The organism is Pseudoalteromonas sp. KS88 (assembly GCF_004766475.1).
GTDB lineage: Bacteria > Pseudomonadota > Gammaproteobacteria > Enterobacterales > Alteromonadaceae > Pseudoalteromonas.
Window position 1 is genome coordinate 1 of sequence record NZ_PYHV01000017.1, and the last position, 48,303, is coordinate 48,303.

Annotated in this window: 37 protein-coding genes; 10 read left to right on the plus strand and 27 right to left on the minus strand. The window is 40.3% G+C overall.

The window, feature by feature from the left end; all coding sequences use genetic code 11:
* Positions 1-81 precede the first annotated feature (81 nt).
* Positions 82-438: a hypothetical protein gene (locus C7Y70_RS10685; protein WP_135474920.1), complete on the minus strand. Its 357-nt coding sequence runs from the start codon at positions 436-438 to the stop codon at positions 82-84.
* A 450-nt stretch (positions 439-888) separates the two neighbouring features.
* Here C7Y70_RS10685 and C7Y70_RS10690 point away from each other — a divergent pair, with 450 nt between their 5' ends.
* On the plus strand, positions 889-1,797 hold the full coding sequence (locus C7Y70_RS10690) for an integron integrase (protein ID WP_245321488.1): 909 nt from the start codon (positions 889-891) through the stop codon (positions 1,795-1,797).
* A gap of 96 nt (positions 1,798-1,893) precedes the next feature.
* On the opposite strand, the gene C7Y70_RS10695 is transcribed toward C7Y70_RS10690, so the two are convergent.
* The 6 genes from C7Y70_RS10695 to C7Y70_RS10720 all read right to left on the minus strand — a co-directional run bounded on the left by C7Y70_RS10695 (position 1,894) and on the right by C7Y70_RS10720 (position 14,063).
* On the minus strand, positions 1,894-4,296 hold the full coding sequence (locus C7Y70_RS10695) for a glycoside hydrolase family 15 protein (protein ID WP_135474921.1): 2,403 nt from the start codon (positions 4,294-4,296) through the stop codon (positions 1,894-1,896).
* A gap of 48 nt (positions 4,297-4,344) precedes the next feature.
* Positions 4,345-5,835, minus strand: coding sequence for an MFS transporter (locus C7Y70_RS10700; protein ID WP_135474922.1), 1,491 nt, complete (start codon positions 5,833-5,835; stop codon positions 4,345-4,347).
* Entirely contained in the window at positions 5,825-7,711 is a 1,887-nt protein-coding gene (locus tag C7Y70_RS10705) for an alpha-amylase family protein (RefSeq protein ID WP_135474923.1), read from the minus strand. The genes C7Y70_RS10700 and C7Y70_RS10705 overlap by 11 nt, the downstream gene beginning before the upstream one ends.
* 115 nt (positions 7,712-7,826) lie before the next feature.
* Positions 7,827-9,683, minus strand: coding sequence for a glycoside hydrolase family 13 protein (locus C7Y70_RS10710; RefSeq protein ID WP_135474924.1), 1,857 nt, complete (start codon positions 9,681-9,683; stop codon positions 7,827-7,829).
* 1 nt (position 9,684) lies between these two features.
* Entirely contained in the window at positions 9,685-11,184 is a 1,500-nt protein-coding gene (locus tag C7Y70_RS10715; RefSeq protein WP_135474925.1) for a tryptophan halogenase family protein, read from the minus strand.
* A gap of 92 nt (positions 11,185-11,276) precedes the next feature.
* Positions 11,277-14,063: a TonB-dependent receptor gene (locus C7Y70_RS10720; RefSeq protein WP_099294345.1), complete on the minus strand. Its 2,787-nt coding sequence runs from the start codon at positions 14,061-14,063 to the stop codon at positions 11,277-11,279.
* A gap of 698 nt (positions 14,064-14,761) precedes the next feature.
* Between C7Y70_RS10720 and C7Y70_RS10725 the strand changes: the two genes are divergently transcribed.
* On the plus strand, positions 14,762-16,387 hold the full coding sequence (locus C7Y70_RS10725) for an alpha-glucosidase family protein (RefSeq protein ID WP_135474926.1): 1,626 nt from the start codon (positions 14,762-14,764) through the stop codon (positions 16,385-16,387).
* Between the two features lie 62 nt (positions 16,388-16,449).
* Here the strand turns inward: C7Y70_RS10725 and C7Y70_RS10730 are convergent, their stop codons facing one another.
* From C7Y70_RS10730 to C7Y70_RS10760, 7 genes are all read right to left on the minus strand, one after another.
* On the minus strand, positions 16,450-17,004 hold the full coding sequence (locus C7Y70_RS10730) for a DUF1439 domain-containing protein (RefSeq protein ID WP_099295791.1): 555 nt from the start codon (positions 17,002-17,004) through the stop codon (positions 16,450-16,452).
* A 69-nt stretch (positions 17,005-17,073) separates the two neighbouring features.
* Positions 17,074-19,755 carry a DUF349 domain-containing protein gene (locus C7Y70_RS10735; protein WP_135474927.1) on the minus strand — a complete coding sequence of 894 codons (2,682 nt, stop codon included), beginning with the start codon at positions 19,753-19,755 and terminating at the stop codon, positions 17,074-17,076.
* Positions 19,745-20,026, minus strand: coding sequence for a DUF1315 family protein (locus C7Y70_RS10740; RefSeq protein WP_135474928.1), 282 nt, complete (start codon positions 20,024-20,026; stop codon positions 19,745-19,747). The genes C7Y70_RS10735 and C7Y70_RS10740 overlap by 11 nt, the downstream gene beginning before the upstream one ends.
* Before the next feature lies 1 nt (position 20,027).
* Positions 20,028-20,354: a hypothetical protein gene (locus tag C7Y70_RS10745; RefSeq protein WP_099295794.1), complete on the minus strand. Its 327-nt coding sequence runs from the start codon at positions 20,352-20,354 to the stop codon at positions 20,028-20,030.
* A gap of 151 nt (positions 20,355-20,505) precedes the next feature.
* Positions 20,506-22,020 carry an alanine/glycine:cation symporter family protein gene (locus C7Y70_RS10750; protein ID WP_135474929.1) on the minus strand — a complete coding sequence of 505 codons (1,515 nt, stop codon included), beginning with the start codon at positions 22,018-22,020 and terminating at the stop codon, positions 20,506-20,508.
* Between the two features lie 242 nt (positions 22,021-22,262).
* The gene (locus tag C7Y70_RS10755; RefSeq protein ID WP_099295796.1) at positions 22,263-23,393 is read right to left on the minus strand and encodes a M14-type cytosolic carboxypeptidase; all 1,131 of its coding nucleotides are present in this window, start codon (positions 23,391-23,393) and stop codon (positions 22,263-22,265) included.
* 201 nt (positions 23,394-23,594) lie between these two features.
* On the minus strand, positions 23,595-25,037 hold the full coding sequence (locus C7Y70_RS10760) for a glyceraldehyde-3-phosphate dehydrogenase (RefSeq protein ID WP_099295797.1): 1,443 nt from the start codon (positions 25,035-25,037) through the stop codon (positions 23,595-23,597).
* Positions 25,038-25,214: 177 nt separating this feature from the next.
* Between C7Y70_RS10760 and C7Y70_RS10765 the strand changes: the two genes are divergently transcribed.
* Entirely contained in the window at positions 25,215-26,015 is an 801-nt protein-coding gene (locus C7Y70_RS10765; protein WP_099295798.1) for a DUF2989 domain-containing protein, read from the plus strand.
* A gap of 93 nt (positions 26,016-26,108) precedes the next feature.
* Here the strand turns inward: C7Y70_RS10765 and C7Y70_RS10770 are convergent, their stop codons facing one another.
* On the minus strand, positions 26,109-26,948 hold the full coding sequence (locus C7Y70_RS10770) for a 2OG-Fe(II) oxygenase family protein (RefSeq protein WP_135474930.1): 840 nt from the start codon (positions 26,946-26,948) through the stop codon (positions 26,109-26,111).
* 172 nt (positions 26,949-27,120) lie between these two features.
* The gene (locus C7Y70_RS10775) at positions 27,121-27,855 is read right to left on the minus strand and encodes an alpha/beta hydrolase (protein WP_135474931.1); all 735 of its coding nucleotides are present in this window, start codon (positions 27,853-27,855) and stop codon (positions 27,121-27,123) included.
* A 145-nt stretch (positions 27,856-28,000) separates the two neighbouring features.
* On the opposite strand from C7Y70_RS10775, the gene C7Y70_RS10780 reads away from it, so the two are divergent.
* Positions 28,001-28,324 (plus strand): hypothetical protein, encoded by a 324-nt coding sequence (locus tag C7Y70_RS10780; RefSeq protein ID WP_135474932.1) that lies wholly within the window; start codon positions 28,001-28,003, stop codon positions 28,322-28,324.
* Between the two features lie 37 nt (positions 28,325-28,361).
* Here C7Y70_RS10780 and C7Y70_RS10785 read toward each other — a convergent pair whose 3' ends face one another.
* Both C7Y70_RS10785 and aspS read right to left on the minus strand, forming a co-directional pair.
* The gene (locus tag C7Y70_RS10785; RefSeq protein WP_135474933.1) at positions 28,362-28,955 is read right to left on the minus strand and encodes a pentapeptide repeat-containing protein; all 594 of its coding nucleotides are present in this window, start codon (positions 28,953-28,955) and stop codon (positions 28,362-28,364) included.
* 91 nt (positions 28,956-29,046) lie between these two features.
* Positions 29,047-30,825, minus strand: coding sequence for an aspartate--tRNA ligase (gene aspS / locus C7Y70_RS10790; protein WP_099295808.1), 1,779 nt, complete (start codon positions 30,823-30,825; stop codon positions 29,047-29,049).
* Between the two features lie 202 nt (positions 30,826-31,027).
* Between aspS and C7Y70_RS10795 the strand changes: the two genes are divergently transcribed.
* Together C7Y70_RS10795 and C7Y70_RS10800 are read left to right on the plus strand one after the other, a co-directional pair.
* Positions 31,028-31,876, plus strand: coding sequence for a DUF72 domain-containing protein (locus C7Y70_RS10795; protein WP_099295809.1), 849 nt, complete (start codon positions 31,028-31,030; stop codon positions 31,874-31,876).
* A gap of 4 nt (positions 31,877-31,880) precedes the next feature.
* Positions 31,881-32,381, plus strand: a complete 501-nt coding sequence (locus tag C7Y70_RS10800; RefSeq protein ID WP_135474934.1) for a YgjP-like metallopeptidase domain-containing protein — start codon at positions 31,881-31,883, stop codon at positions 32,379-32,381.
* A 30-nt stretch (positions 32,382-32,411) separates the two neighbouring features.
* On the opposite strand, the gene C7Y70_RS10805 is transcribed toward C7Y70_RS10800, so the two are convergent.
* Entirely contained in the window at positions 32,412-33,425 is a 1,014-nt protein-coding gene (locus tag C7Y70_RS10805; RefSeq protein WP_135474935.1) for a DUF5924 family protein, read from the minus strand.
* Between the two features lie 177 nt (positions 33,426-33,602).
* Here C7Y70_RS10805 and C7Y70_RS10810 point away from each other — a divergent pair, with 177 nt between their 5' ends.
* Positions 33,603-33,965, plus strand: a complete 363-nt coding sequence (locus C7Y70_RS10810) for a hypothetical protein (RefSeq protein ID WP_135474936.1) — start codon at positions 33,603-33,605, stop codon at positions 33,963-33,965.
* Between the two features lie 71 nt (positions 33,966-34,036).
* Complete coding sequence (locus C7Y70_RS10815) at positions 34,037-35,998, plus strand: TonB-dependent receptor (RefSeq protein ID WP_135474937.1); 1,962 nt, start codon at positions 34,037-34,039, stop codon at positions 35,996-35,998.
* Positions 35,999-36,099: 101 nt separating this feature from the next.
* Here C7Y70_RS10815 and C7Y70_RS10820 read toward each other — a convergent pair whose 3' ends face one another.
* Together C7Y70_RS10820 and queE are read right to left on the minus strand one after the other, a co-directional pair.
* Complete coding sequence (locus C7Y70_RS10820) at positions 36,100-38,349, minus strand: EAL domain-containing protein (RefSeq protein WP_135474938.1); 2,250 nt, start codon at positions 38,347-38,349, stop codon at positions 36,100-36,102.
* Between the two features lie 369 nt (positions 38,350-38,718).
* Positions 38,719-39,384 carry a 7-carboxy-7-deazaguanine synthase QueE gene (gene queE, locus C7Y70_RS10825; protein ID WP_135474939.1) on the minus strand — a complete coding sequence of 222 codons (666 nt, stop codon included), beginning with the start codon at positions 39,382-39,384 and terminating at the stop codon, positions 38,719-38,721.
* A 130-nt stretch (positions 39,385-39,514) separates the two neighbouring features.
* Here queE and queC point away from each other — a divergent pair, with 130 nt between their 5' ends.
* Complete coding sequence (queC, locus tag C7Y70_RS10830; RefSeq protein WP_348631088.1) at positions 39,515-40,195, plus strand: 7-cyano-7-deazaguanine synthase QueC; 681 nt, start codon at positions 39,515-39,517, stop codon at positions 40,193-40,195.
* Positions 40,196-40,242: 47 nt separating this feature from the next.
* Here queC and C7Y70_RS10835 read toward each other — a convergent pair whose 3' ends face one another.
* On the minus strand, positions 40,243-40,692 hold the full coding sequence (locus C7Y70_RS10835) for an isoprenylcysteine carboxylmethyltransferase family protein (protein ID WP_099295817.1): 450 nt from the start codon (positions 40,690-40,692) through the stop codon (positions 40,243-40,245).
* Between the two features lie 171 nt (positions 40,693-40,863).
* Between C7Y70_RS10835 and C7Y70_RS10840 the strand changes: the two genes are divergently transcribed.
* Entirely contained in the window at positions 40,864-41,106 is a 243-nt protein-coding gene (locus C7Y70_RS10840) for a hypothetical protein (RefSeq protein ID WP_099295818.1), read from the plus strand.
* A 6-nt stretch (positions 41,107-41,112) separates the two neighbouring features.
* Here the strand turns inward: C7Y70_RS10840 and C7Y70_RS10845 are convergent, their stop codons facing one another.
* From C7Y70_RS10845 to C7Y70_RS10865, 5 genes are all read right to left on the minus strand, one after another.
* Positions 41,113-42,141, minus strand: coding sequence for a hypothetical protein (locus tag C7Y70_RS10845; protein WP_135474941.1), 1,029 nt, complete (start codon positions 42,139-42,141; stop codon positions 41,113-41,115).
* Between the two features lie 64 nt (positions 42,142-42,205).
* Positions 42,206-42,892 (minus strand): tRNA (adenine(22)-N(1))-methyltransferase TrmK, encoded by a 687-nt coding sequence (locus tag C7Y70_RS10850; RefSeq protein ID WP_135474942.1) that lies wholly within the window; start codon positions 42,890-42,892, stop codon positions 42,206-42,208.
* A 1-nt stretch (position 42,893) separates the two neighbouring features.
* A complete protein-coding gene (locus C7Y70_RS10855; RefSeq protein WP_135474943.1) occupies positions 42,894-43,829 on the minus strand; it encodes a class I SAM-dependent methyltransferase in 936 nt (311 codons plus the stop codon).
* Positions 43,822-45,822: an excinuclease ABC subunit UvrB gene (gene uvrB / locus C7Y70_RS10860; protein WP_135474944.1), complete on the minus strand. Its 2,001-nt coding sequence runs from the start codon at positions 45,820-45,822 to the stop codon at positions 43,822-43,824. The genes C7Y70_RS10855 and uvrB overlap by 8 nt, the downstream gene beginning before the upstream one ends.
* Complete coding sequence (locus tag C7Y70_RS10865) at positions 45,819-47,198, minus strand: MATE family efflux transporter (protein WP_135474984.1); 1,380 nt, start codon at positions 47,196-47,198, stop codon at positions 45,819-45,821. The genes uvrB and C7Y70_RS10865 overlap by 4 nt, the downstream gene beginning before the upstream one ends.
* Positions 47,199-48,303: the final 1,105 nt, after the last annotated feature.

Sequence of the window (48,303 nt, forward strand, 5' to 3'; positions counted from 1 at the left end):
CAAAGGGGAGTCCATGTAGCCTCGTTAAGAGGCAAATAATATGTTGGCTAAAATAAGCGACGCAGGAGCAAAAGCCAACTGTTATTTGTCCTGCTTTAACGACTTGTTAGCCATACCTGACTTGATTTCAACTGATACACCTGAAAAGTAATCTTGGTTGAACCATAGTAAGTCTTCTATTGGGAAGTTAGTTAAAGTTAACTTTATATCTGACTCCCATATTACTTCCAATTTTTCTGGTTTACCGTCTAAACCAAAGAAGCCATTGAAGACCTTACCAGTTTCTACATCGACAATATTTATACCTGTTTGCCAATTAGTCGTTGCACCGCAATCCGAATAACCGAGCTTCGCAATTTTTTTACCATTTGGAGAAGGAAATTCAGCTACGTCGGTATAGGAGCAGAGTGAAGGCCCTTCGATGTCAAAAAGATCCATTCCATAACCTATAGCCTTAAACCCAAACCAAATAAAAAAACAAACAGCGCCAAGATTCCAGACTGATTTCTTAATGCTTGCTACAACGCTCATGCAGATCCTTATGTATGGCTAACAGCGTATTACCAAGAATACCGATAAACACTTTCTAGTGCTTACCCTATTCTACGTAAATACACTTTAAAATTTATAATAATATTATTAACTTACTAACTTATTAGGAAGACGGCAACAAAAATTCGTTTCTCTCATAGCGAGAATTTACTTAATCGAGAACCTACATTTTTATTAAAGGAGAACAACCGAATAAAACATCATTAAAATCAAAAGCTTAATCTTATTCAAAAGATAAACCGAGAACTCTAATCAAGTATATACCGAGAATTTGAGTTGCAAAATCCTTACTATGAATTATAACTGTATAAATAAACAGCATTAGAAGGGTTGGCTATGAGTTCACCTTATTTAGAAATGATCAGATCAGAATTGCGTACTAGACGCTATAGTATTCAAACTGAGAAGGTGTATCTCTACTGGATAAAGTACTTTATTTTGTTTAATGACAAAAAGCATCCTGATGACATGGGAAGCCATAATATAGAACGGTTTTTAAACAACTTGGCTGTTAACAAACAAGTAAGTGCTGCAACGCAAAATCAAGCGCTATGTGCGATTATGTTTTTATATCGTTACATTGTTAAACGTGAGATTAAGGGGTTGTCTTACTCATTCACAAAGCGGGAAAGAGCATTACCTACAGTGTTAACTCATGAAGAGGCATTAACTATAATTAATAAATTATCTGGTAAATACCGGTTAATAGCGTCAATATTATATGGCTGCGGGCTAAGAATAAACGAAGCGTTAAAACTACGCGTAAAAGACCTAAACCTAGATAACAACACATTATTTGTTTTTCGCGGTAAAGGTAAAAAAGACCGTTATACTTTGTTACCTAAATCATTAAATGATAATTTAAATAATCAAATTGAGTACGTTAAAAATACACACAGCCATGACTTAGCAAAGGGCTATGGTTTAACATCATTGCCCCCTGCACTCTTAAGAAAATATGGTAATGCCGCAAAAGATTTTTCGTGGCAGTATCTATTCCCCTCATCTACTCGATGCGTTCACCCTTACGACGGCTATATTTGCCGTCACCACCTTCATGAAACTTCCTTTAGAAAGCAGCTTAGAAAAGCCGTACTAGCAGTACGGCTAAATAAAAATGTTAAAGCGCATACATTCAGGCATACATTTGCAACACAATTATTGGTGAATGGTTGCGATATTCGCACAGTACAAGAGTTATTCAGATTTAAAAACAACAGAGCTTTATACCCATGTAATTGGTAGCCGATTCAGCAATACAATGAGCCCAATTGATAAAGCCTTAACGTAAAAAACCACGGCTGTTAACCGTGGCTCTTAGTATTACTTATTAAAACAAACTTACTTTAGTGCCTTTTCAACCACTGGGTAGTGATCCCATACCTGTTTGTCGCTTAAAGAACGAACCAGTTTAACGTATTCTGCATGCGTCCACGCAAGTGGTGTGGCAGAGTTAGTGCCCTCGCCGAGTTGATAGCCGGCTTTGTTATTACCCACGCCGTCCCATACTTGCTCAGGTAGCATCATGCCTTCGTTAGCAAACTGCTCTAACCCTTTCACATACGTGTTTTTAATGGCTTGTTGTTTGTCTGCGTTTAACGATTGCGTGGCATTGGCTGCAGCAATTTCGTAATGACCTCGCTCGCCTGTAAAGAACGGCCAAACACGACCACGTTGCCCTGGGGTATTTTGCCCACCTTCGGCGTAGTTTGTGCCAGTTACTTCATCTTCGCCGTAACCGTCGTTACCATAGCGGCGAAAGCCTGGGAATGAACCGCTGCCATCACTAAAGTTAAAGCTGTACTTAACTTGTAAGTTATCGGCTAACGTTTCATCGTCATATTCTGACAATGTTTTTACGATACTTGGCGCGAGTGCTTCACGCACACCGTAGCGTACTAGCTCTAAAAAGCCACCGTCTAAAATTTGCTTTTTATTAAAGCCTTCACGGCCATTATTGGCGTTAATTTTAGTGTTTGAATTGGCGTCTTTGTCTTGGCCAATACGAATAAAATACTCACCGTCTGAATTGCTTGATTCTAAATTACCGGCAGTAGTAAACATAATGTTTTCAATATCGCTGTTGTAACTTTTGGCGGTTTTAAGGTAACGCTTTGCGTTTTTGTCATCGCCAGCGAGTGTTGCAATATCAGCCGCAGTGATAAGGCCTGCAACAACCGCTGCAGTAGTTGAAGGTGAATATCCTTCTTGCTCTTCCCAGCGCTCTTGCTGAGTAGCTGGCGGCGTAATTTGCATATCGTTCCACAAAATTTTGGCGCGCCCACCGTCTACCAAAAAGTCAGCAGCAGGTTTTAACATGCGCCCGTACCAATCAGTGAGCTCTGCATCAGTTAATACATCGGCTTGGTGCAGTTTCCATGCAAGCATAATAGGCATGGCGGTTTGGTCAAGCTGTACGCCCACCCATTCAAGCTCGCCATCAACATGTGTTTTTTGTAAGAACCAGCCTGTGTCGCCATTGTTGCCTGGAGTTTTGGCGTTTACTTGTACTTTTTCAAGGTATTCAAATGCGGTTTTAGCTGTGGCACTATCGCCCATTGCCATAAAGGCCATAGCGACTTGGTAAAAGTCACGTACCCAAACCGCTTTATAACCTGTTGACCCTGTTTCAGCTGAGACCGTTTCGCCCCATGGGTTTGATAAAGACGCAATTAAGGCGCCTGCATGGGTTTTGTCTTCTTGCGCTTTTAAAACCAGTGCACTGGTATAAAGTAGCTTACCGTTATCAGCTGTTTGCGCCGTCATGGTATTAAGCGGCTTAAGGCTTTGTAAGTAATCTTGCCAGCCTAATGCCTCGCCTTTACCATTGTAGTTATCAAGTACTTGCTGATAGCCACGATTTAAACTCGCTTTACCTTCTTTAAAGCTCGATTGCTCGTTGTTACCAAAGCTTAGGGTTAAATCAAACTGGCTGTTTTTGCCAATCTCACCCAGCTCTGCAAGCAAGCTTACGTTACCTGATTGCTCACCTGTGTTTGTATATACATTAGTTAGTTGCTGTGAGTTTTTAAGCTCACTTAGGCCATCGCTTTTGCCCGTAAAACCAACACTGGTCTGTTTAAACGGTTTTGCGCCTTGCAGTGATAAATAATTATCGCCCTGCCAAGCAACGACTCCTTGCTCAGTTGTTTTTGCAAAGTCATCAAGGCCGTTGTTATCAATATATGGGTTAACACTTACATACGCTTTTACGCCATCGAGCTCGGTATTAAAAATACTACGTACAAATAACGTTTGCCCGTCTGGGTCGGTGAATATATGTTTTTCTAGGCTAAAACGACCTTGCTTATCTGTGCTAGTTACTTTGTAAGCCAGTGATAGTGGACGCCCTGCTTCATCTTTGTATAAATAATCAATGGTTACATCAAGGTCGTCGGTTTCTGTAACAGTAAAGTCTTTGCCAACCACAACAAATTGCATGTCTTTAATTTGGGCTTGGTGAATTAGACCAAACATGGTTTCTGTGATCATGCCTTTTGCTATTGAAAACCATACTTTTGAGACCGTACCGGTTGCCGCAGTGTCGCTGTAAGCACCGTTTTGGTATTGCTCAAATGAGGTACCAATACCCGTTTTGCCTGAATATGCCCAAAATGGTTCAGCACCTGGTGCGCCTGGCGCTGTAAGTTGCTGAGTTGTCACTGACGTACTTGTTTGTTCTGAACTACAGGCTGTTAAACCAAGCATAAGTAAACTTGTGGTAATGATGTTATATTTTTTCATTTTTAACCCTTAAATTTTCTTTATTTCTAAAATTGTTCGCTAAGTGGTTTACTGCGTATGTTTAACTCGCATAACAGCAAGGGCTGCTAATACAAACGACACTGCGCCTAGTACCAATGCGTAAATAGGTTGATTTGCAAAGAAATGACGTAAAATTAGGCCTAATACGCTGGCAGCGAGTAATTGTGGTATCACTATAAAGAAGTTAAAAATTCCCATATATACACCCATTTTGTGGCTCGGTACTGACGTACTTAACATGGCATAAGGCAGTGATAAAATAGACGCCCATGCAAAGCCAACGCCTACCATTGGCCAAATAAGCAATGTAGGATCTTTGATGACTATAAAACTAACTAACCCTAGCGCACCTAATACCAAGTTGATGGCATGCGCGAGTTTTAAACCCACACGCTTTACGATGATCGGGATACATAACGCAGCAATTGCGGCAAAACCATTATAAGCAGCAAACAAAATACCAACCCAATCCGCGCCATTATTGTACGCCACAGAGCTAGTGTCGCTGCTAGCGTAATGAAAGCTTGTTACCGCTGACGTGGTATAAATCCACATTGCAAACAGTGCAAACCAACTAAAGAATTGCACCCAGGCCAGTTGTTTCATCGCCTCTGGCATAGTGAATACGTCGTTTACCACTTGGTAAAAACCGCCTGATGTGGCTTGCTTGGCTTTAAGTAAACCCGCAATAAACTGAATAATACCAAAGCTCACCAAGCCACCAGCTAGGAGGTACAGCTCTTTTTCAAGATTAAGCCCCGTGACAAGGCCAAGTACTGCTAAACCAAGCACAGTAAAAACAATCCCGCCTTTGTTGAAATTAACCGTGTTGTGAGTAAGCGTTTCAGGGTCATTACTGCTGCCTTGCTCGTTGAACTTCGCTAATTGCTCAGGGGAATACTCTTTTGTTGTGAGGATGGTCCAACCAACAGCGATAAGTAAAATTACACCGCCAAAATAAAATGAATACTTTACCGAATCAGGTATTTGCCCTGCTGGTGCAGTATTGGCTATATCAAACCAATTGGTCATCATCCATGGAAGTGCTGATGCCACTACCGCACCTACCCCAATAAAAAAGCTTTGCATGGCATAGCCAGTCGCGCGTTGTTTTTTTGGTAGATTATCGCCCACTAAGGCACGAAATGGTTCCATCGTGACATTGATTGAAGCATCCATGATCCATAACATACCCGCTGCAATCCAAAGCGTTGGTGAGTTTGGCATGATAAATAAAGAAAGCGTAGTCAGTATGGCACCATACAAAAAGAACGGACGACGACGACCTAGTTTACCCCAGGTTTTATCACTCCAGTAGCCAATTATTGGCTGCACAACCAAACCTGTTAGTGGTGCTGCTACCCATAAAATAGGAATATCATCAACGTTGGCTCCGAGGGTTTGAAATATTCGGCTGACATTACCGTTTTGCAGTGCAAAACCAAATTGAATGCCTAAAAAGCCAAAGCACATATTCCATATTTGCCAAAAACTTAAATCTGGTTTGTTATCTTTCATTATGTGCTCCAGTAGTGAGAACTGCACTGCTAAGCGCATCTAACGTTAGACTAATGTGTGCTTTTTCGGGGGTGATCGTGACTAATGCGGTTTGGTTTGCTTCAAGTAAATCAAGTAATTTGAACGTGCCTTGCTTATCATCAATCAGCGTACTTAGAGGTAGCTCAATTGTGATGGCTGTTTGAGTATCTGCAAAATTGCTAACAACCCAAATTTGTTGCTGACCAATGCGTCGACTAAATGCAGCAACCTGATCACTGCCCTTTACGGTTAACGGTTGCATATCACCAGCAACAACTGCCGGGTGCTTACTCAATGCCATTACCGATTTATAATATTCACGTAATTGGCTTTGCTCAGTGGTTAATGCGCCGCCATCAAACTTACCGTTATTCATCCACGCTTGATGCGCGGGGACGCCAATATAATCAAAAATACTGGTACGCGTTGGCTTACCAAAGCCTGCATCTTCTGAGCCGTCCTCGCCCACATCTTGACCAAAATACAACAATGTAGGTGCACGACTAATCAAGTGCGATACTACCAGTGCCGGTTTGCCTTTGGCTGCACTGCCCGCAAAGTCTGGGCTGGCGATACGTTGTTCGTCATGGTTTTCTAAAAAATGCAGCATGTGTTTTTCAATATCAGCCACTTTTTGCTGTGGTGCAAAAATGCTGTTTGCCGCTTGTTTACCTTGCATAACGCCTTTTAAGGTGTCGTAAAAACCTACTTTGTCGTAAAGGTAGTCCATTTTGCCTTGCTGAATATAAGGACGATACAAAGTCGGGTTGTATACCTCTGCTAACAAAAATGCGTTTGGGTTATGCATTTTGATAGACGAGTTTAAAAAGCTCCAAAACTCTACTGGCACCATTTCGGCCATGTCATAACGAAAACCATCTACGCCTTTATCAAGCCAATACAACGTAATATCTCGAAATTTATACCAACTATTTGGCAAATCTTTATCTTGCCAAAATTCAAAATGAGCGCGTAAGTCTTTGTTCGCATAATCGCTTGGTAACGTTGGAAAATCGTAGCTGCCATCTGGCTTTACGCCGTAGTTCACTTTTACTGTTTCGTACCAGTCGTTTATATCTGGTTTAGCTGCACGTGCGCCGTTTCCCGTCCACTTAGCAGGTGTTTCATCAAATAAGTTATCTGCTAATGGATGCGGGTTACCACCGAGTACTTGGTAGCCTTCGCTGGTCGGTACTTGAAACGACTGCCCTGTTACATAGTAAAAGTTATTATCGCGAGTATATTCTACGCTGGTGTCATCTTGCTCACCAAAGTCTTTTACCCCAACAGGCTTTGCTGTTGAGTGATAATCTCGCGCAACATGGTTTGGTACTATATCAATAATTACCTTCATGCCATGTTGATGGGTGCGCTCAATCAACGCTGAAAACTCTTTAAGGCGTCGCTCAGGGTTGATTGCTAAATTAGGATTTACATCGTAATAGTCTTTAATCGCATAGGGTGAGCCTGCACGCCCTTTTACTACATCTGGGTCATCTTGACTAATACCATACTGGCTATAATCGCCCACCAATGCGTGATGCAAGACACCGGTATACCAAATGTGAGTGGTTCCAAGCTCTTTAATGCCCGATAATGCTGCATTATTGAAGTCACTAAACGTGCCTACACCATTTTGCTCTTTAGTGCCCCATGGCACATTCGCAGTCTGTGTATTACCAAATAAACGTGTAAAGACTTGGTATACAACCGGCTTGGTGTGCTCATTTACATGTTGCTTTGGCGCTGGTTCATCTGTTTTTGTGTCGGGCTGTTCAGAGCAACCCGCTAACAGCAAACTACTGGCAAGTAACCAAGAGCCATACTTAATTGTGCTTGTTGTGTGTGTTGTCATAATCTTCTTATTTAATCAGAAGGCTTAACAAGAGTTCATTAAGCCGTCATTTTATTTTACCTATGATACTAATGTGAACAGCCGCTGACTGACAGCACTTGCATACGTATTCACCCTATTCAATCACCAATACCAGAGCACTCATTGCAGGGAGTGAGATGGGCTTATTTAACCTGACTGCTTGCTTTGTAAAAAGAGTCTGCGCTTGCTTTTTACCTGCAAGTACCTCATTCATGTAGTCCAGTGACCACGATTTGGTCTGCGTATTTTTGTTTAAAAGTACGAGTACGGTTTGTTGCTCGCTTATTCTGGCATAACTATATACGCCATTTTTAGGGCTGAAATGAGTGAGTTTACCTTTGCTTAACGCGGGGCTATTTTTTCTAAAGTTTAGCAATGTGGTGATAGTTTGCTGCATTTCAATTTGATCGCTATTTAAGCCTTGGCCCGTGAACGCGTTCGCTTTTTGCCCTTCAAATCCTCCTGGAAAATCGATGCGTATATCACCATGGTCGTTACTACCCGTGTTATCGAGCAGTATTTCTGTACCGTAATACATTTGCGCAATTCCCCGAGTCGTTAACAACAAGGTCATCGCCATTTTTGTTTTGGCAAGATCTTGCCCAAGTTCTGTGTATACGCGGCTCATATCATGGTTATCCGCAAACACAAGTAAGTTATCAGGGTTGGGGTATAAAAAGTCATTCGCCAGTGACTGGTACACTTTCACCCAGCCCGTATTCCAGCTTTCTTGTTCATTAAGCGCTTGAATAACTGACTCTTGCAATGCAAAGTCCATCACACTGGGTAAACTCGATGTATACCCATCATTATTCACTTTGCCTGCTTGCCAATAAGACGCAATGGCTGGGTTGGATGTCCACTCCTCGCCTACGATATTAAAGGCAGGGTATTCGGTCATGATTGCTTTAGTCCAATCGGCTAAAAATGCCTTGTCGGAATAGGAATAGGTATCCACCCTAATCCCACTTAAGTCAGCATATTCAATCCACCAAATCGCATTTTGAATAAGGTAGGTTGCTAATAAAGGCTGGCGTTGATTTAAATCTGGCATGGTTGATACAAACCAACCATCATTAAACTGTCGCTTATCGAACTCACTTGCGTGTGGGTCTTGAATCGTTTGACGTGCGTGACTAGTGGCATTTTTACCGTCTGCAAATTCGCCATTGAAGTTAATCCAATCTGACGTTGGTTTATCTGTCATCCACACATGCTCTGAGCCAAAATGGTTCAGTACTAAGTCCATCACTAAACCGATACCATGTTGCTTCGCATTAGATGATAACTCCCTATAAAGTTCATTCGAACCCATACGTGGATCTATAGTGTAAAAATCGGTAATGGCGTAGCCATGGTATGAATAACTGGGCATATCATTTTCAAGCGGCGGGGTTAGCCATAATTGCGTAACACCCAACTTATCTAAGTAGGGTAGCGCGTTAATAATACCTTGAATGTCACCTCCGTGGCGCCCGCCACGTTCTGCTGGTTTGGCAGCTTCTTTCATACCTTTGACGGTATCGTTACTCGTATCGCCATTGGCAAAACGATCTGGGTTAATTAAGTAAATTGTATCGCCGCTATCAAACCCCTGACGTTCTGCGCTTCGCTTGTTGCGTGCTAATAGCGGGTATTTAAATTGATCGCCCGCTTGATTCTTAAAAAGTAAGTTGCCCGGCTTGGCACTTGGGCTAATATCAAGATCTATAAATAAATAATTTGCGTTATCCGTTTTGGTAATACCTTTTAACTTAACGCCCGGGTATGGCACGAGTTGCCAGTGTTGTTTTGCAACCTCATTTTCATGCAGCATAATTTGTAATGTGCTGTTTTGCATGCCAACCCACCAGTTTTCTGGCGAAATAGATAGCGCATTGGCGCTCAAAGTTGTGCCCAAGCAGGCTGCTATAAAGGTGCTTGCGATAAATTTGCGGAGAGTCTTTTTCATCTTAATTATTTTTCATCCGTAGTAAAAAGTCACTGTGGCTAGGAAGTTGCTCAACAGTGCCGTTAATTAACGTTTTTAAGCTGCTAAATAACTCGCTGAGTTGGTCATCATTTAATGCACTTGCAAGTGCAGAATAGTCGTTTGCTTCAAGCCCTTGCCCTATCATCACCTGTTGCCAAGCGATTTGTGCAAACAGCTCGTCATCTTCACGTATAATTTTGCCAGTCGCTTTAAATAAATCGATTTTCTTTTGCAGTGAATCTGGAATACTCATTTGCTTACATTGACGCCAAAAAGCACTGTCGGTCCGTTCGGTTAATTTGTAATGCAGAATAATAAAATCACGAATGCGTTCAATTTCAGTTTGGCTTTGTTGATTAAATGTCTCGACTAAGCTGTCATCAATTCCGTTATGTGGAAAAAGCTTAATTAAACGAATAGCCGCGGTTTGGATTAAATGAATACTGGTCGATTCTAACGGCTCTAAAAACCCGCTTGATAAACCCACAGACACCACATTTTTATGCCACTGTTTACGACGACGCCCTGTTTTAAATCGAATAACTCTCGGCTCAGTAATAGGCTCGCCAGGAAGATTTTCTAATAACTGTTGTTTTGCCTGTTCATCAGTAATGTGGCGGCTTGAAAACACTAAGCCATTACCAACTCGGTGCTGTAGTGGTATTTGCCACTGCCAACCAGCATCGTGCGCAATAGAACGGGTATAAGGTACAGGCTCAGCTGCGCTTTTTGTTTGTACCGCGATAGCGCTATCGCAAGGTAGCCAATGAGACCAATCCTCAAAGCCAGTATTGAGGGTTTGTTCAATCAATAAGGCGCTCAGCCCAGTGCAATCGATAAATAAATCACCGGTAACTGTTTGGCCATCTTCAAGTGCAAGCGCCGTAATAAAGCCTGTATTTTGACATTGCTCAACTTGGGCTATTTTACCTTCAATTCGGTTAACGCCCCGTGATATGGAAAGCGATTTTAAATACTCGCCATACAGTGTGGCATCAAAATGATAGGCGTAATTTAAACCGGTCAATTGTGTGTTAGGTATGTGTTGAAGATGAGTAAACTTATGCTGTTTTGCAGCTTGGTAGTTAAGGGAGAAATCCCAAAAATCAGAGGCTGTGCCTTGCTGTTTGGCTCTTAACCAAAAATGATAAAATTCACAAAACGGAAAGTCTTTGCCAATATCGCCAAAAGCATGCATGTATGAGTGCTTTTGTGAACGCCAGTTTTCAAATTCGATCCCCAATTTAATGGTTGCTTGAGTTGCTTTAATAAACTCGTTTTCTCGAATACCTAACGCGGCATTTAAATGAAGAATGGGCGGTATACTCGCCTCGCCTACGCCCACGGTGCCAATTTGATCTGATTCAACAAGGGTAATGTTAACAACTTTGCCGAGCACTTTATTAAGTAGCGCTGCGGTGATCCACCCAGCAGTGCCACCACCCGCTATTACCACTTCTTTTATTTGTTTATTTTTCATAGCCCCTGCTCCACTTGTTTTTGCTTAAGTGTAGTCGATATAAAAAAGCCCTTGTAAAACAATTCACAAGGGCTTTTCAACGCTAAAGATTATTATAACTTGTAACTAAAGCCTAACAAGAATGTACGACCGTAGTCTTGGTAATCACGTACTTGCAGTGCATTGTCACCTTGTAGTGTGGTGAACGGTTCTTCTGTGATATTTTGTACTTGGAATGTCACATTTAAGCCTTCTAGGCTTTCGACACCAGCTTCACCAAAGTCATAGCCAATTTGTGCATCCCAAATTGTTTCGCCTTCAATATCAACCTGAGTAGCGGCAAGACCTAAACCATTCACGTTACCTTTAAAGTCACTACGTTTACGCATGCTGGTACGTGCTTGGAAGCCGTTACGCTCAAAGTACACTGTCAGGCTATCAATTTGGTCAGATAAACCAACAAGTTCGTATGGTTGACCGTTTTGATTTTCAACATCTTGTTCAATACCAGTGTGACTAGCAATTAAACCAAAGCCATCTAGTGACGAGTGAAACATGTTAAATGGTAACGCCAGTGAAAGCTCGTAACCCCACAGGTCACCGCCGCCGCCATTGACTTTACCAGAACCTGAACCTGTAGAGCTTGCTGGTATTTCGCCGGTTGCTGGGTTTGCAACACCTGACATGTCAACTTCGTAATTACCGTCAAATATCCATTGTGTGATGTCTTTATAGAAAACTGCAGCAGAGAAATAACCTTCGGCATTAAAGTAGTTTTCATAACTTACATCGAAACCTGTGGCTTCTTTTGGTTCAAGCTTAGGGTTACCGCCTGAAATATTCCAGAAATTACCGTTATCATCTGGCTGTTGCGAGTAAGATGCATTAATCGACGAATTCATGTCATTTAATAGCGCACGAGAAATAGTTTTTGCTGCACCAAAACGCACCGTTTGCTCTTCATCAATTGCGAAAGATAAGTTAAGGCTCGGTAGAATATGGCTGTAATCATGGCTAACATCTGTAGGTGATACTACCACTAAACCGTCTACCGTGTTTGCTGCTGAGCCTTGTGAAGACTGTTCAGTCTTAACATAGCGCACACCAATGTTACCTGTTACAGGGATTGAACCAAGTTCAGCATTGATATCAGCTTGCGCGAAGAATGCTGTTACCTTTTCTTGCACTGTCCACGATTGCGTTTTGTGTTTTTGGTCTGTTAGGCTCTCTTGCAATAGGTCATAGTAACCGTCATTCACAAGCCCTCTTGTGTCATAAGCAATCATGTCGCCCATGCCGATAAAATCAAGACTGGCTGAACCTAAACGGTATTGCTCAGGCACTGACATCATGCCAGGGTTTGACAATGAAAAGTCTTTTAATGTTAAGAAATAACCTTCAGACAGTTTTGACTTTTCACGATCACGGTATGACATACCAAATTTAATGGTGCTTACATATGCGTTATCAAGCATTTTACTGGCAGCAAGCTTAAGCGTTGTCAGCTCATCATTGATTTTTGGCGCGTTAATAAAGCCATCTTGTGCTGTATTCTGGTATGGCGTGTCAGTTAAACCATACTTGTCATTAAGTGCGGCACTTGCACCCCATGATAATGGTCCACCTAATTGCATTAAGCTATAGTCACTGTAATCTAACTCATGTGAAAACTGTGCACCTGTGTTTCCGCCGTCAAACGCATAACCAATATTGTCAGCTACACCATTAGCATCACCGCGACCTGTGCCTGAATAACTTTCAATACTCCATAACTGACGCTCTACTTCTGAGCGGCTTATATCAAACTCAGTGCTCCAGTCATCGTTTAGGTCATATTTAACATTAAAACCAAATTGCGTTAAATCTGCTTTTCTTTCTTGGTGATCGTTACGAACAACAACTCGTTGTCCTTGCGTTAATGCACTTGTGATAAAACCTGTTTCTGCGTCAACGGTTGTTGAAGCTGGGTCAATTGAACCTTGGCCCCATGCGAATGGAACTTCAATACCACGTAGGATTTGTTCATCTGAGAAATCAATGTATAACGCGTCAAACGTCATGTTTAAGCGATCTGTTGGTGCAGCTTCAAGTACTAACATGGCTGAATCACGTTCAAGCGTTGAAGAACGTACATACGGTTTTGCACCACCGAGGATAGAATATGATTGACCATCATCGCCAGTAAAATCAGGGTAGCCCCATGAGTTCCAACGCTTCTCTTGGTTTGGTGAACTCATTTTGTTATAAGCAAATGCAACACCGAACGTATCATCTGCAAACTGGTCAATGTATGAAACTGTGCCACGATAACCTTGATCATCGCCGTCTGGGTTTAGCTTATCAAAGCCTGTTTGCTCTAATTGGCCATTAAACATGATGACTCGCTCACCTTTGCTTAAAGGTTTTACGGTTTGCATGTCGATTACACCAGCAATACCTTCTGCCTCAATGCTCGCGCTTGGTGTTTTATATACGGTTACACCGCTCATTATTTCTGATGGGTAAAGGTCAAACTCAACGCCACGGTTATCACCAATCGACACTTGCTCACGACCATTAAAGGTTGTTGCACTTTCGTTTTCGCTGAAACCACGCACACTAACACGGCTAGCACGACCATCAAGGCGCTGCGCCGTTAAACCCGGTAAGCGAGCAATTGATTCTGCAATCGACGAATCTGGTAATTTACCGATATCTTCAGCAGAGATAGATTCAACCACTTCTGATGAAAAACGCTTTGTATTGATTGATTCAACAACACTGCCACGAAAACCTTTAATTTCGATGACTTCGACATCATTATTTGCTGTTGATTGCTCTTCTTGTGCGTATGAAGCGAAACTGCTAATACCTGCTGTTGCAAGTGCAATTGTTAATATACTTGGTTTGAACATAGACATGATGTTTTCCCGTTACCCATATTTTGTATTACCAACGTTATTCACTGCTTGTGATAGAAGCGAGCGACTCATTGGCTGATTTTGTTGTCAGGATGAATATTAACGCTCGCCTTATTTTATTAACAACTTTATGCATACGTATTCAGGTTAGTGCAAAACCACTTCTTTTAACAAAAACTTCACAAAAATTTAGTCAACACATTGTTTTTATGGGAATAAAAAATAAATATAATGGTGCAGCCTAAATAAAAACTAATTTCCTTGTTCTGAATCCCTTGTGCCTGCTAGATGAACACCTAAGGCATTCATTTCCAACAAAGTCGCTTATTAGTCGACTTACGCAGCCCGAACATTTTAACTACAGCCAATTGGTAAGACCATTTCTTATTGCACCAACAACTAGCAAACCCTTTTAAAATCGCACCAAGTTGGAAACGCCCTATTGTTAATAGTTTTATTTAACAAATTGGTAAGTTTTCACAAAACATTAATATGTCTCTTTTAATTATGAAATTTAAGTGCGCTTACTTGCACACTTTGAATCTATTTACCATGCATACGTATGCAGTCTTTTTACACTCTTGTGACCTTCACGTATGCTTTTTAAAAATAACGTGGCGAAGTAGTAGCCACATATAAGATTGACGTAATCACTACAACAAATGTGGTGAAGCAGCATTGTCACGATGGAGAAAAGCATGGCTCAGCAGCAATGGTATAAAGGCGCAGTTATTTATCAAGTCTACCCGCGCAGTTTTCAAGATACCAATGGCGATGGAATTGGTGATTTAAAAGGGATCATCTCTCGAATTGACTACATTAAAAGTTTAGGTGTTGATGCTATTTGGATCTCACCATTCTTTAAATCCCCAATGAAAGATTTTGGCTATGATATAAGTGATTATCGTGACATTGACCCTTTGTTTGGTGATTTAAATGACTTTGATGAGTTAATTGCTCAAGCCCACCAGCGTGATATCAAAATCATTATTGACCAAGTATTAAGCCACACGTCAGATCAACATCAATGGTTTTTAGACAGCCGTGAAGATAAAAACAATGACAAATCTGATTGGTACGTATGGGCCGATTCAAAGCCAGACGGTACTCAACCAAATAATTGGTTAAGCATTTTTGGTGGACCTGCTTGGCAGTGGGAGCCTCGTCGCGGGCAATACTATTTACATAACTTTTTAACAGAGCAACCTGACTTAAATTTCCATAATCCAGATGTACGCAAAGCAGTACTGGAAAACGTTGAGTTTTGGCTTAAAAAAGGTGTTGATGGTTTTCGTTTAGATGCCATTAACTTTTGCTATCACGATGCGCAGCTTCGTGATAACCCAGCTAAACCACCTGAAAAACGCCAAGGTCGTGGTTTTAGTGAGGATAATCCGTACGCATTTCAATATCATGACTACAACAACACCCAGCCTGAAAATATTAGCTTTATGCAGGATATTCGTGCCTTACTTAACAAATACCCTGGTACTGTGTCGTTAGGTGAAATATCTTCTGAAGACTCACTCGCCACTATGGCTCAATACACAGCTGGCGGCGATAAGCTGCACATGGGTTACAGTTTTGAACTACTGACTAATGACTACAGCAGCGAGTACATTCGCACAACAGTTAAAACACTTGAAGAACGCATGACTGAAGGCTGGCCATGCTGGGCGTTCAGTAATCATGATGTTGAGCGTGTAGCAAGTCGCTGGAGCAGCGACAACAGCATCAACCCCTCACAATGTAAAATGTTGAGCGCCCTACTTGCATCGTTGCGTGGTAGTGTCTGCATGTACCAAGGTGAAGAGTTAGGCCTTGGCGAAGCCAATGTTGCGTTTGAAGACTTACAAGACCCATACGGCATTACCTTTTGGCCAAACTTTAAAGGCCGTGATGGCTGTCGTACACCGATGCCTTGGCATAACGACAATTGTGAGCAAGCTGGTTTTTCAACGACAAAACCTTGGTTACCTGTCGATGCAAACCATAAACGCCAAGCGGTTAATGAGCAAGATACAAATGCAGATTCTATTTTGAACGCATTTCGTGAGTTTATGGCGTGGCGTAAAACGCAGGTTGTGTTGCTAGAAGGTGATATTGAGTTTATTGATACACCTGAACCAGTGCTAGCGTTCTATCGTCGATTGGAAGGTAAAACAATGCTGTGCGTATTTAACTTAGCAGCCAGCACTGAAACATTAACGCTGAGCAACACGATAATAAACTCACATGAACAGCTTAGCCATCATAATGCAACTGTAACCGACAAGCGCTTAACCCTGCCCGGTTTTGGCTGTTTTTATGCTGACGTAAACTAGCTTCTAAACATTCCCCTGACAAAAAGCCCTGATTTTATCAGGGCTTTTTATTTGCTCATAGATTAAATACTGGGTACCAGTTTTATCGCACCTTGCGCTACTTTCATATCTAACGGTAGCTTACTTAACAAAGCGACTTTTGGGTCATTCATATTAAGCGTATAAACAGGGTTGACCGCTAAAAAGCCATTAATAATTTTCATCGCTTCATCATCTAGCACACCTAAGTTACCTTTAAAGCCACCTGCATCAATTGTGGAGTTTAAAAGTTTTACACGTTGCAAAAATACCGCTTTCTTCTCACTGTCATAATAAGGAGCTCCTTCAATTTGTAACTTCAGGCGCACAGGGTATTTTAGTGCAAATGCATTAATAACAGCGCTTGAGTCCGCACCAAGAACAATTACATCACGGTTGTTTGGACCAACGTCAACGCTAATATCATTGACATCAAATTGCACAGGTAAACCTACGAGTTTTATTTGATCACTTAGTTTGGGTAGTTGCTGCTTTAATACCGTTTCGATTTCTGTGTCAGTAAATGAGTAAACCGATACGCCCTGTGTGGTATTACACGCTGATAAAAATAAACAACCTATTAATAAAATCAATTTCATGTGTTTTTCCTATTCAAAAATAAAGCCGCTAGATTGCGGCTTTATTTAATTTCATATAACGCAAAGGTACTATGCGTTAAAAATCGTTTTTAATCGCACTAGTGTGTCAGCATCAACTGAACCCTCACTGAGCGCAAGCAGCTGTTTAAGGTAAAACTGCAAATCAGCTTGCTCACCACGATGTTTATCATCAAGCATAGCAACTTGCTCAGCCATACGTTCACTGCCTGCAGGGCTATCTACGTTCGCAAGAATTTCCATACGTATTAATAACTGTGCAACTGAAAGGTGGCTCGTTGTATTAGCTTTCCATTGTGCAGGGATAGCCTCTTGATTTTCCAGTGCGCTAAAGAGTGCATTAAAGTCAGCTTTAGCTGCTTGTTGTGTCAACTCTGCTAACTTTGTATCAATCGCAGCTTGTAAAGCATTGATCCGGTTTGAAAGCGACTTAACTTGCGTTAAAGCTGATACCTTTGTGCGCAAATCAAGTAATTGTGCTTTTTGGTTAACCGCAGGAAGCGCATCTTCTAATTCTGATAATTGCTGTTCGATAATAGCATTATCCGTCGCCTGCTGTTCTTTGTGCTGAGCAAACTCTTCACTGCGCTTAGCAAATGTTAAGTCATTAAACTGACGAAACTTTTGCCATAATGCGTTTTCGGCTTTTACGCCAGCAAAACCAATTTTTTGCCACTGCTGTTGCAGCTCTTTGAGTTGCTGGCAAGCATCAGCCAAATTATCTGACTGTGATAATTGTTCAGCGTGTTCAACAAGGCTGTTTTTAGCTGCGCTATTCGCTTTATGAAATGAATTAAGTGTATGTAAAACAGTTTGCTGGTGTGGCTTATAAAGCGTTTGTAACTCACGATACACTTTAGGTTCTACGTTACCGGCATTTCGCCATGCTTTGTTTATACGATTATATTGGCTTTCGTATTCTTTCCAATCAAAGGCTTCAAGAGCAGTATCTGTTTGTGCCAAGGCCTGCATTTGAGAAATAACGGTCTCTCTCGATTGTTTGATCTGCTCTCGTTGCTGTTCCAATTGCGCAAAGTATTCACGACAAGGTGCAAAGAGAAGCTCAATTTTTTCATCGAACTCTTTACCCTGCTGTTGCTCTTGCTCTGTGTCTAAACGCCCTAACTCATTCCAACGACGGCGTAACGTTTTCACTTGTGCAACTCGCGCTTTTGCATCTGTACAAGGCTGCTCTAATAACGTTGTAACTTCATTTATGAGCTCTTCACGCTTAGGTGCAGACGCATATTTTTGCCAGTCTCGTGCATTTTCAAGTTGCGTCTCTAATTCAACTTTCAGTTTATCAAGTTGCTGTGCAAAAGCGGGGGTTAATGAATCATAAAGCTCAACAAAGCCTTTAAACACACCAAATGCCACATTAAAACGACCTTGTTCAATTAAGCGTTTTACATCGCGACCCTTACGACTCGCTTGCTGTTGGTTTTTTGTTAGTTGCTTAGTGAGTGGCTCAACAGCATTAGACCATAATTGCTTTTGCGCTTTTAATTGCGCCTTAAACGGAGCCTGTAACGCTACTGGCAGCTGTTTTAATGGTGCATTCGCTGCTTTATAAGCTAAATCGAACTCTTGACTAACATCATCAAATGTACTTTTATCAACATCTGTCGTTACTTCAGTGAGTTCATTAAATGCCTGCTTAAACTGCGTAATGGCAGCACTTAATTGTGGTAACTGAGCAACCTGTTTTGCAAGTTGAGATAACTTAGTAAAGACTTGGGCTTTTTGCGCACTGTCTACCAGTTCGCTTGTATTCATTGCTTCTTGTGCTTGCGTTACTTTTGCATCTAACCAATCTTGTTGAATTTGCTCTGGCGTTTCTAAGCCCAATTGCAATGCATTTTCAATCTCTTCACTCAATGCTTCAAGGTTAGCAATTGCTAATACGTCACGCTGCTTTTGCGCAAGCTCTGCTTGTTGTTGGTCAAATTTCGCTTTTAACTGAGACACATGCGTGTTCAGTTTAGTGGTTATTGCGTTATATTTTTCTTCTAGGTTTGTGACTTGTTCAGTGCTTAACCATTTAAGCTCTTGCGTTTGCCATTGCGCAATAAGTGCTTGGCTTTGTTCGTTAACAAGCTCATAGTCCTGCTTTTCGCGCAATGCATTGAGTTTCGCTAAAATAACACGCGTTTCATTTTGCACTTGAATGGGCATTTCAATAGCACGTTGCTCGTCATCTAAATACGTTTGCAAACTACTCTTGGCCTCACCTTGTGCATGTTTGACTAACGTTTTTGCTAATTGTTGATTAATAACAAGCTCAACTAACTGCTGCTGTAATTCAACAGAGCCTTCTTTAAAAGCCTTTTCTGTTAGCTTAGGGTTCGCTAATCGCTTTAGTAGCTTAACTCTAACTTGTAATTCTTTTTCAGCGAAGGCCAGCTTTTCGAGCGTTTTAACTGGTGCAAAACGTTCGATGTATTCATTTTTGATATCGTTGTTAAGCGCCTGCTCGTTATTTAATACTGCATTCGAAATATGCTGCTCAGCTAGGTCTTTTAGATTTTGATCTTGTTTATAGGCTTTCCACCACAACACTAAATCATTTACTTTGTTGAGCGCCTTTTTTCTAATTTCAACTGAATTGTCATCAAGTGCAAGCTTGTTCAGAATAGTTGCATCTCGTTCTACATCTAATCTTTCAATCGCTTCTAAACGAACGTGTTGTTTTGGGTGTTTCCACTTTGGGGTAAAAAGATGTTTAAAGATCATGTTCACTGAACCTTGCTATTTCATTATCTGAGTTAAATTCTTTCTGTAACTGCGCTTTGCTCTTTTGTACCATTTCGCCATTAGACCCAATGGTAAATTGCTCGTTTGATTGGGCTACTTTAGCTTGATAAAGCATGACAATTTGCACTGTTTGCTCTTTTTGCTCGTCACTGAGTGCAGTGCCATCAGGCCACTTGCCTGTTGCAGCACCATACTGTAAACGTTCAAATAATTCTGGGGTAATATTATTTACAAGGTTGTCGATGTTCATATCAATTTTTCTTTTTAAGTACTACTAAAATTACGCGATTAACTAAATACCAAATACACCCGATGCCAATGGCTGCAGAACATAAATACCATCTTGCTGTTTCAGGTTCTGGCTGTAAAAAATACAAACAAAAAAAGCCACCTAAGAATATGAATAGTGCAAAAAAGGAGTGATTCATAAACATTTGTTGTTTATTGATGCGCTTTTCACGCAATAGTTGCTGGCGTTGCTCATCATTAAGCTCTGCCACGTTATTCTCACAATGAGGGCATTGTTTATGTTTATCTGATATCGATTTATTACAACTAGGACAACTGACAATCGCCATATAACTCTCCATACTTCACATAAAAAAAGGCGCCTGTAGGCGCCTTGTATTGTACTTGTTTTATGCCGCTATGTCTGTTTTGAATTGCAATCAATTGCTAAGACATTGCCAAAGGTGATGAATACATCAGAATCACCAATGTAATCCTTAATTATTCCGGCTGTTTTACTTTTTCTTTTGCTTTATCAGCTAAACGTTTTTCCCAAAAAGTGGCATTTTTTATACCCAATTTGACCGGATCAAACGTAATCTCGCCGCCCGCTTTCTTTTGCTCTTCATAGTCACGTAAACAGTTTAGAGCAGGTTTCGCAACGAAGAAAATAGCTAATATACCAACAATATTGATCCACGCCATTAAGCCCACGCCAATATCACCAATACTCCAAATATAGCCAGAATTATTAACCATGCCGTATGCGACCATAAACATAATCACTAATTTAACGATTAATAATGGGATACTGCCTTTAAAGTAGCGGTTTAAATAAGCTACGTTGGTTTCTGCTATGTAGTAGTAAGCAAGTATCGTAGTAAACGCGAAGAAGAATAAAGCCACACCTACAAACGCCTCACCAAAACCACCAAATACGCTAAATAATGCCATTTGAGTGAATGCAGCTGAGCCTACTTCAGTTGTAGCATCAACATTTTGTACAATAAATTGACCCGCTGGCAGTTCACCAACAACGTTGTATTGCTGTGTTATTAAAATCATTAGTGCCGTTGCTGTACAAACAAAAATTGTATCAACATACACTGAAAATGCTTGTACTAAACCTTGTTGTGCAGGGTGATCAACCTCAGCAGCAGCAGCGGCATGAGGGCCTGTACCTTGACCCGCTTCATTAGAATAAATACCGCGCTTTACACCCCAACCTATCGCGGCACCAAAACCAGCTTGTGCGGTGAATGCATCAGAAATAATTAACGAGAAGATACCCGGTACTTTATCTACATTTAAAAATACCACGATAAGTGCTAGTACAATGTAACCTAACGCCATAAATGGCACGACTATTTGGGTAAAGTTTGCAATGCGCTTAATACCACCAAAAATGATAAACGCTAACACGATTAAAATAATCGCCAGTGCCACTAATTTAAATGTACCAACTTCACCAAAACTCGTTGATACCATTTCTCCGTTACCAAAAACTTGAGTGAACGCATTACCAACGGCATTAGCTTGAACGCCGGGTAAAAATACACCACAGGCAATGATTGCAGAAACAGCAAATAAAATACCTAGCCATTTTTGCTCTAAGCAACGATCAAAATAATACGCTGGACCACCACGATATTGGCCGTCTTCTTCTGTTTTATAAATTTGCCCTAAAGTTGACTCTGCGTATGCCGTGCTCGCACCTAAAAAAGCAACAATCCACATCCAAAAAATGGCACCTGGGCCACCAAAGCCTATTGCAGCAGCAACACCTGCAATGTTACCTACGCCCACACGCCCTGATAATGATACGGCAAGTGCTTGGAATGACGAGATACCTGTTGTTGAACGGTTAGAAGTGAGTAGCAGTTTACACATTTCTTTGAAATGTCTAACTTGAGCAAAACGAGTTAGAATAGAATAAAATAGACCTGCGCCTAGACATAAGTAAATGAGTGCACTACTCCACACAACATCATTAACAGCGCTTACAAAAGCTTCCATAGATATCCTCTACAATTATATTTTTTATTTTTAGTTACGATACTTTGCTTTAGTAACTCAGAATATGTGACAACCCTTGCCAATTAAATCGATAAATAGCACTTTAATAAGGGTAACGCACTCATGTTAACTTAAACCTATCAAGTTTGTTAACACTTAATTTCCAAAAATCAATTTGAAATAACAACTGGGGATGTTTTGTGGGGATAATAGGCGCTCAAAGGCGCCCATATGATATGAAATTATCTTAGCTTATCAACAACATTAACAATGGCCGCTAATGTATCTTGTCCGAATTGATAAGAGCGACGGTCTGACCAGCCATAGTCTGGATCAGGTAAATCATCGTTATCTTTAAATGGCATTTCTACAGTATAAGCAAGTGCTTTAAACTCTTCAGCTACCGCTGATGAGCCTACAGTTAAGTTTGCCTCACCTGGCGCATCTTTTGGATAGCCATGCTCATCTTGGAACTCAGGAGTCACAACAAGCAAAGCTGCTTTAAAGCTATCTTCTAGGTCTTTCATGCGAGCATCGTAGCTTGGAATGCCTTCACTGCCTGCAACAAAGTTATATGGAATGGCTTCATCACCATGAATATCTAAGTGCATATCAAGGCCTGTTTCACGCATTTTGTTAAGCACTAAATACACTTCAGGGCTATTTTCCATACTCGGTGTTTGCCACTCACGGTTTAAGTTTACACCTTTAGCATTAGTACGTAAGTGACCACGCGCACTGCCATCTGGGTTCATGTTTGGTACGATATAGAATACTGCTTTAGATAGAAGAGCTGCTGCATGCGGGTCTTCATCATCCAGTAACTTATGTAATACACCCTCAACATACCATTCGGCCATTGTTTCACCTGGGTGCTGACGTGCTGTGATCCAGATTATTTTCTTATTCTCATCACTCTCACCACCCACACGCAACACACTCATATCTCGGCCATCGAGTGTTTCACCAAGTGTTTCTAGCTGACATGCTTCTTGGCTTTGCGCCCATGTAATTAAGTCTAAATGGCGCTCGTAGCTATACGGGGCAAAATAAGCAAAGTAAATTGTGCCGCACTCAGGTTCAATTTCAAAACTTAGCGTACCGTCACTGTAATTTGAAGGAACACGAAACCATGTTTGACGATCATACGATGCAACAGCGTGATAACCTACCCAGCCATCAGGATAAGCGGAGTTTTCAAGATTGTTGATGTGTAATTTATGGTTTTGAAACGGCATTGTCTCTAAACGAAAATGAAACCATTGAAAAAAATCCGATTGATGATCTTTATTGATCTCTAATTGAATATTTAATGGGTCTGTGGCTGCAATAACATTGATATTACCACTGTCAAAATTACTGGTGATCTTCATGTAAAATAAACCTCTAGGTGAATAATAAAGTCTAACCAATCAATATTAGTCAGAAATTATGTAACACTCTTTTGATGGAGCGTTTTGTTAGTAAAATGTAGTGAACTAGAAACAGCCTACCACACACCTTGAATTTTGAAAAAATTCACGACTAAAAAAGCCAGCAATTGCTGGCTTTCGTATTTAGCTAAATCTTATTGCTTAACGCGGTAAGCTTGGAAATGCAACTTCAGCCATGTCACGCATACAGCGAACAACCTGACAGCTGTAACCAAATTCATTATCGTACCAAACATAAAGTACAACACGGTTACCATCAACAATCGTTGCTTGTGAATCAACAACACCCGCGTAGCGACTACCCACTAAATCGGTAGATACAATTTCAGTTGAAGCAGTGTAATCGATTTGATCACGTAAATCTGAATGTAAAGCGGCATTGCGTAAGAAAGAGTTAAGCTCTTCTACTGATGTATCTGTCGCCAAGTTTAGATTTAAGATTGCCAATGAAACGTTAGGTGTTGGTACACGGATTGCGTTACCTGTTAGTTTACCTTCAAGTTCAGGTAATGCTTTTGAAACTGCTTTAGCAGCACCCGTTTCTGTAATAACCATATTCAATGCAGCAGCACGACCACGGCGCTCTGCTTTGTGGTAGTTATCAATTAGGTTTTGGTCATTTGTGTATGAGTGAACGGTTTCTACGTGACCATTATTAATACCAAACTTATCATTTAATGCTTTAAGCGTTGGCGTAATGGCATTTGTTGTACAGCTTGCCGCACACACAATTTTATCTTCAGGTAGAATATCTTGGTTATTTACACCGTATACGATGTTTTTAATATTACCTTTAGCAGGTGCTGTTAATAGTACTTTTGCAGCGCCTTTTGATTCAAGGTGCTGGCCAAGGCCTGCTTCGTCTTTCCAGATACCTGTATTATCGACAATAAGTGCATCTTCAATACCGTATGCTGTGTAATCAATTTCACTTGGCGAATTAGCGTAGATAACTTGAATGTAGCTACCATTTGCTTTAATTGCATTACGCTCTTTATCAATTGTAATCGAGCCATTGAATGGACCATGGATAGAATCGCGGCGTAATAAGCTTGCACGCTTTTCAAGGTCACCATCTTTACCACCACGAACAACAATCGCACGTAAACGTAAGTCAGCATATGGACCAGACTTTTCAATTAATAAGCGCGCAAGTAAACGACCTATACGTCCAAATCCATATAAAACAACATCACGAGGCTCTTTAGCTTTTGAATTAATGATTTCAGCTAGTTCATCGTTTAAGTATTCTTCAACTGAACGACCTTTAGCAGCATCATTAAACAGGTATCCATATGCCAGCTTACCAATATCAATACGCGCTGAGTTTAAATCCATTTTGCTGATTGCTTCTAGAAATGGGAAGCTTTCGCGTAAACGTAATTTTGTACCTTCAAATTGTGCCACAGTTTTGTGAGATTTGATGATATCAATAGGGCTTGCGTTAACAAGTGGACGACCATAAACAGCAATTTCAATACCACGACTACGGTATAATTTACCGATTATCGGTTGCATGCTTTCAGCATAATCTTGGCGTTCTTGCCAGCTATTAGTGTATTCTAACTCGTGAGATGAGGTCATGTTTTTTACCTAATTAAACAGTTTTTGAACGGATATCCATAGCGCAAATTTAGCATGTGAGAGCAATTCATCACTATGGTCGGGGGTATTCTAATTTAAACTCGCGCGATTCTCCACTGTTACAGATCAATTCGTTGGGCTAGAATAAAAGATATATTATAAAAATAGGGTTTAGGGATGTTACTCAGAACAACTGTATTATTGAGTATTTTGGTACTTACTGGGTGTGAAGAGCCACTAACGCAGGCTAAAATTTGTAAAGAAACACCTGGGCTATGTAATGATTTAAATAAAGACAGCCACTGTAAAAAAGAGCGCGCTGAAGTTATCGTTGCTCGGTACCATGAATATAAGCAGCCCACTGAAGAAAACAAATATACTTTGTTACAAGGCTTCGAAAGCTATAACCAATGCGTATCTCTTGCAGCAAAAATAGAGCATATCAAGCTAAAAGAAAAAACCACCTCACGGGTAGAAGGTCATTTAGTGAGCCTTAAGGAGATGACGCGTTTATACCAAGATACTAAAGGTACTAATCACCCTGGCCTGCTCTACTATCATTGGTCACGCAATAATGACCAGTCTGCGTTAACCAAACTACTATCATTAGAAAATGACCCTAGTGTAACGAATGATGCACAAATGCAGTTTTTTTTAGCGACCTACTATATAAAATCAGATGAAGAGAAAACGATAGATTTACTTTATAAAACACTAGAGTTAAATAAAGCGGGTGAAGAACCTAACCCAGAAATTTATATGACTCTGGTAAGCTTGTTCAATAAACACGAAAAGTACAAACACGCCTACACGTTTGCTCGTGTTGCGCAGTTATCTGGCGTAACAAATATAGAAATTCTACCTATTGAGCACCAACTCACAGCAACAGGGCGAAGCCTAGATAGTTTAGAGACACTAGCACAACAGACTTACGACAAAATTCAAAGTGGTCAGTTTGTATCCCCTCGCGGATTTTAATCTTAAGCAATAAAGTAGCTTCAACAAAAAAGCGGCTAAAAAAAGCCGCTTTTAAAACTTTCCCAGCTTAAGACACTGGAATTATTACTACAATTACTTTACGCCTAATTCACGTAAACGCTCTTGTAAATAACTATCAGCAGTATAACGCTCTGACAACACAACATCAGGGCGTGGGTGTAAAAATAACGGCAACGATATACGTGACTTAGTCGACGCCTTACCCGTTGGGTTAATTACACGGTGAATCGTTGATGGGAAATACCCGCCTGATGCTTCTTGTAGCATGTCACCAATATTAATGATTAAGCTGCCAAAATCACACGGCACATCTAACCAACCACCGTCAGTTTTTTGCACTTGTAAGCCAGGCTCATTAGAGGCAGGTAAAACAGTTAATAGATTGATGTCGCCGTGTGCTGCGGCGCGAATGGCACCAGGCTCTTCATCACCCGTCATCGGTGGGTAATGCAATATACGAAGTAACGTCTGCTCCGAATCGGCAATCATGTCTTTCAAATCGATTGAAAATTTAGCACGTACCTCTGCTGGCGCTTCTGCTTGCACCCAACTTAACAATGTTGCCGCAAACTCATTGGCTAAACGATAGTACTCACGTACATCTGTCTCTAGTTGCTCTGGAACTCGGCCCTTTGGATAAACATGAAAGTACTCTTTGATATCTTTTACAGTAAAACCTTTGGCAACCTCAGATACTGACGGCGGAAAATAACCATCTTGGGTTTCTTTTGAAAATAAGAACTCATGCTTCTGCTCAGAATTAAAAAACGCCTGCCAGTTTTCGTAGATTGATTCAACTAAAGATTGCGGGATTGGGTGGTTCTTGAGTACACCAAAACCAGTGTTTCTAAGAGATTCAACAAATTGAGCGGCTGCATCGCTCGCTTGATAATCGACGGTAGGTAGTTGCATGTTGGTATCCAATGAATAAAGTTGTCAAAAGCCTTTGCTAATCATAGCAGTTGCTCCATTGTAGCGCTTCGCGAGAATAATAAAATAGCCTTAAAAACATAAGGACTTATGTCCGCACTGCTGAGTAACAATCTAATTATTGATACAGATCAAAAGCTATACCCAAACCACCTCAATTTTTGTTCATAAATACAGTCAGTTCTTTACTCATTCGCTTAACTAACCATTTAGGGCCACCATCATACATATCGTTATGACGTGATTTTTCTATCAGGATTTGCCTGACAGGAAACTCATTTAGCTCTGTGTCATTCAGTAGTACATTTTCATCAGCTGGATAATCACTGCCGCGCAATGTAAGTACACGGATATTTTTATTACGAGGCAATAACATACGGCGGTGATCAAGTGTGATTATACTCTCCACTTCATTCGGGTAAAGTGCTGCGTAAAGCGCCGAGATATCCCCGCCATTGGAATGGCCAAATAAAGTTAAATGGCTAAAATCATAAGATGGATAACGGCTGCTTAACTCATTGGCTAAATACTTTAAGGTCATCACACCTCGGTGCCAGTTCTCTAGCCGAGTCGCCATATAAGGCGGGGTCCTGTTAAGCGCTGGATCGCCCTGTAATTCCTGGGCAACGGCGATTGTTAAATACCCTTTGGAAGTAAAAATATCAGCTGCAAATTGATAGTCCGTATGCGCAATACCATACCCTGGATTAATAAACGCTACCGGGCATTTATTATGTTCGCTGCAGGTGGATGAATTACTCGGCTCTGAGATACTAACGGGAATCGCACGATCACGGGATTTGTCAACAATCACTTCATTTTTGGCAAAACTAACCGCGCAGAAAGTAAAACAGCTTAATATAATGAGAGACTTTAAAGCGTTCATCATGGTGTGAATCTTATAGTTTTTATTTTAATTACAATAAGTTTAAAGCGTTGTATACGCTCAGACAAGTTACTCGCAGCTAAACGATTATTTATTGTAAAAATATGCGATAATGGCGCTAATATTTATGTTTATTTAAAAGTGCCCTATGAAATCATACAGCAGCATCGAACAACGCATCGACATTTTACAAAGTCGTATTGAAGCTTACCAAGAAGAAATCGCAGTACTACAAGCCGAGCCTAAAAATAATAACGAGCGTATTATTTTTAAGTTTATTGAAACTGGTAGCACAGGTAAAACGAAAGATTTTGTGCGTGAACTTGGCATTAAATCACCACGCGATAGCTTATACTCGTCTGGCGATGTGACTAAATTAATCAAAGATGGCGCTGATGATATTAACCCTGCGCTACTTGAGATTGCTCGTGCTCTTGCCAGCGCTCGCAATAAAAACGGCCCAAGCTGTTAATATAAGTGTTACTTGTGGATTAGCTTTTTTAAAAATGCTAATCCACTAGCTCGATATCAAGCCCAGCTAATAAATTTAAAGCCTCAAACCGTTCAAATTTAGCACCACTTACGTCGTTATTTTTTATATCAATATTAAACTGTGTGGCACCGACAAAATTAGCGTTACTTAAATTGGTTTGATGAAACACACTGTCTCTAAAATCTGTGCCTATAAACTGGCTTTTCGCTAAATTTGCATGTCTAAAATCGACATCTTTTGCAAAGCAGTCTTTCATCGTTAGCGTTTTTAATGACAACTCAAAAAATGAGCCGTGGCTAAGCTCGCAATCTTTAAAACTAACGGGCGCAGTCAATGCCAGTTGCGGCCAATTTACCTGTCCCCAAACTATGCTATTGAGCTTACAGCCTTTAAAATCCACCTCTTCTAATGAGCTGTAGTTCCAACTTAAATCACTCAAATTGCAATTGATAAACTCACAATCGATAAAACGACAGTTACTAAATTGACTGCGGCTAAAGTCACACTCAATAAACTGACATTGCTCAAATTCAATATCACTAAAGCGCTTTGCTGTCGCTTTTAACTTTAAAAATTCGTATTCATAGTAATCGCTTTGTGTAAATAACATACCTTCTGCTATAACTCCCTCTTAAAACAGCAATAAAAAAACCCTAAGAATAAGCTTAGGGTTTTTAACATTAAACTAGTTTGTTCGTTACTTATTCTGCTGGTTTTTCTGCTTTTTCAACAACGTTGATAGCAAGCTCAGTCAATGAATCTGCATTGGCTTTGCTTGGTGCGTCGGTTAATAAACACGATGCTTGTGTTGTTTTAGGGAAAGCAATAACGTCACGAATGTTATCAGTACCACACAGTAGCATTACCAAACGGTCTAAACCAAACGCAAGACCGGCATGCGGTGGCGTGCCGTATTTAAGCGCATCAAGTAAGAAGCCAAATTTGTCTTGTTGCTCTTGCGCATCAATACCTAGGATTCTAAAAGCCGCTTCTTGCATATCTGCATTGTGAATACGAACAGAGCCACCGCCTACTTCGTAGCCGTTTAATACCATATCGTAGGCATCTGAGATAGCCGCTGCTGGGTTTGCTTCAAGCGCTGCAGCATCAATGTCTTTTGGTGCAGTAAATGGATGATGCACGGCATGAAGTGTACCTTCGTCATCTTCTTCAAACATTGGGAAGTCAACAACCCAAAGTGGTGCCCAGCTATCAAGGTTGGTGATTTCTAAATCAACACCAATTTTCAAGCGTAATGCGCCCATGGCTTCATTTACTGTATTGCGTTTATCAGCACCAAATAAAATGATGTCGCCAGTTTGTGCATTCGTACGCGCTAGAAGTTCATTAATCACTTCTTCGTTTAAGAACTTAGCAATTGGCGATTGAACACCTTCAGCACCTGCATCACGGTCGTTAACTTTCATCCAAGCTAGACCTTTTGCACCGTAAATACCAATAAACTTGGTGTAGTCATCTAACTGTTTACGAGAAAGCTTCGCGCCACCTGGTACTGTTAGTACTGCAACACGGCCTTTTTCATCATTTGCAGGGCCTGAGAATACTTTAAACTCAACGTCTTTTACCAAATCAGCAACGTCAATTAGCTTCATTGGGTTACGTAGGTCTGGTTTATCAGAGCCGTACAAGCTCATTGCCTCAGAATAAGGCATGATTGGGAACTCGCCTAAATCAACATTAAGCAATGACTGCCACATTTCACGGATCATCTTTTCAGTCATACCGCGTACTTGATCAGAGCTCATGAAAGACGTTTCTAAATCTATTTGAGTAAATTCAGGTTGACGATCAGCACGTAAATCTTCATCACGGAAACATTTAACGATTTGGTAGTAACGATCAAAACCAGACATCATCAATAATTGCTTAAACAACTGTGGTGATTGCGGTAATGCGTAAAAGCTGCCTTTGTGAACACGGCTCGGTACTAAGTAATCACGAGCACCTTCTGGCGTCGCTTTCGTTAATACAGGTGTTTCAATATCTAAAAATGCATTTTCATCTAAAAAGCGACGAACAAAGCTGCTTGCCTTAGCACGTAACTTAATACGGTCGCTCATTTCTAAGCGGCGAAGATCTAGGTAACGGTATTTTAAACGGCGCTCTTCTGAATTCACTTGGTTAAAGTCAAGTGGTAACGGCTCAGAGCGATTGATGATCGTTAAGCTAGTGCCTAAAATCTCAACTTCACCCGTTGCCATATCTTTATTTACTTGGCTATCAGGGCGCGCACGTACAACACCTTTAAGCTGCACACAAAATTCTTGGCGAAGTTTATTCGCTGTATCCATTAAGCCTTCAACTTCAGGATCGAATACAACTTGCACTAAGCCTTCTCTGTCGCGTAAATCGACAAAAATAAGACCACCCAGGTCACGTCGTTTATTTATCCAACCACATAGTTCAACTTCTTGATCTACGTGAGTTTTGTTAAGCTGTCCGCAGTATATAGAGCGCATAGTATTCCTGTCAGTTAAAGACTCATAGCCGCTTTCCCTAAGAATTTGCTGTTTTTGGGGAGTTAAAGCCACTATTTATTAATCATTTTAGGGGGTGCATTATACCCAAGTTACTTAAAAATGCGAGCGCGGCAGCGGGCACTATGCTTTCAATTTATAGATTTGATATACTAGCCAAAACACGCAATCAGTTAACCGTTTTATGTTGTATTTAGGGTGTCCACAGTGGTCAAGCACTGCGTGGAAAGGCAATTTGTTATCCAGCCATTGTAAAAATGCTGACATGCTGCATGAATACGCGCAGGTGTTTAATTCTGTCGAAGGTAATACAAGTTTTTATGCAGATCCGAGTATTGAATCCCTAAAGCGCTGGCGTGATGCTGTGAATCACGACTTTAAATTTACTTTTAAATTCCATCGCCGCTTTAGTCACGAATTGCAATTAACCAACATTGATGACGAGCTTACAGCTTGGTTTAATTTGTTCGAACCGCTATTACCCTATATCGGCCAAATCATGTTGCAACTACCCAATAGCTTTAGCCCTGCGCAATTGCCCCTTCTCGCACAGTTTATTAGTAAGTTGCCACACAATATAAATTACGGGGTTGAAGTACGCCACGGCGAGTTTTTTAAAAAAGGCGATGCAGAAGTTGCGTTAAACCAGTTATTAATGGCCAACAACATTAATCGGATTGCCATGGATACGCGTGCCCTGTTTGCGGTAAAACCTAATACCGAAGCCTTGATAGATGCACAACAAAAAAAGCCTCATTTACCCGTTCATGCTATCGCCACTGGTGAGCAGCCAATGGCAAGGTTTGTGATTGCCAGTTTAGAGCATGACTATAAAAGTTATTACCAGCCGTGGCTGAAAAAAGTACAACAATGGCTCGATGAAGGTAAAACACCTTATGTTTTTTTTCATACCGCCGATAACCGCCAAGCTCCATTGTTAGCACGTCAATTTTGCCAAGACTTAAATTATAACCACCGCGTTTTATCACCTTTTATAGGTGAAAAAGAAGCCACTCAATCGAGCTTATTTTAAATTTATGAAAGACTACTCTCGCTATTTTACCGGCTACCCTGAGCAAATTGTCACACAAGTGATGGAGCTCATTAATAACAACAAACACGGTGCGTATTTAACAAAAAAATACCCGCATGCTCATACGATAACCAGTGACAAGTCATTATATGCTTACGCGACCGAGCTTAAAAAGCGCTACTTAAAAAATGCCCCGCCGTTTGGCCGCGCGGCATTTAAAAAGCAAGGTGATATGGTCACTAACGCACTGGGCACGCATACTTACCGTATGCAAGGCAAAACCCGCAAACATGATTTAGCAATCAACAGCGATTTACTACGCGCGCCAGAGCCATTATTAAAAGCGTTAGTAGTTCACGAACTCGCCCATTTTAAAGAAAAAGATCACAACAAAAGTTTTTACGCCCTGTGTTGTCACATGGAACCAGAGTACCACCAACTGGAGTTAGATTTACGGATATTTTGTGTCTTGGTCGAACAAAATAACAATCCTTATATAACCTAATGAACTCCTATTCCTAATAAGGACAACTGATTATAGACTAACATTAAATTTAGCGAGTCCTATCAATTGTCCTGATTCAGTAACAACCTGTACTTGCCATTTCCCAACTGAGTCTACGGGAAAGTTCATTTTGTGGGTCCACGCTCTATAACCTTGCTCCCGCCCGCCTGTAATATCTAATGCAATTCGCTCCACGACTTGGTTATTAAGGATCCAAACATGAAAAATCTTTTCGTTTAAACCTCTTGGCGCTTTCACCGCTGTCCAACTATACAAACCTTCCTGTCGTAACGTATTTATATCTAACTGCTTAACGTTACCGATGGGTTTGCGTTGTGCAATATCGACTTGGTGGGATACCGTAATATCAGTTAAGCGTAGCGCTGCTGGCGGTACCCAGCTACGTAGCTGCCATAAACCTGCGCTAAGCGCACTCAATAATAAAACGAGCAAAGGAAAACGCCACCAGCGAGCATTTGGCATTAAATTACCTAAGCTTGGCAGTGTACAAATAACTGAGGTGATCAATGCTATTGTTAAGCTTTGACTGGTGGTGAGATTAAGTAAAATAGGTAAAGTAACGAGAATAACAACGAACAGTGCAAAGTTGTGAAACACCGTAAATAATATACTGTGCTTAGCTAATTTTTTATAATACAGCGGATCGACAACCGATATAAATGCGCAAAGTATAATTAATGATGTAAAAACAGCCTGCGGATGATTCCACGAAGTCACCGCGAGAAAAAACGGCAATGCAAAAAACAGGCTTTCTTGCTGCACCATCTGTAATGCAAAACGCATAAAGTTAGGTGAAACAGCAACACCAAAGCGCTGCTCAACTTTATCGCGCAGCCAATTATCCACAATCAACCAAACCCAGCTGATCAGTAAAAGTATGGCAATAATTTGCGAAAACGACTCCTTTCGCTCAACTAAAAGATAGCTTGCCACACCGCTGCAAAACGCAAATACAGCCAACAAACCGGGCCGTTGTTGCATCATTATGATAAATTTTGTTATTAGATTTTTAAAATAGCTCATTCAAAAACAGCATCCACTTATTTATGTGTTAAAAGCGCACCATGCTTTATTTTATTGTACGGGTAACGGCTTTACACTTTTTAAAGAAAACATTTGGGCCCAGCTATCTCGTCATTGATATTCACAAAGCACCTAAGATTCAATATACTACACATACTATTTGTACTTGAGATTAATATGCCTAAGCCATTTTCAAATTTGTTGGCAATATTATTTATTTTGCTAAGCTTTTTTGGCCAAACGATGGCGTACAGTGCTAATCTGCCTACAAATACTGCATCGCATTCTCAACAATCATCAGCAACAGATTATATCCTCACCGATGAGCAAGCCCAAAGTGAAGATGAATGTTGCGATACCCAGTGCTGTGAAGTCACTTGTATTTGCCCCGCAAACACATGTGTGTCGGCCTATTATTTACCTAGTCAAGTAAAAACAACTGCGCTTGTTGTGCAAAAGTCTAATGTTATAAATCAACACGTCGAACGAAAAGTTTTGATGCCGACACATGTATTCCGCCCTCCTATCTCTATCTCATAAATACAGTTCCCATATTTTTTAGCCACGTTGAGGGCTAATTCGCTCTACTTTAATACAATTATGAGACAAATATGTTTATAAAAACATCTAAGCTAGCTGTTGCTGCTGCGTTATTCCCTGCTTATTCGTTCGCCCAGGGACAGCATCATGACGAGCATGAAAAAAAATCGATAGAGAAAATACAAGTAACCGCCTCTCGCCTTGGTCGAATTGTTACCGAGTCAGCAACTCGTACTGAAATTATCAATAGTGAAGAAATACACGAGAAAGCATTAATGCGCCCTGGCAACATTTCAATGCTAGTGGCAGAAACTGGTGGTGTACGCGTGCAAAACACTTCACCCGCTTTAGGTAGTGCAAATATCCGTTTGCAAAGCCTATATGGCCGCTATACCCAGCTACTGAGTGACGGACTGCCATTATATGGCGGTCAATCAATAGGCTTATTACAAATCCCGCCGACTGATCTTGCCAATGTTGAGATCATTAAAGGCTCTGCCTCTTCATTATATGGAGGCTCTGCGTTAGGTGGAGTGATCAATTTGATTTCACGTACACCGAGCGATGAGTTGGAGGGCGAAGTTCTTCTCAATGCCACCTCAAAAAATGGCCAAGATGTTACCTCTTACTTTGCGGCACCGTTAACTAACTCTATCAGCGCCTCTGTTACCGCAGGGCTTCATCATCAACAGGAGCAAGACTTAGATGATGATGGCTGGCTTGATATGGCAAGCTATAACAGAGCAAGTGTACGCCCCCGTGTTTATTGGGAAGGCGATAATGGCGCCAATTTATACGTCACGGTAGGCGCGATGACCGAGCAAAGAGATGGCGGCACAGCTGAAAACGCAATAATGCCAGATGGCAATCCATTTGCACAAACACAAGACAGCTTAAGGCTTGATACGGGGTTTATATTTGATAAACCAATAAATGAAGTACTGGCCTTAAATGTACGTGGTTCTGCAATGCAGCAAGATCATGAGCACCTATATGGTACTATAAACGAAAATGACAACCATGAAAGTTACTTATTAGAGTCAAGTATCTCTGGTTATACCGACAACATCGCATGGCTAGTCGGTGCTGCGTATCAATCTGAAAAATACCAATCAGAAGACTTTGCTGCATTTGATTATCACTACGAAGTGCCGGGCGTTTTTTCACAGCTTGATTATGAAGCAAGCGATAATATATCGTTGTCGTTGAGTGCACGTGCCGACTGGCACAATGAATACGGCACGCAATTTAGTCCGCGAATTTCCATGCTGTATAAACCAGAAAACTGGACCGTAAGAGGCTCGTACGGTAAAGGGTTTTTCGCCCCCACTCCATTTATTGAAGACATTGAAGATGCTGGTTTATCCCATTTAGAACCGCTTGAAAATATTGCAGAAGAACATGCAAACACCGCCTCTGTCGATATCAGCTATGCATTTGATAGCGTCGAAACAAGTGTTACTTTTTTCTCCTCCGATGTTGAAAATGTCACTGAGTTAGTAGTCATCAACCAGCAGCTCACGTCATCAGATAAAAGCGTTCGCATCGTCAACGCCCCAGGCCAAAGTGAAATTCGTGGTGCAGAATTTCTATTGCGCTATCGCTGGAATGATATCAAGTTAACGGGTAGTTATTTATATACAGATGCAAGTAAACAAATTAACTCAGGAACAGGTCGCGTACCGCTTACTCTCACCCCAGAACACTCAGCGGGTGCAGTAATTATGTGGGAAGAGCATGGTAGCCACTTAGTTGGTTTTGAAGCCTACTACACCGGCACGCAACAGCTTAAGAATAACCCTTACAGAGATAAAAGTGATGCTTACTGGCACTTAGGTTTACTTGGGCAAATTACCGTTGGACGGATTAGCTATTTTGTTAATGCTGAGAATCTACTTAATGTAAGGCAAACAAATGAAGACTCTCTCATATTGCCACAACAAGCACCGAGTGGTCGTTGGACGACAGATATTTGGTCTCGAAACGATGGTTTTACTGTCAATGCAGGCATTCGTATCAAGTTTAACGATTAAATCACAAACTAGTATGCTGGTTAACCTATAACCAGCATACACAACAATATGTTACTATTTAAACCTAGTAAGTGAGTATTTTTAAACGTTTAACTTTATGCTCAGTCACGCTTAAAGTTCTTACTATGGCTATTTAAATAGTCGTTCATTGGCATAGGTTTGGCAAAGTAAAAACCTTGTGTAGAGTCAATATTACAACCTTTTAGGATAGTAAGCTGCTCTTTGCTTTCAACGCCTTCTGCAACCACGCCCATCCCCAAGTTATTTGCTAAATCGATAATTGTTTTTACAATGCTAAACCCTGATTCTTCATCGGATATTCTATCAATAAAGCTTTTATCTATTTTTAACTGCTTTACCGGGTAAGCGTGTAAATAAGCTAAACAAGAATATCCAGTGCCAAAATCGTCAATTGAAAAAGTAAACCCTTCTGACTGGAGCTCTTTCATTTGCTGTATTGTATGTTCAACATCATGAGTTAGCATACTTTCAGTAATTTCGAGGGTTATTTTAGACGGAGAAAGGTGGTGATAATTAAGCACATGAAGTAACTCAGACTTTAATAAAGAAGACTTGAATTGTGAAGCACTTATATTAATCGACACCTTAAAGTCATCATCTATTACACACGGGTTTAAACGTTTAAGTAATGTACAGATATCTCTAAGAACTATATTTTGCAAACGTTGTATTAAACCAAACTGCTCAGCAACCGGTATAAATTCACTTGGCGCAATAATTCCATTAATCGGGTGGATCCAACGGATCAGCGCCTCGGCTCCCACGACCTTGCCTTCATTGTTAATTTGTGGCTGAAAGTAAGCACAAAACTCATCATTCTCAATCGATTTTAAAATCTCTGTTTCGAGTTTTATCTTTCTATCTAATAATGTCTGCAGTTGTGGATCATAAAAACTATAGCTATTCCCACCTTTCGCCTTTGAGCGATACATAGCGGTGTCAGCAAACTTTAGAATATTGCTCGCAGTTATATCTGCGCCTTCAATTAAACAAATACCAATACTACAACTAACCTGGAATTTTAAGGCCCCTACTTTAAACTCTTGCTCAAAAACTTCGTGGATCTTTTGCGCCACAATGGCTGATTCCACATTGGCTTGGTCATTATCGTCACCAAGATATTCTAATAAAACAACAAACTCATCGCCTCCCAACCGCGCTAATGTATCTGATTTCCTTATAACCGCACCTAATCTTCGGGCAACTTCAATGAGTAATTCATCTCCTGATGAATGTCCTAATGAATCATTGAGGCGCTTAAAGTCGTCTATGTCTAAGAATAGTAAAGCTCCTGTTTCGCCTGAGCGCTTTATTTTTTCAACAGCGATGTTTAAGCGCTCATTTAACATTCGTCTGTTTGGGAGTTTTGTTAAAGGGTCATAATAGGCGAGCTTTTCTACGGCTTTTTCTGCTTCTTTTCTTTGTGTGATATCTCTTGCAACCCATAAAACATGCCTAGACTGACTACTCTTAGATTGATAATGATCCACAGGTACCGTGCGCCCTTCAAAGACCACCTTTCCTTTGGGCACTTCTAACTCATATTCGAACACTTGAACTTCATTTGTCGCGAGTGTTTTCTCGAGTACCGCCATAATTGGTAGCGCATCTTTAGGATCTAAAACATCATTGACATTTTTTCCCTTACTTTGCAGTAAAGAAGAATATAAAAATTCATTTGAAGAACCATATACGTCAACATACTCGCCATTTTCACCCAAAATAAGAACAAGATCAGGCATTACTTGGGTGAACGCTTCAAATTTATCATTGCTGTGCTTAAGTTGACTAATAACATCATTTAATTTAGTTGCATTGGCGTCATTTTCGAGCGCAATACTGGTAAAGTTTACAAAATGATCAATCAGCTCCAAATCTTGCTTTGTAGGACTTTTTGCAGTGGTATGATAGACAGCAAATGTCCCTAACACTTCAGCTTTAGTAGAAATAATGGGTGTTGACCAACATGAGGCTAGTCCAAAGGTTAGCGCCGTTTGTTTAAAGCCTTCCCACAACGGCGATGTGTTTATGTCGTCAACGATAATTCTTGCTTCTGAAAATGCTGCCGTCCCACACGATCCTACTTTAGGGCCAATTTCAATTCCGTTAATTATTTGACAATACTTAGCATCAATACTTGGGGCAGCACAATGAAACAGTTGATTACCCTGAAGCGATAAAATTGAGCACTTGGCAGACTCATCCTCTAGCATTTCCTCGATAGCTAAACAGATCTCTTCACTTATTTCACTTAAAGGCTGCCCTAACGCTATTTTCGAGAGTATTTTTTGCTGTTGCTTTAATAACTTTAAAAGTTGCTTGTTCTGCATATTTCACAAAGTCCTGAATTTTGCTTCATCGTGGTATACGAAAAAGTGGTGTAACGCTTAAATCGCTATGCCGCGCTAAGATTTTATATCACGAGTTATTGCAATGTTATCTAAAAGTAAAACAACAAAGGCTAAGTAAATTATAGTCAATAACCAATAAGCCACAGTATTAATTCGTATTAGTCACACGTCACTTAGAATCCGTTTCTATTAGAGTAACATTAACGCAAGCTGCTAATTATATCTATATGTTCAGAGGGAGTTATGAAGCAAAAATTACATAGGGTAGTCATAGTAAATAGGGTGTTGATTTGCTTAAGAGTACTTATATTACACATTGATAAGCACTCTTAATTTACGCTTTTGAAGCTAACTTATCCCTAAATACTTATGAACCTGCACAGATAAGCGCCAATTTTTGTCTATACACGTCTCTATCGCCAACTTTGTCGCAGACACTTTTTGACTAATCGGCTGTAAATAAACAAGCTTTGGATTGACACCTGTTTTTAAAAATAGCGCTTCAAGCTCTTCCACATGTTTTTGCATTGCAATGGGGTGTTTTATCTCATCTGCACGCTTCATTGCCGAGGTCAGAACTTCATAGCCACCACGCATATTAATCTTTGGTGAAACAGTAACCCATGTTTGTGTCGGAGCTAAAACTTCAAAAGTACCACTTGTTTCTATCTGCGTACTAAACCCATGTTCATGTAATAAATTACATATTGGGTTCAAGTCATACATACAAGGCTCGCCACCGGTTATAACTACATGCTTTGCACGGTAACCACGCGCATTAAAAAGTGCCAATATCTGTTCCGCTGAGGCATTTGCCCAATGATCAGAGTCCGCTTTTTTTTCCACTGTGTCATCAAGCGAGACTTTGTATACATTGTCTACTTCCCACGTTTGTTTTGTATCACACCATGCACAGCCTACAGGGCACCCTTGTAAACGTAAAAATACGGAAGGCGTACCAGTAAAGCTTGCTTCACCTTGGATGGTTTCAAATATTTCATTAATTTTATACAAACGTTATCTCACTTACTACTTAGCACTCATCAGACCGATTAGAGCGACACATCAAAAATCAAAAAGCATAGGCAAAAATTGTTATTTATGCTCCAGCCGTGTAGTATATCGCGCCCTGATATAAACCTCTATTAAAACTAAGAGCAAAACAGATATGACGCAAAAAGTAGTTGTGATTTATTCCGGCGGTATGGATTCATTTACCGTATTAAATAAAGCCCTGCAAGAAGGCCACGATGTATATGCCTTATCATTTGATTATGGTCAGCGTCATGTTAAAGAGCTTAAGGTCGCCGCACAGGTATGTGAAAAGCTTAATGTTCCCCATAAAATCGTCGATATTTCTGCTATTAACCAACTGATTGGTGGCTCATCATTAACTGATGATATTGATGTGCCTGAAGGCCATTACGAAGAAGAAAGTATGAAAAGTACGATTGTGCCTAATCGCAATATGATTTTGCTCTCATTAGCTGTAGGGTATGCTGTATCACTAAAAGCCAGCCAAGTTTATTATGGGGCTCACTCTGGCGATCATGCAATTTACCCAGATTGCCGCCCTGAGTTTGTGAAAAAAATGGACGATTTGTGCCGCATTGCTAACTATGATGCCGTTGAAATTTTTAGCCCGTATTTAAACAACACCAAAATTGACATTTTAACTGATGGCATAAAAATGGGATTAGACTACAGCGAAACTTGGACGTGTTATAACGGCCGAGAAAAAGCCTGTGGTAAATGCGGTGCGTGCCAAGAGCGCCTTGAAGCATTTAAGCTTAACAATGTTACAGACCCGCTAGAGTACGAGTAAATTACCATAGCCATGTTAAAAGGCTATCAATGAAAGCCTTTTAACATCTATAACCAGCGTCTAACCTTCGCCTTATAATCGATATATGACTGACCAAAAACCTCGGTTAATGCACGCTCTTCTGGCATGATTTGAAACCATGTTAAGTACGCCACAAAACCTATAATACTTAAAACCGCCCAAATAGAGGCAAGCCATACCCCCCACCCAAGTAAAATAAAAGCGAAACCAACATACATTGGATTACGAGATATTTTATACACGCCTGCCGTCACTAGCTCTGAGGCTTGCTCAGGATTAGTAGGATTGACCGTGGTTTTGGCTAGTCGAAAACTCACCACACCTGCGATACAAAATATAACGCCTAAACACACTAAAATAGTCGCAACGTAGGCAACAAATAAATTAAAGTCAATCACAGTGTAATGTGCAATCAATGCCATTAGTCCTGCAAAAAACAACACCACTATAACGGGTGGTATTTTGGTATGTAACATAAGTCCCTCTCTTAACAGTGTTCCAACCTATCACCTTGCTTAATATGGCATTATCTGCGGCCACCTAAGGATAAGCATAAAATACAAATAAAGTTACAATTGTCAGCTTTATACCTACACAAAGCAGGTTATACTTTATACTAAATAAGACGTATTAGGGAAATAAAAACTATGTCAGGCACTACTATGATCGTGTTAATTGTATTTATCTCTGTGGGTTCAGGGGTCATTTACGATATGTATAAAAAGCACCTCGAATTTAAGCACAAAATGCAAAATAACAACCATGATGCAAACAAACAATTAGATGCAGTGAATGCCGAGGTGCGCGCTTTAAAAGAGCGTATTCAAACACTCGAAGCTATTGTTACTGATTCAAGCTTTAATGTTAATCAAGAAATAAATAAGCTATAAAACCTATTAATCTATAAACTGGTTAGTATACAGGTGAGCATTCTGCGGCCGCTCAACACCATGAGCGGCTAGAAAACCGGATATTTCACTGTTACACCCTTGCGGCGCACGCCCACTATCAATTTCAAAATTGAGCTGATTAGCATGCTGCTTACCCAATGAGCATAAATTTAATGCATTATGAGAGCGAAGTTTGATACTTAACTCCCCAATTTTCGCAACGGATATGTGCTTACTAAAACGAGCAAGGTCATTGTATTTAAAGTTTTCACTGACAAATTCATTACTGATTTTAATTAATGCATCAATCAAACCATGTAAAAATTGATTGGTACTTATGTTATTTACCAAAAATGAAACTCGAGCATTATTGAATTCGTAAAGCTGGCAATCATGGCAGGTTAACTGTACTTGATATAAAACCGTTGAATTATCAATTTTATTAACGTTAATCAGTTTGATTGGCGCTCCTGCAAAAATACAATTATCTATAACCTCGTTTACGTCACTTATATCTTTACCATCTGACATCACAAGCTCAGCATTTTGTGCCATTAAAGGTAAATCATGGTGATTATTAAATGGCGTACTTGATCCGTTTTGGTGTTTAAACTTAATAAGCTCTCTTACTTCATGTTCGCGTGCTACTTTTAGCGCTAAATAAGCGGTTTGAATAAGCTCTGATGTAGGTAAGTTTTCCTCTACGTACCAACGCCTGCCAAATAGTAATTTTTTCGCATTTTGATTAAGCTCACTAGATTGGTAATTGTCGGGATTCAAAATAGCAACTTGCAAATAAACTTGCTGGTCTTTTACAGCCGCAATAACGCGAAAATGAGCCGAAAAGCTAATTTGACTGAGTACGTCATTAACAGATTGCAGAGTATGCTTGTAACGTAAAAAATGTTGCGGGACTACCCAGTTACCGTTAGAAAGTTGTACCAAAGGCGCATAAGAAATTGGTTGTTCAAAGCTGTGTGGCCACTTCGCATTATTCGCAGTGGAAGGCTTTAAGTCTTTTATTTTACTATTCATACTTAAATTACATTAATTCATACAAGTGGCGTAAAAGTGGTACGAATTTAATAGAGTAAGTAGATCACACTGCCCTGTTAGTTTTAACTAAATTTAATTGCTTATAATCAGCAATGACCTGCTCATAATATGTGGGTTCTTTTTTTGTCATGCGAGTGTAATGCGCTATTAAGGTTTTAACATACTGCTGATGGTGTTTATCAGTAAAGTCCCACATTGAACAGCCGGTAGGCTCAATGGGTATGTTTGATTTAAAGCTTACATGTAAAAGCTCATAAAACCGTTTATTTTCGATGATTATCTGCTCTGATTTTAACCCCAGGCCCAATTGTGCAAGCCCTTTCCTTAACGCGTAAGTATGGTGCACAGGGCATATTATAAAGCTGAGCTGATTAAGCGTTTGCTGATCATGATTTTCAATGATTTTTTGCATTAGCCTTAATAGTAGCTCCCCCCCTACACCTGCGATAATAATCAATTGTGTCGCATCAGGGATAAGTTCAATACTTGATACATCTTTACATTGAACCTGCCACTGACTGTTAGCGTTTGAATCTGCAAAGCGCGCGAGTGTATTACTTAATGCATCCATCAGCTCAGGTACGATATCTACAAAAACTACTTTATTTGCAACCTCTCGTTTAAGGAGTGTCATTCCCAATAAACCATGATCGCAGCAGCAATCCCAAATTACATCATAGGATTCATCTACCAATGAATTAATCGCACTCAAACGATGGCTGAGTTTCATATTATGCAGATGTTATAGTGGTTTTATAAATAAGTGCTTTTAAGCTACGATCACTATCTACTTCAACAAATCCTGACGTAGGTGCTAAACGCTCAACAAAAGTGATAGCACCTTGCGTATGTTCTTCGATTAATGCTTTAAACGCATGTTCTGACAATTCAGGGCTGTTTGCGCATAATAATAACTGAGTATCGCAGGTTAATAGTTCTGGTAAGCGACGTAATACTTTTTGATAATCCTTGGTCAGTATAAAACTGCCTTTTTGAAAGCTCGGTGGATCAACAATGATCAAATCAAAAGGTGCTGCTTTTTTAAGTTTACCGAATGATTTTAAAATATCATGAGGTAAAAAACTCACACCGCGATCAAACCCATTTAATTGATGGTTCTGTTTCCCTGTGCGTAATACGCCTTTATTCATATCCATGTTGATTACGCAGTCAGCACCACCTTGCATGGCACTGACTGAAAACCCGCATGTATAAGAGAATAAGTTAAGGACCTTGGCGCCTTTACTGTTATTACTCACAAACTCGCGGCCATTTCGCATATCAGGAAAAATTCCGGTGTTTTGGCGACTCATTAAATCAACATTAAACTTGGCAGCGCCTTCTTTAACTATGTGAGATTCAGGTAACTCACCGTATAACAATGTATTTTGAGTTTTTAGCCCTGCACGTTGCTGGTAAACCAGTGCCGTAATATGTTCCGGTGCATTTGTTTTTACCCAGTTCCAAACTTGCTCAGTCAGCTGTTCAAGAGTTTCAGGGGTTATCTCATCATAAGATACTAAAAATAAGCTCGGAGGATAAAAGTCTAAATTTAAATGGCTTAAATGCTCAACACTGTGACCACGGCCATGGAAAATACGGCACAGCTCATTAGCTGCAATCGGTGCACTATCCAGTGCAGTGATTAGAGGAGAAAAATTATGCATTTTTAATCAACTGTTGTTGTAATTCGTGTATTTCATCGCGCACTGAAGCGGCTTTTTCAAATTCAAGATCGCTTGCATAGGCATGCATTTTAGTTTCAAGTTCTTTCATTTGAACTGCAATCTCTTTAGCACTGAGTACTTTATTGGTTTCTTTGCGAATAAGTTTTAAGTTATCCTGCGGGCCTGCCTGCTCACCCACATCCATAATGTCGGTAATTTTCTTCAATAGTGCCTTTGGCTCAATACCATGCTTAATATTATAAGCGTGTTGTATATCACGACGACGTTGGGTTTCATCTATCGCTTTAGTCATAGACTTTGTCATACGGTCAGCATATAAAATTGCACGCCCGTTTAAATGACGAGCTGCACGCCCTATGGTTTGAATAAGCGAACGTGCCGAGCGCAAAAAGCCTTCTTTATCAGCATCAAGTATCGCCACTAAAGAAACTTCTGGCATATCTAAGCCTTCTCGTAAAAGATTGATCCCCACTAACACATCAAATACACCCGCTCGAAAATCTCTTATTATTTCAACACGCTCAACGGTATCAATATCTGAATGCAAGTACCTAACTTTAACATTATGCTCGTTCAAATAATCCGTTAAATCTTCGGCCATTCGTTTCGTAAGTGTGGTTACTAGTACACGTTCATCAATTTCAACGCGTTTATATATTTCAGACAGTAAATCATCAACCTGAGTGCCAACAGGGCGCACTTCTATTACAGGATCAAGTAAGCCTGTAGGACGAATCACTTGTTCTGCAATATCATCACCACAGCGCTCCAACTCAAAGTCCCCAGGGGTGGCCGACACATAAATAGTTTGCGGCGCGATAGCTTCAAACTCTTCAAATCGTAACGGCCTATTGTCCATTGCCGAGGGCATTCTGAAACCATATTCAACAAGGTTCTCTTTTCGACTGCGATCGCCTTTATACATAGCGCCTATTTGCGATACTGTAACATGCGATTCATCGATGATCATAAGCGCATCATCGGGTAAGTAATCCAATAATGTGGGTGGTGGATCACCCGGTGTGCGACCTGATAAATAACGGCTGTAGTTTTCGATGCCCGAACAATAACCAAGCTCGGTCATCATTTCGATATCATACTGCGTTCGCTGTGCTACACGTTGCTCTTCAACAAGCTTATTTGCGCTTAATAACTGAGCACGACGTTCTTTCAGTTCAGCCTTAATATGCTCTATGGCATCGAGGATCTTCTCTCGTGGTGTCACATAATGCGTTTTAGGATAGATGGTGGCACGTACTATGTGTTTTTCAACCGCCCCTGTTAGCGGATCAAATATACTCAAACGTTCAATTTCATCATCGAACATTTCTACACGCACGGCATAAGTCTCTGACTCCGCAGGGAAGATATCAATAACTTCGCCACGTACTCGATACGTACCACGGCTAAAATCAATATCATTTCGTGTATATTGTAATTCTGCAAGACGACGAAGCATATCACGTTGATCAACTGTCTCACCGACTTTTAATAACAACATCATTTTCATGTATGAATCAGGATCGCCCAAACCATAGATGGCAGATACTGACGCCACGATTATCGTGTCACGACGCTCTAACAAAGCTTTTGTTGCACTTAAGCGCATTTGTTCAATATGTTCGTTAATAGACGCATCTTTTTCGATAAATGTGTCACTGGCTACAACATAGGCTTCTGGCTGGTAATAATCATAATAAGACACAAAATACTCAACGGCGTTGTGAGGGAAAAACTCTTTCATCTCCCCATACAGCTGCGCTGCAAGTGTTTTGTTATGCGCCATAATGATTGTCGGGCGATTTAAATCATTAATAATATTTGCCATGGTAAATGTTTTACCTGTTCCCGTGGCACCCAATAAGGTTTGATGTGCTAATCCTGACTCTAAGCCTTCGCATAACTGGGCTATGGCAGTAGGTTGATCGCCACTTGGGGTAAACTGCGAAACGAGTTGGAAATGATCACTCATACTTGGCACTCCTTGACGGGTGAATTATTAATAGCATTGAGTTCTTTTATGAACCATTTATAGGCAACTAAGCCGGTGAACACATTACCTATTGCAGCACCTATTAATAAACCGGGTAAATCTGCAATTAAACTTCCGATATAAGCAAATGGTACATAAAATACAAATAACCTAATAACGCTAAGCACTAGCGCATTCATAGGCTTATGTAGCGCATTAAAAGATGAGTTAGATAAAATTATTACGCCTTGAAAACCATAACTAAGCGGTAACGTATAAATGAACAAGGTAATTACATCGATAACCATTTGCTCTTTACCAAACAATTGACTGATCACACCTGAAAATACGATTAGCAATAAGTAAATGATAAATTGCCATATCATTACAAATTTAAGCGTTGAACAATAAGCCTCTTTCACTCGACTTAATTTACCTGCACCAAAGTTTTGGCTTATAAATGGCGGTAATGTCATCGACAACGCCAGCACAACAAGGCTTGCTATGGATTCAATTCGACTACCCACACCAAACGCAGCAACCGCCTCAGGTCCATAACCAGCAACGAGTGCTGTCATCACAGCCATCGCAATGGGTGTGAGCATATTAGCGCCCGCTGCGGGAAACCCGATTTTTAAAATTTTCTTAACCGATACCAAAGCTGTTTGGTTTTTTGCATGTAAACTCAACAAGCCTTTTTTTACGGCTAAAATATATAAAATGATCACTACAGCTACAGACCAAGCTATCACGCTCGCGATTGCAGCGCCTTTGATGCCCATTGCGGGGAATGGACCAAAGCCAAAAATTAAGATGGGATCGAGTACCGCATTTATTAGCCCGGCTCCCCCCATCACTATGCTTGGGGTTTTTGTATCGCCGCTTGCACGCAATACTGAGTTTCCGATCATCGGCGTGATTAAAAACACACTACCCATAAACCAAATACCCATGTAATCATGAATTAATGGCAGCGTATCTTGCCCTGCCCCAAGTAATTTAAATATTGGCTCAATGAATAAATAGCCGAATAAAGATAAAATAAGCACCATCACAACAGCTACCAACAACGCCATGCTAGCGTCAAACCGCGCTTCTTCAATATTATTACTGCCTAATGCTTTTGCTATTACAGCAGATGTGCCAATACCTAAACCTATTGCCAAACTGATAACAGTAAAAGTAACAGGAAAAGTAAAACTCACCGCGGCTAAAGGCTCGGTACCCAACAAACTAATAAAAAACGTATCAACAATATTAAACATCATCAATGTGATCATGCCGAAGATCATCGGGATCGTCATACGTTTTAGCGTTGGAACTATTGGGGAATTTAATAAATCAGGGGATGTGTTTGTTTGCAAGTTTGCGCGCATGTGAATAAATAAGCCTCTTTTATTAAGCTGCCATTTTAAAGCATCAGCGCGTTGCAAGCCACGCATTTATTAAATGAATCCGTTTACATATAGGTAGATAAAGTTTCTATCGTTCATAACGGTCATAAATTTGGTAGAAAAGTACACGTTTTAAGCGGTTTCCTTGCAATAGCTCAAAAACATCAGTTAAAAACAATAAAAATACACTTATGTAACGTTTATAACAAAACCCTCTCCGCTAGCGCTGATTTTTTACACAAAAATTGCTTATATCTTATCGTCACGAATAATTTTCCTCATCATAGGGCGCTAATTCATGCTTTTTTTTTAAGACATTGTTTTATATATAGTTAAAAAAAATGTTTTTAGTGCTTGATATCCTTACAGCGCCCGAAAAATATAGCGTAGATGATGTTCTTAAACTTTAATAAACAGAGTTATCCACAGATTCCGTGGATAACTCATTCAAACCCGCACCAGTCAAGGGGTTTAACTTATCGATAGAGACTAAATTCTAATCACGTTGGCGAATACTAACTTAATTCATTTTGGCATTTCAGATGAAAAAATCATCTAAACATGCAATGTATGAGCATATCTACAGTCGAAAGTAACCCTCCAACTTAAAAAGTCTTCTTTATTAATCTGAATTTAAAGTAAAAAATTTATTGGGATTCGTTCTGATATTATTTCTAAAATTTGCCCTAACAAAATTCTTAGCGTTAAAATACTTCGCAACTTATTACTAAAAGCGACTTCTTAGCGCTTAATAATAAAAAATCCCCCTTTAAAGTATTTGCCGTATAAAAACTGTTTTTTTGTATTTTAGAGAATAAAATTGATACCAAATTATGGTTTTTCATATTTTTAGTTGCTGCTACATCACTTAAACCTAGCTACATAATCACCCTGTTGCTGAAGTTTTTCTTTTTTGGGATGTTATTAATTGCACGATTAGAGTTATAAAACGCGCAGATCGAACATAAAAACATCGAATAAACTACTTTTTTGAATTTATGAAGTTTTTATGTTGACACTTTGCGGCTCCATCATTAATATTTCGCCCCGTTGAAAGGCATGACGCTTCCCCCTTAGCTCAGTTGGT

Excerpts from the sequence above, each read along its gene's own strand:
- C7Y70_RS10690 (WP_245321488.1), top strand. The coding sequence starts at position 889 with ATGAGTTCACCTTATTTAGAAATGATCAGATCAGAATTGCGTACTAGA.
- C7Y70_RS10755 (WP_099295796.1), bottom strand. The coding sequence starts at position 23,393 with ATGAAGATCACCAGTAATTTTGACAGTGGTAATATCAATGTTATTGCA.
- C7Y70_RS10770 (WP_135474930.1), bottom strand. The coding sequence starts at position 26,948 with ATGCAACTACCTACCGTCGATTATCAAGCGAGCGATGCAGCCGCTCAA.
- C7Y70_RS10840 (WP_099295818.1), top strand. The coding sequence starts at position 40,864 with ATGTCAGGCACTACTATGATCGTGTTAATTGTATTTATCTCTGTGGGT.
- C7Y70_RS10850 (WP_135474942.1), bottom strand. The coding sequence starts at position 42,892 with ATGAAACTCAGCCATCGTTTGAGTGCGATTAATTCATTGGTAGATGAA.
- C7Y70_RS10765 (WP_099295798.1), top strand. The coding sequence starts at position 25,215 with ATGTTACTCAGAACAACTGTATTATTGAGTATTTTGGTACTTACTGGG.
- C7Y70_RS10795 (WP_099295809.1), top strand. The coding sequence starts at position 31,028 with ATGTTGTATTTAGGGTGTCCACAGTGGTCAAGCACTGCGTGGAAAGGC.
- C7Y70_RS10720 (WP_099294345.1), bottom strand. The coding sequence starts at position 14,063 with ATGTCTATGTTCAAACCAAGTATATTAACAATTGCACTTGCAACAGCA.
- C7Y70_RS10710 (WP_135474924.1), bottom strand. The coding sequence starts at position 9,683 with ATGAAAAAGACTCTCCGCAAATTTATCGCAAGCACCTTTATAGCAGCC.
- C7Y70_RS10745 (WP_099295794.1), bottom strand. The coding sequence starts at position 20,354 with ATGGCGATTGTCAGTTGTCCTAGTTGTAATAAATCGATATCAGATAAA.
- C7Y70_RS10760 (WP_099295797.1), bottom strand. The coding sequence starts at position 25,037 with ATGACCTCATCTCACGAGTTAGAATACACTAATAGCTGGCAAGAACGC.
- C7Y70_RS10800 (WP_135474934.1), top strand. The coding sequence starts at position 31,881 with ATGAAAGACTACTCTCGCTATTTTACCGGCTACCCTGAGCAAATTGTC.
- C7Y70_RS10805 (WP_135474935.1), bottom strand. The coding sequence starts at position 33,425 with ATGAGCTATTTTAAAAATCTAATAACAAAATTTATCATAATGATGCAA.
- C7Y70_RS10775 (WP_135474931.1), bottom strand. The coding sequence starts at position 27,855 with ATGATGAACGCTTTAAAGTCTCTCATTATATTAAGCTGTTTTACTTTC.
- C7Y70_RS10715 (WP_135474925.1), bottom strand. The coding sequence starts at position 11,184 with ATGAAAAATAAACAAATAAAAGAAGTGGTAATAGCGGGTGGTGGCACT.
- C7Y70_RS10815 (WP_135474937.1), top strand. The coding sequence starts at position 34,037 with ATGTTTATAAAAACATCTAAGCTAGCTGTTGCTGCTGCGTTATTCCCT.
- C7Y70_RS10685 (WP_135474920.1), bottom strand. The coding sequence starts at position 438 with ATGGATCTTTTTGACATCGAAGGGCCTTCACTCTGCTCCTATACCGAC.
- C7Y70_RS10835 (WP_099295817.1), bottom strand. The coding sequence starts at position 40,692 with ATGTTACATACCAAAATACCACCCGTTATAGTGGTGTTGTTTTTTGCA.
- C7Y70_RS10740 (WP_135474928.1), bottom strand. The coding sequence starts at position 20,026 with ATGAACATCGACAACCTTGTAAATAATATTACCCCAGAATTATTTGAA.
- C7Y70_RS10810 (WP_135474936.1), top strand. The coding sequence starts at position 33,603 with ATGCCTAAGCCATTTTCAAATTTGTTGGCAATATTATTTATTTTGCTA.
- C7Y70_RS10730 (WP_099295791.1), bottom strand. The coding sequence starts at position 17,004 with ATGAAATTGATTTTATTAATAGGTTGTTTATTTTTATCAGCGTGTAAT.
- C7Y70_RS10865 (WP_135474984.1), bottom strand. The coding sequence starts at position 47,198 with ATGCGCGCAAACTTGCAAACAAACACATCCCCTGATTTATTAAATTCC.
- C7Y70_RS10820 (WP_135474938.1), bottom strand. The coding sequence starts at position 38,349 with ATGCAGAACAAGCAACTTTTAAAGTTATTAAAGCAACAGCAAAAAATA.
- C7Y70_RS10705 (WP_135474923.1), bottom strand. The coding sequence starts at position 7,711 with ATGACAACACACACAACAAGCACAATTAAGTATGGCTCTTGGTTACTT.
- uvrB (WP_135474944.1), bottom strand. The coding sequence starts at position 45,822 with ATGAGTGATCATTTCCAACTCGTTTCGCAGTTTACCCCAAGTGGCGAT.
- C7Y70_RS10785 (WP_135474933.1), bottom strand. The coding sequence starts at position 28,955 with ATGTTATTTACACAAAGCGATTACTATGAATACGAATTTTTAAAGTTA.
- C7Y70_RS10750 (WP_135474929.1), bottom strand. The coding sequence starts at position 22,020 with ATGGAAGCTTTTGTAAGCGCTGTTAATGATGTTGTGTGGAGTAGTGCA.
- C7Y70_RS10780 (WP_135474932.1), top strand. The coding sequence starts at position 28,001 with ATGAAATCATACAGCAGCATCGAACAACGCATCGACATTTTACAAAGT.
- C7Y70_RS10735 (WP_135474927.1), bottom strand. The coding sequence starts at position 19,755 with ATGATCTTTAAACATCTTTTTACCCCAAAGTGGAAACACCCAAAACAA.
- aspS (WP_099295808.1), bottom strand. The coding sequence starts at position 30,825 with ATGCGCTCTATATACTGCGGACAGCTTAACAAAACTCACGTAGATCAA.
- C7Y70_RS10725 (WP_135474926.1), top strand. The coding sequence starts at position 14,762 with ATGGCTCAGCAGCAATGGTATAAAGGCGCAGTTATTTATCAAGTCTAC.
- C7Y70_RS10700 (WP_135474922.1), bottom strand. The coding sequence starts at position 5,835 with ATGAAAGATAACAAACCAGATTTAAGTTTTTGGCAAATATGGAATATG.
- C7Y70_RS10855 (WP_135474943.1), bottom strand. The coding sequence starts at position 43,829 with ATGCATAATTTTTCTCCTCTAATCACTGCACTGGATAGTGCACCGATT.
- C7Y70_RS10845 (WP_135474941.1), bottom strand. The coding sequence starts at position 42,141 with ATGAATAGTAAAATAAAAGACTTAAAGCCTTCCACTGCGAATAATGCG.
- C7Y70_RS10695 (WP_135474921.1), bottom strand. The coding sequence starts at position 4,296 with ATGAAAAAATATAACATCATTACCACAAGTTTACTTATGCTTGGTTTA.